At 71.7% G+C, this 57114-nt stretch carries 53 protein-coding genes, 1 rRNA gene and 1 pseudogene (1 of these 55 only partly in view); 26 read left to right on the top strand and 29 right to left on the bottom strand.

What is annotated here, in order from left to right:
• The 3 genes from QSK30_RS12150 to QSK30_RS12140 form a co-directional block, all read right to left on the bottom strand.
• Positions 1-1454 carry the 5' portion of a CYTH and CHAD domain-containing protein gene (locus tag QSK30_RS12150; RefSeq protein ID WP_285502328.1) on the bottom strand. Its footprint begins 43 nt before the window's first position, so only the first 1454 of its 1497 coding nucleotides appear in the window; it begins with the start codon at positions 1452-1454; its stop codon lies off the left edge, out of view.
• Positions 1455-1548: 94 nt separating this feature from the next.
• Positions 1549-2283 carry a class I SAM-dependent methyltransferase gene (locus QSK30_RS12145; protein WP_285502326.1) on the bottom strand — a complete coding sequence of 245 codons (735 nt, stop codon included), beginning with the start codon at positions 2281-2283 and terminating at the stop codon, positions 1549-1551.
• 94 nt (positions 2284-2377) lie between these two features.
• Positions 2378-3505 (bottom strand): carboxylate-amine ligase, encoded by a 1128-nt coding sequence (locus tag QSK30_RS12140; RefSeq protein WP_285502324.1) that lies wholly within the window; start codon positions 3503-3505, stop codon positions 2378-2380.
• A 1162-nt stretch (positions 3506-4667) separates the two neighbouring features.
• Here QSK30_RS12140 and QSK30_RS12135 point away from each other — a divergent pair.
• Together QSK30_RS12135 and QSK30_RS12130 are read left to right on the top strand one after the other, a co-directional pair.
• Positions 4668-5081 (top strand): hypothetical protein, encoded by a 414-nt coding sequence (locus QSK30_RS12135; protein ID WP_285502322.1) that lies wholly within the window; start codon positions 4668-4670, stop codon positions 5079-5081.
• Positions 5082-5275: 194 nt separating this feature from the next.
• On the top strand, positions 5276-6247 hold the full coding sequence (locus QSK30_RS12130; protein ID WP_285502320.1) for a TIGR03557 family F420-dependent LLM class oxidoreductase: 972 nt from the start codon (positions 5276-5278) through the stop codon (positions 6245-6247).
• A gap of 201 nt (positions 6248-6448) precedes the next feature.
• Here QSK30_RS12130 and QSK30_RS12125 read toward each other — a convergent pair whose 3' ends face one another.
• The gene (locus QSK30_RS12125) at positions 6449-8437 is read right to left on the bottom strand and encodes a SpoIIE family protein phosphatase (RefSeq protein WP_285502318.1); all 1989 of its coding nucleotides are present in this window, start codon (positions 8435-8437) and stop codon (positions 6449-6451) included.
• A 137-nt stretch (positions 8438-8574) separates the two neighbouring features.
• On the opposite strand from QSK30_RS12125, the gene QSK30_RS12120 reads away from it, so the two are divergent.
• Entirely contained in the window at positions 8575-8769 is a 195-nt protein-coding gene (locus tag QSK30_RS12120) for a hypothetical protein (protein WP_285502317.1), read from the top strand.
• 53 nt (positions 8770-8822) lie between these two features.
• Here QSK30_RS12120 and QSK30_RS12115 read toward each other — a convergent pair whose 3' ends face one another.
• The 3 genes from QSK30_RS12115 to QSK30_RS12105 are packed head-to-tail and all read right to left on the bottom strand — an operon-like array spanning position 8823 to position 9820.
• A complete protein-coding gene (locus QSK30_RS12115) occupies positions 8823-9086 on the bottom strand; it encodes a DUF4235 domain-containing protein (RefSeq protein ID WP_285502316.1) in 264 nt (87 codons plus the stop codon).
• Positions 9087-9089: 3 nt separating this feature from the next.
• A complete protein-coding gene (locus QSK30_RS12110) occupies positions 9090-9410 on the bottom strand; it encodes a DUF3618 domain-containing protein (protein ID WP_285502315.1) in 321 nt (106 codons plus the stop codon).
• Positions 9407-9820: a phage holin family protein gene (locus QSK30_RS12105; RefSeq protein ID WP_285502313.1), complete on the bottom strand. Its 414-nt coding sequence runs from the start codon at positions 9818-9820 to the stop codon at positions 9407-9409. The genes QSK30_RS12110 and QSK30_RS12105 overlap by 4 nt, the downstream gene beginning before the upstream one ends.
• 113 nt (positions 9821-9933) lie before the next feature.
• Between QSK30_RS12105 and QSK30_RS12100 the strand changes: the two genes are divergently transcribed.
• The 3 genes from QSK30_RS12100 (at position 9934) to QSK30_RS12090 (ending at position 11529) form a co-directional block, all read left to right on the top strand.
• On the top strand, positions 9934-10179 hold the full coding sequence (locus QSK30_RS12100; protein ID WP_285502312.1) for a DUF6480 family protein: 246 nt from the start codon (positions 9934-9936) through the stop codon (positions 10177-10179).
• A 70-nt stretch (positions 10180-10249) separates the two neighbouring features.
• Positions 10250-10735 (top strand): ATP-binding protein, encoded by a 486-nt coding sequence (locus QSK30_RS12095; protein ID WP_285502311.1) that lies wholly within the window; start codon positions 10250-10252, stop codon positions 10733-10735.
• On the top strand, positions 10732-11529 hold the full coding sequence (locus QSK30_RS12090) for a SigB/SigF/SigG family RNA polymerase sigma factor (protein ID WP_285502310.1): 798 nt from the start codon (positions 10732-10734) through the stop codon (positions 11527-11529). The genes QSK30_RS12095 and QSK30_RS12090 overlap by 4 nt, the downstream gene beginning before the upstream one ends.
• A 13-nt stretch (positions 11530-11542) precedes the next feature.
• On the opposite strand, the gene QSK30_RS12085 is transcribed toward QSK30_RS12090, so the two are convergent.
• Positions 11543-11815 (bottom strand): WhiB family transcriptional regulator, encoded by a 273-nt coding sequence (locus QSK30_RS12085; RefSeq protein WP_285502512.1) that lies wholly within the window; start codon positions 11813-11815, stop codon positions 11543-11545.
• Between the two features lie 298 nt (positions 11816-12113).
• Positions 12114-12476, bottom strand: a complete 363-nt coding sequence (locus tag QSK30_RS12080; protein WP_285502308.1) for an STAS domain-containing protein — start codon at positions 12474-12476, stop codon at positions 12114-12116.
• A gap of 80 nt (positions 12477-12556) precedes the next feature.
• Between QSK30_RS12080 and QSK30_RS12075 the strand changes: the two genes are divergently transcribed.
• Both QSK30_RS12075 and QSK30_RS12070 read left to right on the top strand, forming a co-directional pair.
• On the top strand, positions 12557-13291 hold the full coding sequence (locus tag QSK30_RS12075; RefSeq protein ID WP_285502307.1) for an HAD family hydrolase: 735 nt from the start codon (positions 12557-12559) through the stop codon (positions 13289-13291).
• Positions 13288-15657, top strand: coding sequence for a glycoside hydrolase family 65 protein (locus tag QSK30_RS12070; protein ID WP_285502306.1), 2370 nt, complete (start codon positions 13288-13290; stop codon positions 15655-15657). Before QSK30_RS12075 ends, QSK30_RS12070 begins: the two co-directional genes overlap by 4 nt.
• An 892-nt stretch (positions 15658-16549) precedes the next feature.
• On the opposite strand, the gene QSK30_RS12065 is transcribed toward QSK30_RS12070, so the two are convergent.
• The 6 genes from QSK30_RS12065 to QSK30_RS12040 all read right to left on the bottom strand — a co-directional run bounded on the left by QSK30_RS12065 (position 16550) and on the right by QSK30_RS12040 (position 22511).
• Complete coding sequence (locus QSK30_RS12065) at positions 16550-17557, bottom strand: DNA topoisomerase IB (protein ID WP_285502305.1); 1008 nt, start codon at positions 17555-17557, stop codon at positions 16550-16552.
• A gap of 86 nt (positions 17558-17643) precedes the next feature.
• Positions 17644-18459, bottom strand: coding sequence for a hypothetical protein (locus tag QSK30_RS12060; RefSeq protein ID WP_285502303.1), 816 nt, complete (start codon positions 18457-18459; stop codon positions 17644-17646).
• A 73-nt stretch (positions 18460-18532) separates the two neighbouring features.
• Positions 18533-19327, bottom strand: coding sequence for a CPBP family intramembrane glutamic endopeptidase (locus QSK30_RS12055; RefSeq protein ID WP_285502300.1), 795 nt, complete (start codon positions 19325-19327; stop codon positions 18533-18535).
• Between the two features lie 99 nt (positions 19328-19426).
• The gene (locus QSK30_RS12050) at positions 19427-20110 is read right to left on the bottom strand and encodes a DUF998 domain-containing protein (protein WP_285502299.1); all 684 of its coding nucleotides are present in this window, start codon (positions 20108-20110) and stop codon (positions 19427-19429) included.
• 41 nt (positions 20111-20151) lie between these two features.
• Positions 20152-21183, bottom strand: a complete 1032-nt coding sequence (locus QSK30_RS12045; RefSeq protein WP_285502298.1) for a hemolysin family protein — start codon at positions 21181-21183, stop codon at positions 20152-20154.
• Positions 21180-22511 carry a hemolysin family protein gene (locus tag QSK30_RS12040; protein ID WP_285502296.1) on the bottom strand — a complete coding sequence of 444 codons (1332 nt, stop codon included), beginning with the start codon at positions 22509-22511 and terminating at the stop codon, positions 21180-21182. The genes QSK30_RS12045 and QSK30_RS12040 overlap by 4 nt, the downstream gene beginning before the upstream one ends.
• 609 nt (positions 22512-23120) lie before the next feature.
• Here QSK30_RS12040 and QSK30_RS12035 point away from each other — a divergent pair.
• Together QSK30_RS12035 and QSK30_RS12030 are read left to right on the top strand one after the other, a co-directional pair.
• Positions 23121-24206, top strand: a complete 1086-nt coding sequence (locus tag QSK30_RS12035; protein ID WP_285502294.1) for a tryptophan dimethylallyltransferase family protein — start codon at positions 23121-23123, stop codon at positions 24204-24206.
• A 53-nt stretch (positions 24207-24259) separates the two neighbouring features.
• Complete coding sequence (locus QSK30_RS12030) at positions 24260-25636, top strand: tryptophanase (protein ID WP_285502292.1); 1377 nt, start codon at positions 24260-24262, stop codon at positions 25634-25636.
• 261 nt (positions 25637-25897) lie between these two features.
• On the opposite strand, the gene QSK30_RS12025 is transcribed toward QSK30_RS12030, so the two are convergent.
• Positions 25898-27088 (bottom strand): helix-turn-helix domain-containing protein, encoded by a 1191-nt coding sequence (locus QSK30_RS12025; protein ID WP_285502291.1) that lies wholly within the window; start codon positions 27086-27088, stop codon positions 25898-25900.
• Between the two features lie 190 nt (positions 27089-27278).
• On the opposite strand from QSK30_RS12025, the gene QSK30_RS12020 reads away from it, so the two are divergent.
• Together QSK30_RS12020 and QSK30_RS36845 are read left to right on the top strand one after the other, a co-directional pair.
• Complete coding sequence (locus QSK30_RS12020) at positions 27279-27506, top strand: hypothetical protein (protein ID WP_285502290.1); 228 nt, start codon at positions 27279-27281, stop codon at positions 27504-27506.
• 93 nt (positions 27507-27599) lie between these two features.
• Positions 27600-27716: pseudogene (locus tag QSK30_RS36845) on the top strand (Imm1 family immunity protein); the annotation flags it as partial.
• A gap of 284 nt (positions 27717-28000) precedes the next feature.
• Here QSK30_RS36845 and QSK30_RS12015 read toward each other — a convergent pair.
• Genes QSK30_RS12015 through QSK30_RS12000 form a run of 4 tightly spaced genes read right to left on the bottom strand, consistent with a single transcriptional unit; the run spans position 28001 to position 31906 of the window.
• A complete protein-coding gene (locus QSK30_RS12015) occupies positions 28001-28597 on the bottom strand; it encodes a GTP-binding protein (protein ID WP_285502288.1) in 597 nt (198 codons plus the stop codon).
• A complete protein-coding gene (locus tag QSK30_RS12010; protein WP_285502287.1) occupies positions 28578-28952 on the bottom strand; it encodes a DUF742 domain-containing protein in 375 nt (124 codons plus the stop codon). The genes QSK30_RS12015 and QSK30_RS12010 overlap by 20 nt, the downstream gene beginning before the upstream one ends.
• A 22-nt stretch (positions 28953-28974) precedes the next feature.
• The gene (locus QSK30_RS12005; protein WP_285502285.1) at positions 28975-29409 is read right to left on the bottom strand and encodes a roadblock/LC7 domain-containing protein; all 435 of its coding nucleotides are present in this window, start codon (positions 29407-29409) and stop codon (positions 28975-28977) included.
• Between the two features lie 31 nt (positions 29410-29440).
• The gene (locus QSK30_RS12000; protein WP_285502283.1) at positions 29441-31906 is read right to left on the bottom strand and encodes a nitrate- and nitrite sensing domain-containing protein; all 2466 of its coding nucleotides are present in this window, start codon (positions 31904-31906) and stop codon (positions 29441-29443) included.
• 385 nt (positions 31907-32291) lie between these two features.
• On the opposite strand from QSK30_RS12000, the gene QSK30_RS11995 reads away from it, so the two are divergent.
• Together QSK30_RS11995 and QSK30_RS11990 are read left to right on the top strand one after the other, a co-directional pair.
• Complete coding sequence (locus tag QSK30_RS11995; protein ID WP_285502281.1) at positions 32292-34127, top strand: DNA/RNA non-specific endonuclease; 1836 nt, start codon at positions 32292-32294, stop codon at positions 34125-34127.
• A 229-nt stretch (positions 34128-34356) separates the two neighbouring features.
• On the top strand, positions 34357-35160 hold the full coding sequence (locus QSK30_RS11990; RefSeq protein WP_285502279.1) for a peptidase M10A: 804 nt from the start codon (positions 34357-34359) through the stop codon (positions 35158-35160).
• A gap of 12 nt (positions 35161-35172) precedes the next feature.
• Here QSK30_RS11990 and QSK30_RS11985 read toward each other — a convergent pair whose 3' ends face one another.
• Entirely contained in the window at positions 35173-35892 is a 720-nt protein-coding gene (locus QSK30_RS11985; protein ID WP_285502277.1) for a response regulator transcription factor, read from the bottom strand.
• Positions 35893-36113: 221 nt separating this feature from the next.
• Between QSK30_RS11985 and QSK30_RS11980 the strand changes: the two genes are divergently transcribed.
• On the top strand, positions 36114-36890 hold the full coding sequence (locus QSK30_RS11980; RefSeq protein WP_285502276.1) for a peptidase M10A: 777 nt from the start codon (positions 36114-36116) through the stop codon (positions 36888-36890).
• A gap of 66 nt (positions 36891-36956) precedes the next feature.
• Here the strand turns inward: QSK30_RS11980 and QSK30_RS11975 are convergent, their stop codons facing one another.
• From QSK30_RS11975 to QSK30_RS11955, 5 genes are all read right to left on the bottom strand, one after another.
• Positions 36957-37346: a pyridoxamine 5'-phosphate oxidase family protein gene (locus tag QSK30_RS11975; protein WP_285502274.1), complete on the bottom strand. Its 390-nt coding sequence runs from the start codon at positions 37344-37346 to the stop codon at positions 36957-36959.
• 26 nt (positions 37347-37372) lie between these two features.
• Positions 37373-38305: a sporulation protein gene (locus QSK30_RS11970; protein WP_285502273.1), complete on the bottom strand. Its 933-nt coding sequence runs from the start codon at positions 38303-38305 to the stop codon at positions 37373-37375.
• Between the two features lie 61 nt (positions 38306-38366).
• A complete protein-coding gene (locus tag QSK30_RS11965) occupies positions 38367-38744 on the bottom strand; it encodes a RidA family protein (RefSeq protein WP_285502271.1) in 378 nt (125 codons plus the stop codon).
• A gap of 8 nt (positions 38745-38752) precedes the next feature.
• The gene (locus QSK30_RS11960) at positions 38753-39508 is read right to left on the bottom strand and encodes an IclR family transcriptional regulator (RefSeq protein WP_285502269.1); all 756 of its coding nucleotides are present in this window, start codon (positions 39506-39508) and stop codon (positions 38753-38755) included.
• Positions 39505-40593 carry a sugar kinase gene (locus QSK30_RS11955; protein WP_502871830.1) on the bottom strand — a complete coding sequence of 363 codons (1089 nt, stop codon included), beginning with the start codon at positions 40591-40593 and terminating at the stop codon, positions 39505-39507. The genes QSK30_RS11960 and QSK30_RS11955 overlap by 4 nt, the downstream gene beginning before the upstream one ends.
• A 146-nt stretch (positions 40594-40739) precedes the next feature.
• On the opposite strand from QSK30_RS11955, the gene QSK30_RS11950 reads away from it, so the two are divergent.
• From QSK30_RS11950 to QSK30_RS11935, 4 genes are all read left to right on the top strand, one after another.
• Positions 40740-42047: an amino acid deaminase gene (locus tag QSK30_RS11950; protein WP_285502265.1), complete on the top strand. Its 1308-nt coding sequence runs from the start codon at positions 40740-40742 to the stop codon at positions 42045-42047.
• A 54-nt stretch (positions 42048-42101) separates the two neighbouring features.
• Positions 42102-43700, top strand: coding sequence for an N-acyl-D-amino-acid deacylase family protein (locus tag QSK30_RS11945; RefSeq protein ID WP_285502264.1), 1599 nt, complete (start codon positions 42102-42104; stop codon positions 43698-43700).
• A complete protein-coding gene (locus tag QSK30_RS11940) occupies positions 43700-44713 on the top strand; it encodes a lactonase family protein (RefSeq protein ID WP_285502262.1) in 1014 nt (337 codons plus the stop codon). Before QSK30_RS11945 ends, QSK30_RS11940 begins: the two co-directional genes overlap by 1 nt.
• A gap of 112 nt (positions 44714-44825) precedes the next feature.
• On the top strand, positions 44826-46337 hold the full coding sequence (locus QSK30_RS11935; protein WP_285502260.1) for a beta-N-acetylhexosaminidase: 1512 nt from the start codon (positions 44826-44828) through the stop codon (positions 46335-46337).
• A gap of 98 nt (positions 46338-46435) precedes the next feature.
• On the opposite strand, the gene QSK30_RS11930 is transcribed toward QSK30_RS11935, so the two are convergent.
• Positions 46436-47200: a GntR family transcriptional regulator gene (locus tag QSK30_RS11930; protein WP_285502258.1), complete on the bottom strand. Its 765-nt coding sequence runs from the start codon at positions 47198-47200 to the stop codon at positions 46436-46438.
• A gap of 216 nt (positions 47201-47416) precedes the next feature.
• Here QSK30_RS11930 and QSK30_RS11925 point away from each other — a divergent pair, with 216 nt between their 5' ends.
• From QSK30_RS11925 to QSK30_RS11905, 5 genes are all read left to right on the top strand, one after another.
• Positions 47417-48685 (top strand): sugar ABC transporter substrate-binding protein, encoded by a 1269-nt coding sequence (locus tag QSK30_RS11925; protein WP_285502256.1) that lies wholly within the window; start codon positions 47417-47419, stop codon positions 48683-48685.
• A 10-nt stretch (positions 48686-48695) separates the two neighbouring features.
• A complete protein-coding gene (locus QSK30_RS11920) occupies positions 48696-49673 on the top strand; it encodes a carbohydrate ABC transporter permease (protein WP_285502254.1) in 978 nt (325 codons plus the stop codon).
• A 4-nt stretch (positions 49674-49677) separates the two neighbouring features.
• The gene (locus QSK30_RS11915; protein ID WP_502871829.1) at positions 49678-50511 is read left to right on the top strand and encodes a carbohydrate ABC transporter permease; all 834 of its coding nucleotides are present in this window, start codon (positions 49678-49680) and stop codon (positions 50509-50511) included.
• Complete coding sequence (locus QSK30_RS11910) at positions 50511-51992, top strand: glycoside hydrolase family 3 N-terminal domain-containing protein (RefSeq protein WP_285502252.1); 1482 nt, start codon at positions 50511-50513, stop codon at positions 51990-51992. Before QSK30_RS11915 ends, QSK30_RS11910 begins: the two co-directional genes overlap by 1 nt.
• A gap of 166 nt (positions 51993-52158) precedes the next feature.
• Positions 52159-53808 carry a glycosyl hydrolase family 18 protein gene (locus tag QSK30_RS11905; protein WP_285502251.1) on the top strand — a complete coding sequence of 550 codons (1650 nt, stop codon included), beginning with the start codon at positions 52159-52161 and terminating at the stop codon, positions 53806-53808.
• Positions 53809-53939: 131 nt separating this feature from the next.
• Here the strand turns inward: QSK30_RS11905 and QSK30_RS11900 are convergent, their stop codons facing one another.
• A complete protein-coding gene (locus tag QSK30_RS11900) occupies positions 53940-54428 on the bottom strand; it encodes an isochorismatase family protein (protein ID WP_285502250.1) in 489 nt (162 codons plus the stop codon).
• 99 nt (positions 54429-54527) lie between these two features.
• Between QSK30_RS11900 and QSK30_RS11895 the strand changes: the two genes are divergently transcribed.
• Together QSK30_RS11895 and QSK30_RS11890 are read left to right on the top strand one after the other, a co-directional pair.
• The gene (locus QSK30_RS11895; RefSeq protein WP_285502248.1) at positions 54528-55463 is read left to right on the top strand and encodes a bifunctional helix-turn-helix transcriptional regulator/GNAT family N-acetyltransferase; all 936 of its coding nucleotides are present in this window, start codon (positions 54528-54530) and stop codon (positions 55461-55463) included.
• 49 nt (positions 55464-55512) lie between these two features.
• Positions 55513-56727, top strand: coding sequence for a glycoside hydrolase family 27 protein (locus QSK30_RS11890; protein WP_285502247.1), 1215 nt, complete (start codon positions 55513-55515; stop codon positions 56725-56727).
• 91 nt (positions 56728-56818) lie between these two features.
• Here the strand turns inward: QSK30_RS11890 and rrf are convergent.
• A 5S ribosomal RNA gene (gene rrf, locus QSK30_RS11885) occupies positions 56819-56935 on the bottom strand.
• Positions 56936-57114: the final 179 nt, after the last annotated feature.

Here is a 57114-nt window from a genome sequence, read left to right as displayed (position 1 = left end):
CACGCCTTGGCGAACTCCGCCTCGGCGGCGTGGGCGCGGGCGTCTTGGCGGGCGTGCAGCAACCCGTAGGTGAAGCCGTTGTCGCCGTCGAGGTGCGCCCGCACCCCGAGGTCGCGCAGCGCCGCCTTGGCGACCACCGCGTCCTGGTGGGTGCCCAGCGCGGTCTGGGCGGCCTTCACCCGGTCGCGCCACGCCTCGAGCTTGCCGCCGAACACGGGGGCGACCGCCTCGGCGGTGTAGCGGGCCTTCTTGGCGTCCTTGCGCGCCTGGTGCAGCGCGGTGTCGCGGTCGGTTCCCGCCGCGGCCTCGCCCACCGCGTCGACCGAGTCGGCGAGGGCCTGCCACGCCTTGCGCACCGGCTTGCGCAGCTCGAGCGCGGCGGGGCGGTCGGCCTTGGGGGTCCACGGCGGGTCGGCCAGGAACGCGTCGAGGTCGGCCAGCAGGGCCAGGTAACGGTCACCGTCCACGGCGGACAGCACGGCGGCGCGCCCGTCGGCGGCGGCGCGGCCCAGTTCGGCGGTGATCCGCGCGGGCACGGCACCGAGCACGTCGACCGACGGCACCCGCGCCAACTCCGCGCGCAACTCGGCTTCCAGGACCTCGGTGTCCCGTGCCGCGCTCGCCTCTCCCCCGAGCCACTTCAGCTCGGCGCGCAGCGCGGTGACCCGGTCGCGGTCGAGCAGCGGGCGGAACGAGCGCAGCGCGCTGCGCAGCCTGCGGCACGCGACGCGGAACTGGTGCACCGCGTCCTCGGTGTCCAGCCGCACGCCGGTGTCGTTGGCGCGCAAGGCATCCACCTGCGCGCGCAGGTAGAGCAGGACCACCTCGGCGGCGGTCGGGTCGGCCGAGAGCGCCACCGCGACGCGCACCTTGGCCCGCTTGCCCAGGGCACGGGCCAGCTTCGAGGTCGACTTGGCGGGCCTCGCGCCCAACGCGGAGCCGACCGCGTCGAGCACGGTGCGGTCGGTGGCCTCGACCTCCAGCTCGCGCCACTGCCGGGGCTCGTCGTCGACCGGGTGCGCGGTGACCCGGTCGTCGGCGAGCAGCGCGACCACGGTGCCGTCGGCGGCCTTGAGCTCCCACTCGTCGCGCTCGGTGGTGATCCGCACCACCGGGGCCAGCGGCGCGCCCAGAGTGTGCGCGCGGACCAGCACCGCCAGGTCGGCGGGGACCTTGGACTTCCCCTTGCCCAGCGGGAAGCGGATCTCGTCGCGCACGTCCGGGCCGACCGGGAGCTTGGCGTGCCACCCCGCGTCACTGCCGCCGGTGCGCCGCCGCAGTGTGATGCCCGCGCGGGCCAGGCGCAGGTCGGCGGTGTCGAAGTAGGTGGCGTCCAACTGGGACCGCTGGGGACCGTCGCACGTGTGGACCGGTCCCGCCGCGGTGAGGTCGGGCAGGACGAACTCGACGCCCGCCTCGTACTTGCGCTCGGTCTCGCGTACTCGGGTAGCCATCCGACAACTATGACACCGCATCGCCGGACCCGCGTGAGTCGACCGAGGCGGGGTAGGCCACAGAGCCCCGGACCCGCGCTCCGCGGGGTCGCGGTCAGGCGGTCTCGAGGACGAAGAACAGGAAGCTCAGGAAGGCTCCCGAGGGGAACCTCGCCATCTCGTCGGGGAAGAGCCGGTGGGCTTCCGGCGCGGGCGGCGGCTCGCTGATGACGGCCGTGCGGAAGCCCGCCGCGGTGAAGGCGTCGGTCATCGCGTGCAGCGGCCGGTGCCAGTAGGTGAGCACGGCGTGCTGGCCGTTGAAGGTGTACTCGTCGGACCACTTGCTGGTCGCGAAGTAGTCGGCCTCGCGGTACTGCATCTTGTACATGATGGGGTGGTTGACGACCACGATCAGCCTGCCGCCGGGCTTGAGCACCCGGCGCAGCTCGGCCAGCGGCGCGGTCCAGTCCTGCAGGTAGTGCAGCACCAGCGCCGCGACGACATCGTCGAACGCGCCGTCGAGGTAGGGCAGCGGCTCGCCGATGTCGGCGACCCGCAGGTCCGTGTCGGCGCCGAGCCGCCGCCGGGCCAGCTCGACCATCTTCGCGCTGCGGTCGAAGCCGGCCACGACGGCACCCCGCTCGCGCAACGCCTCGGACACGGCGCCGGAGCCGCACCCGGCGTCGAGGACCCGCCGACCGGCCACGTCCCCGGCCAGGTCCACGATCGCGGGCCGGGTGTAGTAGGCGTTGATGAGGCTGGTGTCGTTCTCGACCGTGTACGCCTCGGCGAAGCTGTCGTAGTCGTTCTCCACGGCCACGGCGGCGCGACTCTCGGGATCGGCGGGCATGTCCCCATACTGCCGAGCGATCGATCAAGCCGCCACAAGATCACCGACGGTTGTGGGACACCCCGCGATCAAGCCCGTTCGCCGGCCGCCGTGCTCAGCGCGCGACGCGTTCCAACGGTTCGTCCGAGGGACTCGTGCCCGCTGTCTGCGCGGCGAGCATCGCGACCACGCCGTCGAGTCCGGCGGCCCGCTGGCGGGTCGCGCCGTCGCCGGTCTCGTCCAGCGATGACAACGTCGAACGCACGAACTCCAGCTCGTCGGAGCGGCGCAGCGCGGGTGCGTGCCTGGCGACCAGGTCAGCGAAGATCTCCGGCGCGGGGCGGTAGCCGTCCGACCACGGGTCGGGCACGACCGCGCCCCAACCGTCCTTGGCCGCCCGCCACTGCGCCGCGCGCACCACCTGGGTGGGTACGCGCGGGAAGTCGCGATCGCTGTCGAGGGCCTCGGCCACGATGGACCGCACAAGCACCGCCAGCAGCGCGGCCTCGCGCGGGGTGGGCGCGACGTCGCTGATCCGCGTCTCCACCGTCGGCTGGTCGTCCGACGGGCGGACGTCGAAGTAGACCATCTTGCGGTCGAGGATGGCCCCCGTGGCCAGAAGGTCCGCCACCAGTTCCTCGTACTGCTCCACCGAGTCCAAATAGGGCGGCGGACCGGCGGAGGGCCAGCGCTCCCACAGCAGGTGGCGGGTGCTCGCGTAGCCGGTGTCCCGCCCGTCGTGGAACGGCGAGTTCGCGCACACGGTGATCAACGCAGGCAACCACAACCGCAGGTGATTGGCCGCCCGCAACGCCGTCGCGGTGTCCTCCACCCCGACGTGCACGTGGCAACCGCAGGTCATCCCGGCGAACATGAACTCACCGACGTGGGAGGTGATCTGCCGGTAGCGGGCACCGGGACCCACCGGGGTGAAGTCAGGCTGCTGGTGCGGCACCGTCCCGGTGGCGACCAGCAGCGCCCCCTGCTCACGCGCCGCTCCCACCAACGCCCCGCGCAACTCGGTCAACTCCTCGGCGACCTGCTGAACACTCCGGCAGATACCGGTCGCCGACTCCACCATGGCCCGCAACAACTCCGGCTTCAGGTCAGGATCCCCCTCAGCAGCCGCGGCCCCGCGCGCCGCGGTCTCCGGCCCCTGGTCCACGAGCCTGCCGGTCGGGTCGACCAGGAAGAACTCCTCCTCCACGCCCACGGTCAACGTGGTCGAGTCCTCGATCCCCACTCGGTGTCCTCCTCGGTTGCGCTGCTGGCGGAGGAGTACCCGCTCAGCGCCCACATCACCCACTGTCCGGTTCGCGTCGGGTTTGGCGCCACGGACGTCCTCAGGCGACGGTCGATGCACCGCGAACCCCAAGCCCCGCACCGCGTCGAGCAGCACCGGCGCCAAGCGATGTGCTACCTGCGGCCGCGGTGGTTGGCGCGCAGCCCGCTCGGCCAGCACCTGCTGCGGGGTCGATGCGGTCCCCAGCGGGTCTTACCGCAGCGCAGCCGGTGTCGGGGCATAGGCCAGGCGTGCGGAACACCGACGAGGCACCACAACCCCGCCGCGACCACCACGGCCAGGCCGGCGGCGACCAGTGCCCGGCTGACACCCATCAGTTCCAGCACGATCCTGACATCAGCGCGGCCACGGGCATCGGCGCTTCGACCTAGTGCCGCAACGACCTGGCCGCTGACCGGACAATCCATTGGCATAAGCTCGTAGTGCGCTGAAACTATGTGAGGAGAATTGTGACGCCTGATTGGCGCAACACATTGATGGTCACCGGGGCCGCGTTCGCGATTGGATCAGGGTACCTCCTCCTACCGAACGATGACGCCGTTGTCAGCGCTGCCCAACAGGGTTATAGCGTCGTGTACCAGTGCCACGAGGACTGCCCGACCGGGTTCCAAGACGGCGTGTCTTGACCGGTTCTTCCGCTTTCGTTGGGCGTCGGCGTGGCCGCGTCGGGTGCCTTGGCGTGGTACCGCGCGAGGCGCGCCAATACTGGAATGCCTGATCAGGAGGTAGGCCAGAGCTGAATCAACTACTCCTCCGAATATTCGCTTCTATTCTGCAGCTACCTGACAGACTTTCGGTGGACTTGATTGCCTCCTACCGCTGATGGGGCAATTCCCAGCGGGAGGCTCCCTGATGGCATGTTTTGTCGACGAGTTTTGACCACGCCCAAACCAAGTCGCCAGGGCTTGAAGGCAGAGTCGCGGTGGTTGTGTTGCATAGCCTTGTCGTTCGTCGGGTCGACGGTTGCCTGGCTGGGCACAGTGGCAACGGCGCGCGCCGACAGCGGGAGAGCTTGAGTGCGCACGCAGTGTCGGAAGGGGTGTTGTGGGTGCTGAGCGGTCAGACGAGTTTGTCTCGGACAGTGGCAGGGTAGGTCCCGGCCATGAGCACCGATGGTTACCGCGCGGACGAGATCAGTCGCGCCGAGTCCCTCGACGAGGACAACCTCAAGGTCGACCCCTTGGAGGAGGGCATGGACCCGCCCGAGCGGTGGGCGGGGGCGAACCGGTTCGGCACCACCCTGGCCGAGCAGCGGGAGGGTGAGGACCTCGACCACCGGCTGGCGGCCGAGGAGCCCGATGTGGACGCCGACACCCCGCCGCCGGGGCCGGGGGCGCGGTTGTCGGAGTTGTCCGACCGGATCGACGAGCACATCGACGACACGAACGCCGTCGGGCAGAGCGAGGACGTCCCGTTCCCCGAGGAGGTGGACCCGGTGCTGGCTCAGGCCGAGCTGCGCGGGCAATCCGCCGACGAGGCGGGCGGCTCGGTCGCCGAGGCGCTGCGCGAGGGGTAGTCCATGCCGAGCGCAAGAGCCAAGGGGTGGGGCGTACCGAGCGATAGAACCGATGGGGGACGCGAGCCGAGCGAGCAGGCCACACCGAGCGGTAGAACCGAGACGTGAGGCGCGCCGAGGGGTAGTGCCGATGGGTAGAACAGTGAGAAGGATGCGGCTGTGAAGAGTGACAGGGCAGTGACGAGGACAGGACCGTGACCAGGTTCGGCTACACATTGATGACGGAGCAGGCGGGTCCGCGCGAGTTGGTTCGCCATGCCCCCGCGGCCGAGGTGGCTGGGTTTGACTTCGAGGTTGTCAGCGACCACTTCTCGCCCTGGTTGGACGAGCAGGGGCACGCGCCCAACGCGTGGAGTGTGCTTGGGGCGGTCACCCAGGTGACTGACGCCGTCGAGCTCATGACGTACGTGACCTGCCCGACGACGCGCTATCACCCGGCCGTAGTGGCTCAGCAGGCGGCGACCACGCAGTTGTTGTCCGGCAACCGGTTCATCCTTGGTGTGGGTGCGGGCGAGAACCTCAACGAGCACGTGGTCGGCCGCGGTTGGCCGCCGGTGAACGTGCGGCACGAGTCGCTCGTCGAGGCGCTCGACATCATCTCCGCGCTGTTCGACGGTGGGTACGTCAACTACGCGGGGCAACACTTCCGGGTGGACTCTGCGAAGCTGTGGGACCTGCCGGACGTCCGGGTCCCGATCGCCGCCGCGGTGTCCGGGGACCAGTCGATCGGGCGGCTGGCACCGCTGGCCGACCACATGGTCGCCGTCGAGCCCGATCCCGGGCTGTGCCAGGCGTGGGACGGGGTGGCCCGGGCGGAGAGCCGCAAGATCGGCCAGATCCCGATCTGCTGGGACCGCGACCGCGACGCGGCGGTGGCCAGGGCGCACGAGCAGTTCCGCTGGTTCGGCGGCGGCTGGAAGGTCAACGCCGAACTGCCGGGGACCGCGGCCTTCGCGGGCGCCACGCAGTTCGTGCGGCCGGAGGACGTGGCGGCGAGCATCCCCTGTGGCGCCGACGTCGACGCCGTCGTCAAGGCCGTGGCACCGTTCTGGGAGGCCGGTTTCACCGACATCGCGCTGCTCCAGATCGGCGGGGACCACCAGGACGAGTTCTTGGCCGTCGCTCAGTCGGAGCTGCTGCCCGCCCTGCGCGAAGCCGCCCCCTGACCTGATCCACCCGTCGACCCTGGTCCACCGGTCGACCCTGGTCCATCGGTCGACCCTGGTCCATCGGTCGACCCTGGTCCATCGATTGACGCTGGTCCATCGATTGACATTGACCCACCAATCGACGCAGACCCACCGATCGACCCTGATCCACCGATCGACGTCTGATCCACCGATTGACGTCGACCCACCGATCGATCCTCATCCACCGATCGACATCGACCCCTCGATTGACGATGACCCACTGATCGGCGTTGACCCATCGATTGACGTTGATCCATCGATCGGTTCAGTGGCCTCCACCGGTAGCACCTGGTCGAGGCCGCTCGCCGTCAGCGCAGCGCCCGCCGGGCTGTCCGGGGCCGCCACCAAGATCAGCTCCCGGCCGACCCCGCGCAGGTCGGCCACCTGTTCGTATAGGACCCGCATGGCGGCGCTGGTCAGCAGCTCCACGTCGTCGAGCACCACCAAGCAGCCGCCCGAACCGCTGCGGGCGGCCTCGTGCAGGGCCGAGCGCAGCTCACCGGCGTTGGACGAGTCGACGACGCCGGACACCGTGACCCGGTTGCGCTCACCCGACTCGACCACGGTTCGCACCCGCGCGTCCGGGCTGTGCCGCGCGATCGGCTCCGCGCGCGGGGCGGACACCGGTGGTCTGCGCACGGCCCGGCGCATCCGCACGACAGTGCCGTCGTCGCCGGTGTCGACGTGCAACTGGTCGCTGCACTCGCGCATCATCAACATCCCGCGCCCCCGGTAGGGGGACCGCTCGGCGGGCTCGCGCCAGGTGCCCGAGTCGGTGACCGTGACCACCACGCCACCCACGCCGTCGAGCTCGCCGTGCACCGCCACGGTTCCGCTGTGGTCGCGGTAGCCGTGCTCGATGGAGTTGGTGACCGCCTCCACGACGCACAGCGCGATGGCGGTCCGGTCGTCCTTGTGCGCGTCGAGCGCGTCGAGCCAGCCGCCGAGCTCGCGGTGCAGCACGGTGAGCTGGTCGGGGGTGCCGGGCAGAGCCAGCTCCAGCAGCGGCGCGGGCGCGGTCAGCACGGTCGCGGCGAGCACGGTGACGTCGTCGCGGGAGGTGTCGTTGTCCACCAGGGTCGTCGCCAGCACAGTGCACACCCGGTCGGCCAGCTCGCGGGGGTCGCCGTCGGCGTGCTCGCGGGCCACCTCGGCCACGCACTCGGCGAGTCGGACCTGGCCCTCGGTGAAGCCCAGGCCGGGGGCCTCGACCACGCCGTCGGAGTAGAAGACAAGCGTCTCCTCCGGGTTCAGCGTGGTGAACGCGACCGCCGAGGCGGTCGCCGAGAAGGCCAGCGGTGGTCCGATCGGGCCGTCGAGGAACCGGGTGGTGCCGTCGGCCGCGAGCAGGAGCGGCTGCGGGTGACCGCGGGTGCCGTGCTCCAAGACGCGGGTCAGCCGGTCGTACACCGCTACGCACACCGAGCTGCCGCGCGCGTCGGGCGCCATCTCGGCCAGTGCGTCGAGCGCGTCGAGGACCTCGCTGACCGCGCCGCCGCGCACCAACCGCTCGGCGGCGACCGCGCGCAGCTGGCCCATGACCCCGGAGGCGGTCGGCCCGTGGCCCACCACGTCGCCCAGCACGAGGCCGACCCGGTCGCCGGGCATCGGGACGACGTCGTACCAGTCGCCGCCCGCGGCGCGCCACCGCCCCGCCGGGACGTAGGCCGCGCTCAGGCCCAGATCGGGCAGCAGCGGCAGACCGACCGGCAGCAGGCTGCGCTGCAGCTCCAGGCCGACCTTGTACTCGGCGTCGAGCCGGGCCCGGACCTCGGCGACCTCGACCTCGGCGGCCCGGCGCTGCTGGACGGAGGCGGTCACGTCGACGGCGTGCGCGATCAGCACAGGCGTGCCATCGGCGCCCGGGGCGCGCACGACGCTGTAGGTGAAGAAGCCCTCCACCAGTGTTCCGTCGCCGGTCAGGTCGACCACGACCCGGCGCTCGGCCCCGAGCCGCGGCTGCCCGGTCCGGGCCACCTCGTCGAGGAGTTCGAAGATGTCCTGGCCCGCGGCCTCGGGGACGGCCTCGCGGACCGGGGTGCCGATCAGGCCCGGGCGGTCGCCGACACTCGCCCTGGCCATCCGGTTGGCGGCGACGATGTGGTGCCGCGGGCCGGAGAACATCCAGACGATGGCCGGTGTCGCCTCGAAGGCGAGCGCGGCCACGGCCGTCGGGTGCGTCTCGTGCAGTGTCGTGCCCCCTCAGGCCGCCGGTCCCCAGGCGCCAGCCTCTACCCCGCGACCGCCGCACGCAACACCGCGAGCCAGGTGTGACCGACGACCACACGGGTTACCCCGCCGGGGTGAATGAACACGAGCAGCAATCAGAAGACGACCAGGACGACCTGTTGACCCGCAGCACCGCGCCACTGGAGGAGTACGCCACGAAGGGCACCCACGGGAGCGTGCCGGTGGAAGTGCGGGAGGTCGACCTCGCCGCGGACCAGACCACGGCGGTGTCCAGCGTCGAGGAGACGACACCGGAACCGCCGGACTGACCTGGCCGACCTGACTGGCCCGACCGAGCGGCGCGCCGGGGATCACGTGGCGATCACTTGTCGTCCAAGTGCTCCCCGGTGAGCTTGCGGAACCCCTTGGCGCCCGCTCGGTCGACACCCGCCTTCACGACGCCGAAGATCGCACCTTGCAACAGCGCGGCCAGCAGCACCTCGCGGGTGGAGTGGTCCGGCGAGGTCGCCTCGGGGGCCTCCTCGTCCCCGGACACCCCGCTCCACACGCGCTTGAACAGCGCGGTGGCCAACAGTCCACCCAGGACACTCACGAGCAGGCTCAACGGTCGGTAGAGGAGTCGCATGGTTCACCTGCTCCGCTGACGGATCAGCAGCGCGATCAGCGCCGCGAGCACGGCGGCGATGATCGCGGCTGGGATCGGCTTGCGCCGGACCAGCTCGACGGCCTGCCCGGCCTGGTCGGACGCCTGGCCCGCGAGCACGTCGACCTTGCCCTTGGCCTCGTGCGCGCGCTCGACGAGGTTCTCCTTGACCTGCTCGGTCTTCTCCCCCACCCGCCGCTTCACGTCGGTCTTGGCCACGAGGGCGTCGACGGTGTCGGCCAGTTCCCCCCGCGCCTGCTCGATGTCGGCGCGCAGGGTGTCCTGCTCGGTCGGTCGCTTCGTCATCGGTGAGCGCTCTCCTTCACAACCTCGACGTCCCGGCGGGTGCTGTCGATCGCCTGCTCCGGGATGGGCGGCGTCGCGTGCTCGATCTTGTTCTTGGCGACCAGGCCCAGCACCGCGGCAAGCACCAGCAGCGCGCCCGCCACGATCAGCGCGGCGGCCCAGGTGGGCAGCACCACGGCCAGCCCGGCGATGGCGGCGATCACGAGCGCGGCCACCGCGAACCAGGTCACCACCCCGGCGGCCCCGCCGAGCGCGGCGCCCAGCCCGGCCTGCTTCCCCTTCTCCCGCAACTCGACCTTGGCCAAGGAGAGTTCGTCGCGGACGAGCCGGGAGACCTGCTCGCCCAGCTTGCCGACGAGCTCCCCCGTGGACAGGTCACGCTCCTGTCCCGTGCGATTCGGCTCATCCATGCCGCAGACCTACCCCCGATGGCCCCGACCTACTCCTCGACCGTCGAGGTGTGGGACTGGCCGTACCGGGTAAGCCGGAAGCCGGACGGATCCCTCGAACGCTAGGAGCCACGATGACGGCCAAGCCACCGGATCCCGACCCGCTGCGCACCCCCGGCCTGGGACTCGAGCCGGGCGGCGGGGTGCGGCCCGGGGATACGCCGCCGGACTCCGGCAGCACCACCGAGGGCCTCTCCGGCCGCGCGCACTACCCCAGCCGGGCGTGGCCGATCGTGACGATGGTGTTCGTCCTGGTCGTGGTGCTCGCGGTGGTAGGCCTGACCGTGGTCAGCCTCCTCGGCATCGTCAAGATCTTCTGAGCCGCGCGGAGTGCCCCGGCAAACGTGAGAAAAGTGGGTTGGGCCATCGGGTCCTGGGTACCCGAACCGGGTGACTGACGCGCGACACCGGCCCACCCACCCGTCGGCCGTGCCGCACCCGAGGCGATCCCGGCCGGACGGGGCCGACCCCGTGCTGGCGGCCCCCACCCTCGGCGAGCTGGTCGAGCTGCGGGTGGACGCGGACCTGGCCCAGCTGCCACTCGTGCGCACCATGACCGCCGCGGTGGCGATGCGCCGGGACTACGACGTCGAGTCGTTGGCCGATCTGCGATTGGCCGTGGACGAGGCGTGCACTCTCCTGGTGCGACGAGCGCTGCCGTTCAGCGCGCTGACCGTGCGGCTGCGCGTGGCCGAGGCATGGGTGGACGTGCACTGCTCCGTCCCGGTCCTCGACCCGACACCGATCGATGAGAGCGGCCTGGGTTGGACGCTGCTGTCCGCGCTCGTCGAGTCGATGACCACCGGTGTGGCCGATGAGGACGTGTTCGCCGAACTGACGATCGAGCTCCGCATGGCGAAGAAGGCGGCCGCGTGAGGCAGCAGCAGGTGGCCGGGACCACCAGACGCGCGGACTCCGACGAGTACGCCCACCTCACCCCGCTCTTCGAGCAGCTGGCGGCGCTCCCCCCGGGTGACCTCCGCCGCGAACTGGTGCGGTCGAAGCTGGTCACCGGGTACCTGCCGGTGGCCCAGCACATCGCCCAGCGCTTCGCCAACCGCGGTGAGCCCTACGACGACCTGCTGCAGGTCGCCACAGTCGGGCTGATCCACGCGGTGGACCGGTTCGACCCGGACCGCGGCAGCGACTTCCTGTCCTTCGCGGTCCCCACCGTGATGGGCGAGGTGCGCAGGCACTTCCGCGACACCAGCTGGTCGGTGCGGGTGCCGCGAAGACTCAAGGAGCTGCACCTGGCGGTGAGTTCCGCGGCGGGTGAGATCTCCCAGCGGCTGGGGCGCGCGCCCACCCCGAGCGAGCTGGCGCGGCACTTGGAGCTGCCGCTCGAAGACATCTACGCCGGCCTGGAGGCCGGTTCGGCCTACCGCTCGCAGTCGTTGGACGAGCTGCTCGGCCCGGACGAGAACTCGGCCTCGGTCGCCGACCGGCTCGGCGTGGAGGACGAGGCGCTGGCGGGCGTGGAGTACCACGAGACGCTGCAACCGCTGCTGGCCCAGCTCCCCGAGCGGGAGCGGCGGATCCTGCTGCTGCGGTTCTACGGGAACCTGACCCAGACCCAGATCGCCGAGCAGGTGGGCCTGTCGCAGATGCACGTGTCCCGGCTGCTGTCGAAGACCCTGGCCGCGCTGCGCGAGGCGATGGCCGAGGACTGAGCGGCGGGGCCGGTCAGGCGGGTCGGGCGGGGTACCGGGACCGGCGGCGCAGCTCGGCCCGCTCCTGCTCGTCGAGCCCGCCCCAGACGCCGTAGGGCTCCCTGGTGCGCAGCGCGTGGTCCCGGCACCTGCTCAGCACCGGGCAGTGCGCGCACACCGACTTCGCCGCCCGGATCCGCAGGTCGCGCGCACGACCCCGTTCGTTGTCCGGGCTGAAGAAGCGCTCGGTGGGGACTTGGCGGCAGGCGCCCCGGGTCTGCCATGGCTCGATCGCGGTAGTCACCAGTGCGCGATACCCGCGAGCGGCCGCGGCAAAACTGTCCACGAGGGTGGACACGGAGCGTGATGGTATCGAGATGTTTCTGGCCGCCGACCGGACTGGGGTGGGGGGATGGTCCGGTCGGCGGCATTGTGTCGGGCGCGGAGCCGCGGGCGTGCGTCCAGCGATGTGGGGGGGTACATCTCCGGGAAACGTCCGCGGGTCTTCCTCCGCGCGTCGACACCTGTTCCAACGCGTGGACCCCGGTCGGCGTTCCCGGTCGCGGGTGGTCTTGATCACCCTGTGCGACAACGCGCCGGTAACCTCAGCCGGCGAGCGCGGCCTCGACCGTGGGGCGCAGCTCGAGCACCTGGGACAGCCCGCTGATCTCCAGCACCCGGCTGGCCATCGAGGCGCCGACCACCAGCCGGAACCCGGTGCCCGCCTGGTCGGCGCGCTCGGCGGCGCGGGCCAGGCCGGCCACCCCGGCCGAGCCGAAGAACGACACCTGGTCGAGGTCGACGACCACGAGCCGGGCGCCGCCGTCGATGGCACCGGTCATGCCCGCGGCGAAGCTGGGGGCGGTGAGCAGGTCGATCTCGCCCTTGGGGCGCACCACGACGGCGCCATCGGGGCGCTGGTCGAGTGCCATGTCGAGCAGTGGGGGCGGGGTCGGGGCGTCGGACATGAGCGTGATTCTCCCAGTCTCGCCGGGGTGGCGGCAGCGTGAACCTGCCGAGCGGGCGTGGCGACGGTACCGTCGCCCGCATGATCGGTCTGCCCGACGGCGTCACAGCGTGCCTGTTCGACCTCGACGGCGTGCTCACCAGTACCGCGACCCTGCACGAGCTCGCCTGGAAGCGCACCTTCGACGAGTTCCTCGCCGGGCGCGCCGACGGCGACCGTTCCCCGTTCACCCCGAAGGACTACACGACCTACGTCGACGGCCGCCCCCGCGCCGACGGCGTGCGCACCTTCCTGACCGCGCGCGGTATCGACCTGCCCGAGGGCGCCCCGGACGACCCGCCGGACCGCGCGACCGTCAACGGCGTGGGCAACCGCAAGAACGAGGCGCTGCTCGGGCTGATCGACGAGCGCGGCATCCAGCCGTACCCCGGCTCGGTGGCCTACCTCAACGCCGCCCACGACGCCGGGCTCAAGATCGCCGTGGTGACGTCGTCGGCCAACGGCGAGCACGTCCTGGAGGTGGCCGGGCTCACCTCGTTCGTGCAGGCCAGGGTGGACGGGGTCACGATCGTGGAGGACGGGCTGCGCGGCAAGCCGGCGCCGGACTCTTTCCTGGCGGGGGCGAGGAAGCTGGGCGTCGAGCCCGCGCAGGCCGCGGTGTTCGAGGACGCGCTCTCCGGCGTCGAGGCCGGCCACGCGGGCGGGTTCGGCTACGTGGTGGGCGTCAACCGGGCCGACCAGGCCGACGAGCTGCGCGCGCACGGGGCCGACATCGTCGTCGACGACCTCGCCGAGCTGCTGGACGGGCAGCGGTGACCGGGTTCGCGGTCGACCCGTGGCGGTTGAGCTGGCAGGGCGCCGACCTCGACCACCTGGACCGGGCGGAGTCGGCCTTCGCCCTGGCCAACGGCCACCTCGGGCTGCGCGGCTCGCTGGACGAGGGTGAGCCGGTCGGGCTGCCGGGCACCTACCTCAACGGCTTCTACGAGGAGCACGCGCTCCCCTACGCCGAGGCGGGCTACGGCTACCCCGAGGCCGGGCAGACCGTGGTGAACGTGACCGACGGCAAGATCATCCGGCTATTGGTCGAGGACGAGCCGCTGGACATGCGCTACGGCCAGACCCTGGAGCACCGGCGCACGCTCGACTTCCGCACCGGCATCCTGTCCCGCGAGACCGACTGGGAGAGCCCGACCGGCAAACGGGTCCGGGTGCGCTCGCAGCGGCTGGTGTCGTTCACCCAGCGCGCGATCGCCGCGATCCGCTACGAGGTCGAGCCGCTGCCCGACGAGCGGGGCACCAAGCGGGTGCAGCTGGTCGTGCAGTCGGACCTGCTGGCCAACGAGCCGATCGAGTCGCACACCCGCGACCCGCGGGTCGCGCTCGCGCTGAAGTCGCCGCTGGCCGGGGAGTTCCACTGGTCGGAGAACACCCGGGCGGTGCTGGTGCACCAAACCCGCGAGTCCGGTCTGCGGATGGCCGCGGCGATGGACCACGAGCTGGAGGCCAACGAGGGCCTGCGCACCGAGATCGCCTGCGAGGACGACCTGGCCCGGCTCACCGCGGCCGTGGACGTCGAGATCGGCGAGGTCCTGCGGCTCACCAAGTACATCGGCTACGGCTGGTCGAGCACCCGCTCGGCACCCGCGCTGCGCGCGCAGGTGGAGGCCGCGCTCGCCGGGGCGAGGCAGACCGGTTGGGACGGGCTGGTCGCCGAGCAGCGGGAGTACCTCGACGACTTCTGGGAGGTCGCCGACGTCGAGATCGACGGCGACGAGGAGCTCCAGCAGGCGCTGCGGCTGGGCCTGTTCCACATCCTGCAGGCGGGCGCGCGCGGGGAGAGCCGGGCCATCCCGGGCAAGGGCCTGACCGGGCCGGGCTACGACGGGCACGCGTTCTGGGACACCGAGACCTTCGTGCTGCCGGTGCTCACCTACACCGTCCCCGACGCCGCCCGCGACGCGCTCGGCTGGCGGCACAGCACGATCGACCTGGCCAAGGAGCGGGCGAGGGTCCTGGGCAAGGCGGGCGCGGCGTTCCCGTGGCGGTCGATCAACGGCCAGGAGTGCTCGGCGTACTGGCCCGCGGGGACGGCGGCCTTCCACGTCTCGGCCGACATCGCCGACGCCGTGGCCCGCTACCACGCGGCCACCCAGGACGCCGACTTCGACCGCGCGCAGGGCACAGAACTACTGGTGGAGACCGCCCGGCTGTGGGCGTCGCTGGGCCACCACGACCCGCACGACGGCTTCCGGATCGACGGGATCACCGGGCCGGACGAGTACACGGCCGTGGTGGACAACAACATCTACACCAACCTCATGGCCCAGAAGAACCTCGACGAGGCCGCCGACGCCTGCGACCGCAACCCCGACGTCGCCGAACAACTGGGCGTCAGCACCACCGAGGTGACCGCTTGGCGCGACGCCGCGGCGAAGATGCGGGTCCCCTACGACGAACTGCTCGGCGTGCACCCGCAGGCGGAGGGGTTCACCGAGCACGAGGAATGGGACTTCGAGGGAACGCCCGACGACCACTACCCGCTGCTGCTGAACTACCCGTACTTCGACCTCTACCGCAAGCAGGTCGTCAAACAAGCCGACCTCGTCCTGGCCCTGCACCTGCGCGGCGACGCGTTCACGCTGGACCAGAAAGCACGAGACTTCGCCTACTACGAGGCCCGCACGGTCCGCGACTCGTCGCTGTCGGCGGGCACCCAGTCGGTGGTGGCGGCCGAGTGCGGACACATGGACCTGGCCTACGCCTACCTGGCCGAGGCCGCGCTGACCGACCTCTACGACCTGCACAGCAACGTCCGCAACGGCCTGCACATGGCCTCACTGGCGGGCGCTTGGCAGGCTGTGGTCGCGGGCCTGGGCGGAATGCGCGACCACGGCGGAGAATTGACGTTCGCACCCAGACTGCCGGACGCGCTGGAACGGGTGTCGTTCCGGATGTGTTTCCGGGGCAGCCGGATCCAGGTGGAGATCGCCCGCGATACAGCCACCTACCGGCTGATCGCGGGAGATCCAGTGCGGACGGCACATCACGGTGAGGCGATCACGATCGACACGGACCTCACGTTGGCGATCCCGGCGGCACCGGACTACCCCACGCCGACTCCCCCGGCGGGCCGGGAACCGCGCAGGCGCTCAAAGGCAGGCAGCACACCGCCTTCGTGAGGTTGGGAGGATCTTGAGCCACGCCGCTGCCGCTCACCACGAGCCGATCACCGGACCTCGCCCCGCATCCCAACACCACCCGCGAAGCCGCGCCGACCCACCCCACCTCCTCGATGGGGTGGAATGGCCAGGCCCGCCCCACAGCACGACCGAGGGGCTGCGCCGACTACCCGGGCAGCCGCGCCGACCCACCCGCCTGCTCGATGGGGTGGATCGGCTTTGTCTGGGGAGAAAAGAGGCGCTAGCCTGGCCCAGGCGGTGGATATCCCTTTCCCACCCGCTGTACCCACGGCGCCTCTTTTCTTAGGGGCCCCAGACAAAGCCGATCCACCCCATCGAGCCAACCACGCGAGCAAGCGCCGGGCTGTGGTGCTCGTCGAGCCAACGGCACGAGCAAGCGCCGGGGTCGTTTCCCTGGGCGGTGGTGCTCGATGGGGTGGAATGGCTTTGTTTGGGGCCCCTAAGAAAAGAGGCGCCGGGGTGAAGCGGGTGGGAAAGGGATCACCCACGCCGGAGCCAGGCTAGCGCCTCTTTTCTCCCCAAACAAAGCCACTCCACCCCATCGAGCAGGAGAGGCGGCAGGTGCGGGTTCTCGGGGAGCCAGGTTCTACTGAGTGTGCCGCCTCGCGGGATGTGTTGCAGAGCAAGGGGTCTGCGCGAAAGTGGTAGAGGGTGAGGGCGGGCCTGGCTCTTGCCGGGGCGGAGATGGGGGCAGAGCTATGTCGGCCGAGCCGGGCGGGGCAGGCGAGCTGGGCTGGGCTTTGACCGAGCCGAGCCGAGCTGGGCCGAGTTGAACCTTGCCGAGCTGGGCTGGGCCGAGCCAGGGCTTGGCATTGCCCGGCCGGGCCGACTTGGACTTGTCGAGCCCGGCTGTCGAGTTAGCGGCTTGCGCTCACTCGCGCAACAGTCGTAGGACCGCGCGTTCCAGGGGTTCTCGGATCTGCGGCACGCTGAGGTCTTCGGCCGCGATGCGCTCCAAGGCCGCTCTGATGGTGCGGCCCCGGTGGAACGCCTCAGTCACCCGTGGATCCACATAGGACTTCCTGGCCATCACCGGGGTGTTGCCCAGTTGCTCGGCCACCGCGCGCATCACGGCTGCGTCGGCTCGTTTCGCCGCGGTCTTGGTGCCCGGCGTGTCCATGGCGGCGTACTCGGTGGCTGCCAGCACGGTCGCGGTCCAGGTGCGCATGTCCTTGACAGTGAACCGGTCCCCCGCGAACTCCTTGAACCGCTGGTTCACCTCCGCGGCCCGCACCTCGCGTGCCACACCGTCCACTGTGTACACGAAGAGTCGGTCGTCGTCGGATCGGCCTCGTCGCAGGGCGGTGATGAGACGTGCGAGTTCCGGGTCGGTTATCGAGGCGACGCGTTCGATGCCGCTCTTGGCCGGGAACTTGAAGCGCAGTTCGCCCGAGCGCAGGGTGACGTGGCGGCGCAGAAGGGTGGATACGCCGCGGGAGTCGTTCTCCTCCGCGTACTCTTCGCCGCCGATGCGGAAGACGCCTCGGTCGAGGATGCGGAGGGCGCCGGCGAGTACGCGTTCCCTGGTGATTCCTGGCCCGGTCAGGTCGTCCTGGATGCGTTGGCGGACGCGGGGAAGTCTGCGGGCCATGGCCAGGACCCGTTCGTGCTTCTCCTCGTCGCGGTCTCGGCGCCACTGTTCGTGGTAGAGGTACTGCTTGCGGCCCGCGTCGTCGGTGCCGACGGCCTGGATGTGGCCGCGCGGGTAGGGACAGATCCAGACGTCCTGCCAGGCGGGTGGGATGACCAGGTCGCGGACCCGGTCGAGGATCTCGGTGTCGGTCACCCGGGCACCGCCCGCGTCCACGTAGCCGAAGCCCCGGCCCCGTCGCACCCGGGTGATGCCGGGACCCGCGCAGTCGCTCCGCCGCAGCCGCATGACACCTCCCTGGTCCGACCCGCGATGTTCCCCGGCGCGGCGGCGGACAAACGTGGGTCGCCCGATCCACAGTGCCCAGTGCGCGTTCAGTGCTGGGACAGCACCCACCGGGCGTGGCAGTTGCGCCAGCCGACGTGCCGGTGGACGCCGGGGTGGACCAGGGGGTACCAGCGCAGCTCGCGGCCGCCCAGCGGGACCAGTCGCGGGGTGCCGTAGTCGCCGGTGAGCCGGAACGGGACGCGGTCGGTGCCGGTGAGCGCGGCGAAGACGTCGGCGGCCCCCTTGCCCAGGGTGACCACCGTGGGCGCGTCGGACTCGCGCAGCTGGCGCAGCAGTTCGGCGCCCTCCGCACGGATCGCCAGGTGGACCAGCTCCGGCTTGGGCGGGCGGCGGCGCAACGAGGAGGCGGGCAGGCCTGCGGTCGCGGCGAACTCGTCGTAGGCGCGGATCGCCTGGTCTTGGCGCTCGCCCGCCTTGACGAAGTAGGTCGGCACGCAGTCGGTGAGGTAGGCCGCGCGCGGGTCGAGGCCGAGCGGTTCCAGGATGTCGGTGACCACCAGCCTGCCCGGCCCCGCGCCCGGACCGGCCGCGGTGGCGGTCCCCCACTCCCGGCGCCAGCCCACCCGTTCCCGCCACAACGCGACCCGGTCGGCGCGGTGCTGCCCGGACAGGGAGCGGCCGGGCTCGTCGTCGACGGCGAGCGCGGCGATCGGCCGCGCGCCGGGCCGGTGCCAGCGCACGTGCAGCGCGCTCGGGTACATCCCGAGCACGAAGACGTCCGCGCGGTCGGCCACCGGCAGCCGCGGCGGCCTGCGGGCGGCCAACAGGCCGAACGGGTACACCCCGACGACGAAGGGGATGGCGCCGGGTGGCCGACCTTCATCGGTACAGACATCAATCACGATCACGGTATCGCCACCCGGCCGACTGATGTGACAGCGATCCCACCCAATCGGGTGATAGCACTGCTCGCGGCTAGGCCGGGCTCCGATCGCCCGCTTCGGGCTCGACGTGCCCGCGGCGGACCAGCACGACGACGATCAGCACGACCAGGCCGATGACCACGATCACCGACCCGGCGTACGTCCGGCCCGGCACCACCGCCCCGGACAGCAGGGAGAAGTCCCACAGCCCGTGCAGCACGGCGGGGACCAGCAGCCCACCGCTGCGACGTCGGATGAGGTAGAAGACGTAGCCCGCCACCGCGGTGACCAACACCTGCACGAACGCCTTCGGGCCCGCACTGATCAGGTTGGTGGCGTGCGCCAGGCCGAAGACCACCGAGGACCACAGGGCGGCCCTGCCCTCGCTGAACCCGTTCGTGCGGAACACGGTGAGCCCGACACCGCGGAACATCGCCTCCTCGGCGAACCCGACCATCAGCATGGTCAAGCCGAGCAGCAGCGCGAACCCGGTCCCCCGGTCGGCGAGTCCGCTGTAGTTGACGCCCAGCAGCGCCGCCACGGCCATGATCACCGCGAGAGCGATCACCCAGCCGCGCACCGGGCGGTCGTCGACGAGCACCGGCCGCCACCAGCGCAGCGCGGCCACCACGACGACGACGAACAGCAGTGACGCCCCGACCGGCACCGTGATGCTGCGCCACAGTTCGTCCGCGGTCGTCGGGGCGGCGTAGCGCACGTCGATGTCGCGGGTCAGGAACGCGCCCAGCCCCTGCACGATCCCGAGGTACACGACGACCACGGCGATGAACGGCCAGATCGACAACCGGCGCGCTCCCGACGCCGCCGCGCTGGTTTCCCCGACCATGAGGCGGACTCCCGTCCCCGGCGCCGGTGCGGACTCGACACCCGAGCACGACCGGCGACGGCATGCCTCGGATGAGGCGATCCTGCGTCCGCCCGATCACTACCGCAACCGGGCCGGACCCCGGTCAGCGACCTCGGTCACCTGCGGTCGGGACCTCACCAACCCGAGCAGCAGCACCACCAGCGCGGCCACCGCCGAGCCCGCGACCATCCGCTCCACGAGCCCCAGGGGGACGAACCGCCACCACGGCGGGCCGCCGTTGAGCATGTTGACCGCGCCCACGACGATGGTGCCGAACCACAGCAGCGACAGCGCGCCCAGGCCGCGGGCGGTCCAGCGCCACAGCGAGTCCCGGGGGAACACCCGCCCCGCCATGAGCAGAACCGCCAACGGCAGCGACAGGAACGCCGCGACGCTGGCGTAGCGGTGGACCAGCCCGCCCACGCTCGGCCCCACAGTCCAGTCGGTCTTGGTGAACACCACGATCACCAGCAGGCTGACCGTCCACACCGCGCCGAGCACCAGCGCGAGCGGGCGGGCCGCGCGGCGGCGGGCCAGCTCGGCGAAGCCCAGCGCCGAGCCCACCGCGACCAGCAGCAGCGCCAGGTCGAAGAGCCACTTGCCCTGGCCCAGCGCGTACTCGCTGATCGTGCGGCGAACCGGGCTGATCGCGTTGGTCGGCGGCACCACGTGCAGCACCAGCAGACCCGCCACGCCGCCGAGCAGACCGAGCAGCCCCAGCATCGGCACCAGGGTGTCCCGTCGTTCGCGCGGCTGCGTCACGCCGTCCAGGTTAGGCAGGGAACATGTGCGGGGGCTGAGCGTCAGCGGTCGGTCTCGTCGTCGAACTCGCCGAGGATCTCCTCGAGCAGGTCCTCGAGCGCGGCCAGGCCGACGACGGCCCCGCCGTCGGACACCAGCGCCAGCTGCGCGCGCTCGGCCCGCATCCGGGCGACCGCGTCGGCCGCCGAGTCGGTGGTGGTCAGGACCAGGGCCGGGGACATCAGCTCGGTCGCGGTCGCCGTCGAGCCCACCATGGTGGCCCGCACCGCGTCGCGCACGTGCACGATGCCCAGCGGCTCGTCCTCGTCGTCCACCACGACCAGCCGGGAGCGGCCGCTGGCCCGGCAGGCGTCCTCGATGTCGGCCGCGGTGCCCCAGCTCGGCACGGTCACCATCGCCGAGCGCGCCGCCATGACCTGCCCGACCGTGGTGTGCTGCACCTGCAGCACCCCGGTGAGCATCCGGTGCTGCTGCTCGGGCAGCAGCCCGCGCTCGCGCGACTCGCGCAGCAGCAGCCGCAGGTCGTCGGGGCCGTGCGCCTGGGCGACGGTGTCCTGCGGCTGGACGTTGACCGCGCGCAGGGTGGCGTTGGCCATCCCGTTGAGCGCCACCAGCACCGGGCGGGTGGCCCGGGTGAAGGCGCGGAACGGCAGCGCCAGCAGCGTCGCCGAGCGCTCGGGGTGCGAGATCGCCCACGACTTGGGCGCCATCTCGCCGATCACCATGTGCAGGAACACCACGAGCACCACGGCGAGCACGAACGCGATCGCGTAGGCCCACGCCTCGGCCAGGCCGAGCGCGGTGAACAGCGGCTCGAACAGCGCCGCGACCGCGGGCTTGGCCAGCGCGCCCAGCCCCAGGGTGCACAGCGTGATGCCCAGCTGGGCGCCCGCCAGCATCATCGAGAGCTCGCGGGTGCCCGCCACCGCGGCCCGGGCGGCGCGGCTGCCCTCGGCCGCCGCCTCCTCGAGCCGGTGCCGCTTCGAGGCGACCAGGGCGAACTCGGCGGCGACGAAGAAGGCGTTGGCCACCAGCAGCACGAGCGAGATCAACAGCGCGCCGCCGGTGCTCACGAGCGCACCCCGGCGGCCGGGCGCACCGAGACGAGCACGGTGTGCGGGACCCGGCGGTGCACCTCGGTGACCGAGACGACCGCGGTGTGCGGCTCGCCGCCCTCGGGGTGGCCGACAGGCACCTCGACCTGGTCGCCCGGCCGGGGAACCCGGCCCAGGCGCTGCATGACCAGCCCGCTGACGGTGTCGTACCCGGTGGACACCGGCAGCTCGATGCCGGTCACCTCGGCGACCTCGTCGACCCGCCAGCGCGCGGGCACCGACCACGACCCGTCCGGGTGCGGCACGGCGCTGACCTCCAGGTGGTCGTCCTCGTCGAGGATCTCGCCGACCACCTCCTCGGCCACGTCCTCGAAGGACACGACCCCGGCGAACCCGCCGAACTCGTCGACCACGCAGGCCAGCTGGCGGTGCTCGGCGCGCAGCCGCTCCAGCACGTCGGGCAGCGGCAGGCTCTCGGGCAGGAACAGCGGCGGCCCGGCGATCTCGCGCACCGGGGTGTCCGCGCGGCGCTCCCGGGGCACGGTCAGCACCTCGGCGATGCCGACCACGCCGATCACGTCGTCGACGTCGCCGCCGACCACCGGGAACCGGGACCGGCCGGTGTCGAGCAGCTCGACCACCCGGACGGCGGGCTCGTCGCCGCGCACGGTGTGCACGTCCACCCGCGGGGTCATCACCTGGCCCGCGGTCAGCGCGCGGAAGTCCAGGCCGCCCTCGAGCAGCCGGGTGGTGCCCGCGTCGAGCTGCCCGCCCTGGCGCGACTCGTCGATGATGCCGCGCAGGTCGGCCGCGGTGGCGCCCTGCGGCAGCTCCTCGATCGGCTCGATGCCGACCGCGCGCAGCAGCCGGGTGGAGACCACGTCGAACAGGCGGATCAGCGGCCCGGCGACGGCCAGGTAGAGCAGGGTGGAGCGGCTCAGCGCACGGGCGAGCGCCTCGGGCTTGGCGATGGCGAGGTTCTTGGGGGCGAGTTCGCCGAAGACCATCTGCACGACGGTGGAGAAGATCAGCGCCACCGCCAGCGAGACCGCGGCGGCCGCGGCCTCGGGCAGGCCGAGCAGCTCGGCGACGCCCGCGCCGAGGTAGGGCTCGGAGACGTAGCCGACGAGCAGGGCGGTGACGGTGATGCCGAACTGGGCGCCGGAGAGCATGAAGGAGAGCCGCTGGGTGACCCGGTAGGCCCGTTCGGCCGCCTGGTCGCCCTCGTCTGCGAGCTGACGCAGCCGGTTGCGGTCGACGGCGACGTAGGCGAACTCCTGCGCGACGAAGTAGCCGGTCGCGGCGGTGAGGACCAGGACGGAGGCGATGCCGACCAGGATCAGCACGAACGCCCCTGCGGGGTCGTGGCCCGGGCGGGCTCGGTCGGGGGCCGGGCGCTACCCGGCCCGGGACTGCAACCTTCCGTAGAACGCATGAATCAACGCTAACACGGTGTCGGGACCGCCCCGGGGGCCCCGAACGGTGGGCCCGACCATCCACGGTGGACTCCACGGCCGCGGGTACCGCCGGGTAATGACCCCGATCGGACCATCGGACGTCCACGTGACCGAGATCGCGCCCGCGCCCGCGATCGCTACCCAGCGTCACCCGGACTTCACAGCCGGATATTGATGTGAAGGCCGGGCCGGACATTCGCCGCGCCGCATAAACACTGATCACGAGCGCCGCACGGGGTACGGACATACCGGTATGTTTCCCATGAAGTGAATTGCTTCACACCCACCCGCCGGGTGAATGCCACCCTCCGTGGTCGAATTGCACGAGCGCTTATCACGTGGGCAGGCGGAGGGCAATGGCGATATCCGGCCGTGGGAATCATTTACGCTCGGTAAAGGCACGTCCGGAGTGGATCACGCGCTTGGCGGTAGTGACCGCTTCGCCGTCACCCGTACGTTGCCTCTGACGTCGGTGCTCGGTGAGATCTCGGAGACGTGATGAGGGTAGTTTCGCTCAACGAATACACCGACGCCCAATTGCGAAGGCTGTGCGCGCGAATCGGTTTGGCGTCCCGGGTGGACGAGGTGTGCTCGGTGGTGACCGACCTGCTCGGACCGGCGGGCACCCGGGCGCTCACCGACCCGCCGCTGTGGCGGTCCGATGTGGCCGACGACCACACGCCGCTGGAGTACTCCGTCGCGTTCGAACAGGACGGTTCGGCCACCCTGCGGCTGCTGGTGGAGTGCGTCGCGCGCAAGCCGAACCCGCGGTCCAACCTGCGCGCCGGGCTGGCCGCGCTCAACCGGCTCGCCGAGCGCTACCCGCTCTCCACCGACCGCCTCGAGGCGGTGCGCGACCTGTTCCTGCCCGACGACCCGCGCGGGCTCTTCTCGCTCTGGTTCTCCATCGTGGTCACCGCCGCGGACCTGCGGGTCAAGGTCTACCTCAACCCGGAGGTCCGCGGCGCCCACCGCGCGCCGGGACTGGTGTCCGAGGGACTGCACCGGCTCGGCTTGGGCGAGGGTTTCCGCACCCTCACCGAGCACACCGCGCGCCCGGGGTCCACGTTGGACCGGTTCTCGTTCTTCGCGCTGGACCTCGACGACACCCCCCGGTCGCGGGTGAAGGTGTACCAGTCGCACGACCGCTGCTCGGTGCGCGACCTGCGGCGCTCGGCGGCCGCGTGCGGCGACGCCGACGACACCCAGCTCACCGAGTTCGGCGCGCTGGTCGGCGGTCTCGACTGCTACGAGGGCAGGCCGCTGGTCTCCAGCCACACCTTCCTCGGCGGCCAGGCCGAGCCCAGCGGCTTCTCGCTCTACCTGCCGGTGCGCGACTACGTCCGCGACGACGCGGTCGCGCTCGCCCGCACCCGGGCGCTGCTCGTCCGCCACGGTCTCGACCACACCGCGCTGGACCGCGTGGTGGACGCGGTGCGCGACCGTCCACTGGAGTCGGGCCCCGGGCTGATCGCGCACGTGTCGCTGCGGATGGGCAGACCCCGGCCGGGGGTGACGGTCTACCTGTCCGCCGAAGCGTACGGCGGCACCGCCGACGCGGGCGCCCGCGTCGGCGCGGCCTGAACAGCACCGCGCACCCGCGGGCGAACAACCGGAGAAAAGGACGTAAGCAGGAAATGCCGCTCATGGAGCCGTATCGCGTCAAGGTCGTCGAGCCCATTCCGATCCTGACCCGGGCCGAACGCGAGACGGCAATGGAACGGGCGGGTTACAACCCATTCAACCTGCGCGCCGAGGAGATCACCATTGATCTGCTCAGCGATTCCGGGACGAACGCGCTCTCGGCCGCGCAGCAGGCGGCGGGTGCGCTCGGTGACGAGACCTACGCGGGCGCGCGGTCATTCTTCCGGTTCCGCGACGCGGTGGAGAAGCTGACCGGCTATCCGCAGATCATGCCGGTGCACCAGGGCCGGGCGGCCGAGCGGATCCTGTTCAACGCGCTGCTGACCCCGGGGCAGCTGTGCGTGTCGAACACCCACTTCGACACCACCCGGGCGAACGCGGTGCTGGCGGGCGCCACCCCGGTCGACCTGCCGTGCGCCGCGGCGGCCGACCTCGACAGCGCGGCGCCGTTCAAGGGCGACATCGACCTGGACCGGCTGACCGCGCTGCTCACCGGCCCGGACCGGGACACCGTCGGCGTAGTGATCATGACCATCACCAACAACGGCGGCGGCGGCCAACCGGTGTCGATGGCCAACCTGACCGCGGTGTCGCGGCTGTGCCGGGAGCACGGCGTCCCGTTCTTCCTCGACGCGGCCCGCTTCGCCGAGAACGCCTGGCTGGTGATCCAGCGCGAGGACGGCTACTCCGAGCACACCCCCGAGCAGGTCGCCCGCCTGGCCTTCGACCTGGCCGACGGCGCGGTGGCCAGCCTGAAGAAGGACGCGATCGCCCACATGGGCGGCTTCCTGGCGCTGCGCGACGAGGCGCTGGCGCAGCGCTGCGAGCTGATGCTCACCGCCACCGAGGGCTTCCGGACCTACGGCGGCCTGTCCGGCCGGGACCTGGAGATGCTGGCGCAGGGGCTGCACGAGGTGGTCGAACCCGACTACCTGCGGGCCCGCGCCTCGGCCACCCAGCACCTGGCGGACCTGGTCAACAAGGCGGGGGTGTCCATCGTCGAGCCCGCGGGCATCCACGCGCTCTACCTCAACGCGGGCAGGCTGCTGCCCCACCTGCCGCCGAACCGGTACCCGGGCCACGCGCTGGCGACCGAGCTCTACCTCGCGGGCGGCATCCGCTGCGCCGAGCTCGGTTCGCTCTACCTGGGCGAGGAGGACGAGGACGGCAACATGGTCAAACCCGCCCCGTACGAACTGGTCCGGCTGGCCATCCCGCGACGGGTCTACACCCAGAGCCACCTGGAGTACGTGGCGGAGGTGCTCGCCGAGATCGCCCAACACCCGGAGCGGGTACCCGGCTACCGCATCGTCGAGGCCCCGGCCCTGCTGCGCCACTTCAACTGCCGCGTGGAACCGGTGCGCGACTAGGCGCACGCGGGCAATGGATCACGAACGAACGCGCGGCGAACACACCCCGTTTTCGGGGTAATCGGCCTGGAAGCGTCCACGGCGGACGTCGGCACACTGAGCCTGCCGGTTGCTCGGCGCACTACGCCAACGCGGCCGCCTGGATCAACGGCAGATCGCCGCCATGTTCTGATTGTCCTGAAAGGACTATCGCTTTGTCCATTTGAGACACTCGCCGGGCGATGCCATCGATTCAGCCGATTCGTTGGCATCGCCCGAGGTTCAGCCAGTCAACCCGAGCCAGTGGGCGTACTGACTCAGCTCGGGGTTGGACCTGCGGTGCAGGGTGACGAGGACCGCGGCGATCTCGCGGACCATGGGGTGCAACCGGATCAGCTGCGGCGCGATCCGCCGAGCCTCCTGCAGGGAGCGCAGGGCGGCGTCGCGGTCGTCGTTGATCAGGTGTGCGCGCGCGACGTCGATGTGGTGGTGTCCCCGACGGGTCCGGGGCATCGACCGGGGTGCCCGCCACCGGCCCGCGGCCTCGATGGCGGCCGCACCGTCACCGAGTTCGACGTGCGCGGCCACCTCGTGGGTCGTGCGGTTGGCCGGGCCGAAGGTCAGGCCCCAGTGCACCTGGTCCGGACCGATGCCCGACGCCAGCTCGGTCGCGGCTCGCAGGTGCGATCGCGTCACGCCGCTGTCTCCCGCCCGCGACGCCAGGGTGACCGAGCGCAGGTGCAGGCTGCCGTAAACGGTTATCGTCTCCCCGGTGGGGTTCTTCCGGATCTCGTCGTCGAGCTCCTCGCGCGCGGTGTCCATCAGCCGGAGACCCCTGGTGAAATCCCCCGCCGCCTGGAAGGTGACACACCTCGTCCATTGCGCCAGCGCACCGGCGAGGGGGTTGCCGGTTCGATCCGCGGCCCAAGTCAGCTTGTGCTCAACGGCCTCGGCCAAGTCTCGGTACCCCAGCCGGTAGAGCAGTGTGTGGGTGGCGTGGTAGGTGCTGACCAGCATGTTCCACACCTCGGAACCCGGTTCGTCGCGCGCGGCCCTGGACAGCTCCTCCAACAGCGCCGGTAGTCGCGCGGCCAGCTTGGCGTAGTGCGCCTCGCCGCGCAGGCGCGCGATCTCCTGGACATCCTCGGCCAACTCACCGAGCGGACGAACCGGCATCTCGTCGGGGAGGTCGTAGCCGCGCAAGACCGCGCGTAGCACGTCGACCTGCCGGTGCGTGCCGTCGTCTTTTCGGTCGTCGGTGTACGGCTGACCGGTCAGCTTCTCTACTGGCACCCGGAGTTCGCGCGCAACGCTGGACAAGAGGCCCTGGCTCACGGCGCGGTCGCCAACCTCGACCTTCTGCAACAGGCTCAGCGACACGTTGACCTTGCTCGCGAGATGCCGTTGCGTGAGGCGGGATGCCTTGCGCAGCAACGCTATCCGCCTACCGATGTGCGCGGTGTCGTCAGACATCGACATCCTCCTGACCCGGGCGACATGGTGCGACCAGCCTAGGGCGGCGGCCAGGCCGGGTCGAGCGGAACCCTCCAGCGCGCTCACTTCCAGCGTTCATCCCATCACGTTGTGCAACAGTTGTGCAACCTCGGCGCCCGCGAGGTCTCTACTGTCGAGCACGGCAATACCCGTGCGACGAGAGGCCCCCATGACCACCCCATTCAAGATGGACGCCTGGGTCACCATCCGCGACAACGTGGATCTGACCTACAGCACCCACCCGCACGACGAGCAGATCGACTTCCGCTACGGCTACGACGGGCGCGCCTTCGAGTTCACCTTCGACGAGAAGAGCCTGGTCAACTTCATCGCCACGGCCAACACGGCTCTCACCGAGGCCCGAGCCGCCCGCGCCGCCGAGACCCGCACGACCTAGGACCGATCTCCGCACCGATTTCCGACGCAGATGACGGCAATCGCGCACAACGCGGATTGGCTCACCTGCTAACTCGCGGGCTCGAACGACACGACACTCCCTCCTGGTGCGGAGGTCCCGGCCGAAACCGTGTGCGCCGCTCTCGCCGAGTTTCTGTCCACACAGGACGAACCAACCTGCCTCCAGCGGCGGGAAGCAGTGCATGACTAGCCGCTGCCGGAAACGTGCACTACCAACCAGACCACGCCAACGGCCACCCCACCCGCAACCATCCCCCACCCGCACAGCCCACCTGCTCGATTGGGTGGTGTGTCTTTGGGTGGGGGGAGGGGCGATCGTAAACTCGCTGTGGTCGTGGGATGCCCTTTCCCGCCCGCTTTTCCCACGACGATCGCCCCTAGGGGCCCCGCGCAAAGACACACCACCCAACGAGCACCCCGACCAAACCAGGCGCGGACCAGGCGGGCGCAACGCGAGCGAGCGCGGGCCAAACCCTAAGCGGGCGCCCGTTGTAGTTGGTCCATTGTGTACTGGACCAGCTCCACCAGCACGTCCTTGGCCGACTCCCGCTGCCGCGCGTCGCAGTTGATCACCGGGACCGAGGCGTCGATGTCGAGGGCTTGGCGCACCTCCTCCGTCGTGTGCTCCCACGCCCCCTCGAAGCCGTTCACCGCGATGATGAACGGGATGTCGCGGCGCTCGAAGAAGTCGATGGAGGGGAAGCTGGAGTCGAGTCGGCGGGTGTCGACCAGGACGATCGCGCCCAGGGCGCCGTGGGCGAGCTCGTCCCACATGAACCAGAACCGGTTCTGCCCCGGGGTGCCGAACAGGTAGAGCACCACCTGCGGGTTGATCGTGATCCGCCCGAAGTCCAGGGCGACGGTGGTGGTCTCCTTGCTCTCGATCCCGCGCATGTCGTCCACGCCGACGCTCGCCTCGGTCAGCACCTCCTCGGTGCGCAGCGGCGGGATCTCGCTCACCGAGTTGACCATGGTGGTCTTGCCGACGCCGAAGCCGCCCGCCACCACGATCTTGATCGAGGTGGGGATCACCAGCGTGTCGCTCACCTGTTCAGATCCTCCGAATGCCATCGAGTACCGCCTGTAGGAGCTTCGTGTCGGTGATCTCCGTGGTCTGGAACAGCGCGCCCGCCAGGATGTCGCCGCGCTCGATCAGGTCGCTGAGCAGGACCTTGACCACCACCAGCGGCACGTTGAGGTAGGCCGCCACCTCGGCCACCGACAGCGGGACCGTGCAGAGCTCGATGATCTGCAGGTGCTCCGGGGTCAGCGACGAGGGGTCCGACGGCGACCGGGACACCCGGACCTGGGTCACCAGGTTCAGGTTGGGCGCGTTGGGCCGGGTCCGGCCGCGGGTCATCGCGTACGGCCGGACGAGCGGACCGGCGGCCTCGTCGAACCACCAGTCCTGGTCCCCCGACATCATCCGCGCACCGCCTGGGCCGCGGTCACGACGGTCGGCGTCCGGGCACGGCGACCGGGGCGCCGCCGCGCGGTGCCGAGGCCAGGTGCGCGCCGACCCGCTTGACCAGCATGTTCATCTCGTAGGCGATCATGCCCACGTCCGCGTCCTCCTCGCCGAGCACGGCCAGGCACGCGCCCCGGCCCGCCGCGGTGACGAAGAGGAACGCGTGGTCCATCTCCACGATCGTCTGGCGCACCTGGCCGCCGCCGAACTGGCGGCCGGTCCCCCTGGCCAGGCTCTGGAACGCCGAGGCCATCGCCGACAGGTGCTCGGAGTCGTCCTTGGACAGCTCGGCCGACCGGCCCAGCAGCAGGCCGTCCGCGGAGAGCACGACCGAGTGGCGGATGCCCACCACCCTGCGGACCAGGTCGTCCAAAAGCCAGTTCAGCTGGTGGTCCTGTCCGATCTTGTCGTTCACCTTGGGCTGTCCTTCCCCGTTGTCCCACCCACTACTGATCGCCCGGCCCGTCCGCCTGGCGAGCGTCGCGCGTTCCCCGCTGGAACGCCGACATGGTGTCGCGGACCCGCTCCGCGGTCTGCTCGTTGTCCGGCCCCGGCTCGGTCTCCCAGTCCGGCAGCAACGGCTCCTCCCGCAGCTGCGGGGCCAGGTTCTGCTGACGTCGTCTGCGTGGCAGCAGGGGCCGCTCCCCCGGGTGCCCGTTCTGCGTGTGCGAGTCCCCAACTCCGTTCTCGACCGGGGGCGCCTGGCCGCGTGCGGGCTGCGGCGCCTCCTCGTCGGTCAGCGGCCACAGGGCGGCGTCGGGGTCGGCGGTGCCGGGCCCCGCGTCCTCGCCCACGGCGTCGGACCAGAACTTGTCGATCCCGCCGCGGTAGGGCGGGTCGACGGTCGCCACCGCGCCCGCGGTGTCGGTCAGCGTGGCCGGACCGCGCTCCACCGGCTTGCGCGGCCGCGGGTTGGGCGTGTCGGACTCCGGGACGAACTCCACCGTCTCGGCGACGATGTCCGACGGGATGAACACCAGCGCGACGGTGCCGCCGTAGGGCGACTCGCGCAGCTCCACCCGGATCGCCCGGCGCGCGGCCAGCCGGGCGACGACGAACAGGCCGAGGCGGGACTCGCCGCGCAGGGCCATCGCGTCGAACTCCGGCGGGTGCGCCAGCATCTGGTTGGCCTGCTCGCGGTCCTCGGCGGTCATGCCGAGGCCGTGGTCCTCGATCTCGACGACCACGCCGCCGGAGACCTGGCTGGTGTAGACCTCGACCTGCGAGCGCGGCGGGGAGAACGAGGCGGCGTTGTCGACCAGCTCGGCGACCAGGTGGATGGTGTCGGCGACCGCGACGCCGTTGAGCGCCACGTCGGGCACCTGGCGCACCCGGACCCGGACGTACTGCTCGGTCTCGGCGACCGCGGCGCGCAGGATGTCGAGCAGCCGCACCGGCTTGCGCCACTGCCTGCCGGGCTGCTCGCCCGCCAGGATGATCAGGTTCTCGGCGTTGCGGCGGGCGCGGGTGGCGAGGTGGTCGAGCTGGAAGAGGGCGTCGAGGTGCTCGGGGTTCTCCTCCTCGCGCTCCATCTTGTCCAGGATCTTGAGCTGGCGGTGCACCAGGCCCTGGTGGCGGTGGGCGATGCCGAGGAAGACCCGGTTGACGCCCTCGCGGGCCTGGCTCTCCTTCACCGCCGCGGCGATGGCGGTGTACTGCGCGGCGTTGAACGCGTCGGCCACCTGCCCGATCTCGTCGGTGCCGTAGTCCAGCGGCGGGACCTCGGCGCCGACGTCGACCCGCTCGCCCTGGCGCAGCCGGTCGACGATGCTGGGCAGCCGCTCGTGGGCCAGCTGCAGCGAGTCGTTCTTGAGCTGGTCGAGCCGGGTGACCAGGGCCTTGTTGACCAGCCTGCGCGAGATGCGCACGGCCAGCACGATGCCGGTGACCACGGCCAGCAGCGCGATCAGGCTGCCGATGATCACCTCGAAGAACTTGTCGTCGGCGCGCTGCAGGCCGAGCTCGACGCCGCCGTTGGCCTGCTCGACCGCGAGCTTGATCATCTCCTCGGAGGCGCTGGTGCTGACCGCCTCCCACTCCGGCAGGTTCACCGGCATCGCCACCGGCTCGGCGCGCCTGCTGCCCGCCTGGGCCGCCTCCTGCACCCGCGGCGAGAAGCCGATCAGCGCGTTCTCCGAGGAGGTGAGCCGCAGCCACGACTCGGAGGTGGTCAACCGCTGGTAGTGCGCCTTGACCTCGTCGGTGGCCACGCCGGTGGCGGTGAGCAGGATCGAGCGGTAGGCGCCGACGTGGTTGGCGAACTCGACGTGCTGGTCGGCGGTGAAGGTACCCGCCGCGATCGCGGCCGAGGCCAGCGAGGACGCGCGCGACATGCGGTCGGCGGCGCGGAAGATGTCGGTGGCGGTGAGGCCGGCCTGCACGACGACCGGGTCGGGCACGATCCGGGCCTGGGTGTCGAACAGGGCCTGACCGGCGTCGAGGACGCTGTTGTAGTACTGGTAGATCTCGTTCTTGTCCGCGCGGCCCGCCTCGACCTGGGCGCGGCGCTGCGGCAGCGGCGTGAGCACCTGGTTGAGGGTCTGGACCCGGGCGTTGACCTCGGCGGGGGCGTTGGCGGCGAGCGCGTCGAGGGCGACCCGCAGGTCCTGCACGGCCTTGTCGGTGGTTTGCTGCTGGGTCTTGAGCGCGAGGGTGTCCGGGTTGACCGCGCTGAGCGCGGTCATGGTCAGCTGCCGCTCGCGCTGCAGCGCGGCGAAGGTGTCGACCGCCGGGATGGAGGCGTCCTTGACACCGCTGGTCACGGCCTTGAGGTAGATGCCGTCGAAGACGGTGTAGGAGGAGAAGACCGCCCACATCACCAGCAGGATGACGCTGGGCACGACCACCACGCCGGTGAGGCGGGACCGGATCGTCGTCGTCGACTTGGCGGGCGACCCGCTGTTCCGCTTCACAGCTCTCCACGAGTTGTCGGCTGCCACTCATGTCCCTGAATGGGTAATCGCCCCGGCGAGTGACCGACCCGATCGTTACAAGATCAATCTTACTCAGCGCCAGCGATCACGCGCGTTACGCAAGAGCGGAGCGTACCGGTTCACTCATACGAGGAAGTGACCGGTCCGTGTCCTGGGATGACCGGTGGGTAACCACTCGCCGAGGGCCGGATGACGCCCCGGGGCTGCGCGAACACTCCTCGTGTTCGCCCGCCGAGTACCCGACCGTCACCGGGTTTTCGCCCATTCGGGCTGTCTTCTCCGTCCCCCGATCGTGAACTCTTGTCAACCATCCGTGACCACAGCCAGGGTCGAGTCACCCCACCGCGCCGCCGAAGGATCCGCCATGGCCGCCAGCACCACCGATCCCGATCTCGTCGCCGCGCTGCGTGAGTTCATCCGCACCCGAGGCTCGGGCTACCTGGCCGACCCCAACGTCACCTCCGTCGGCGTCGGCCACAAGGTGCGCGGCGGCAAGCGCACCGACGAGGTCGCGGTGCAGTTCACCGTCGGCACCAAGGCCGAGCCGGAGGCGCTGGAGGCGCTGGGCACCGAACCGCTGCCGGAGAGCGTCACCGTGGCGGGCGTCGAGGTCCCGACCGACGTGCTGGAGCGGTCCTACCGGCCGGACTTCCGGGTGGTCGCCGAGGCCGAGGTCGACGAGCGCAAGACCAGGGTGGACCCGGTGCGCCCCGGGGTGAGCGTGGGGCACCCCAAGATCAGCTGCGGCACGGTCGGCGCCATCGTCTACGACCGCGCCGACGGCACCCCGTACGTGCTGAGCAACTGGCACGTGCTGCACGGGCCGGACGGCGCGCTCGGCGACACCGTGGTGCAGCCGGGCAGCCACGACGACAACCGCACCGACCGGACCGGGCTCGGTCCGCTGGTGCGCTCGCACCTGGGCATCGCGGGCGACGCCGCGATCGCGGGGGTCGTGGGTCGCGGCGTGGACGCCTCGGTGCTGGGCCTCGACGTCGCGCCGGCGGAGATCGGCGAGCCCGAGCTGGGCGACAAGGTGGTCAAGTCGGGCCGCACCAGCGGCGTCACGCACGGCGTGGTGCGCCGGGTCGACACCATCGTCAAGATCGACTACGGCGGCGCCGAGGGCACCCGGCAGATCGGCTGCTTCGAGATCGGGCCGGACCCGGCGCACGAGGCCCCGGGCGGGGAGATCAGCCAGGGCGGCGACTCCGGTTCGGCGTGGCTGTTCAAGTCGGCCAACGGCCGGACCGCCAAGGTGCTGGCCGGGCTGCACTTCGCCGGTGAGGGCGGCGCCGACCCCGACGAGCACGCGCTCGCCTGCCTGCCGCGCTCGGTGTTCGACAAGCTCGAGGTCACCCTGCTGCGGCCGGAGTCCGCGCCCGCGGCCAGCGCGGGCTACGACGACGGCTTCCTGGGCCTGGACCTGCCGGTACCGGAGCTGGACCCGCAGGTGAGCGGCGACGCGTGCCTGTTCGACGGCTCCACCCGGATCGACTACACGCACTTCTCGCTGGCGCTCAGCGTGCCGCGCAAGTTCGCGTTCTGGGTGGCCTGGAACGTCGACGGCGGCGGTCTGCTCAAGCTCGACCGCACCGGCATCCCGTTCGTCAAGGACACCCGCCTGCCCGCCTCCGCCCAGGCCGGGGACGAGCTGTACAAGGGCAACCGGCTCGACCGCGGCCACCTGGCCCGGCGGGCCGACCTGCTCTGGGGACCGCGCGCCGAGGCGGAGCGGGCGAACCGGGACTCCTTCTTCTTCACCAACATCACCCCGCAGATGGACGACTTCAACCAGAGCCTGCGGCACGGGCTGTGGGGGCGGCTGGAGGACGCGGTCTACGCCGACTGCGAGGTCGACGACCTGCGGATCAGCGTCTTCGGCGGCCCGCTGTTCCACGACGACGACCGGCGCTACCGCGGCGTGCGGATCCCGCGCGAGTTCTGGAAGGTGATCGCCTCGCGGCAGGGCGGCGAGCTCAAGGCGAGCGCGTTCGTGCTGACCCAGAACCTCGACCACCTGGAGACCCTCGACCTCGACGAGTTCCGGGTCTACCAGGTCGCGGTCACCGAACTGGAGGAGCGCGCCGCACTGCGCTTCCCCGACCCGCTGCGCGCCGCCGACACCGCTCCCCCGGTGCCCGAGACCGCGGGTCCGCGCGCCCCGCTGGCCGACCTCGCCGACATCGTCTGGAACTAGCGCCCGACCGCGCGAACCGTTGTGCGACAACGGGACCGCCGACGCGCCTAGCCGAGGCACATCTCGACCGCGCAGTCGCGCCGATGCCCTGGACCCCTACGCGCGCGCATCCCCAGTGGACCGTCCAGAGCGCACCCGAAACACAACCGACCGCGTACCCGCGCCGCTCCCGTCGCCCCGGAGTCTTGGTCTCAGCAAGCAAGGCAGACCAGCAAAAGGGGAACTGATCATGCGCCGCCAGCTCACCGCACTCGCCGCCCTCGCTCTCACCGCCGCGGCCGTCACCGTGGCGGCGCAGCAGGTCTCCTCCACCAGCACCGCCGCCGCCGCGGACCAGGAGTTCGTGGTCGCCACCGCGCTCACCGTCGACGACCTGCTCGGCGGCTCCGAGTCCACCGCCAACACCACCTCGGCGGCCACCGCGACGACCGACACCGCGTGCACCGACACCACCTACGTGGCCAAGGCCTGGCGGGTCACCGGCACCTGGACCTGGTACTACAACGGCACCGGCGCCCCGGCCGCGGTCGCGAACACCGCACTGGCCACGATCACCTCGGCGGGCGACACCGTCAGCACGGGCGCGAACCGCTGCGGCCTGCCCGCGAACCTCGCCACCGTCTTCAAGTACGCGGGTACCGCCACCGCCAAGCCGCAGATCGGCACCGACCTGAGCTGCACAGGCAACGACGGCAAGAGCGTCACCGGCTGGGGCGCGCTGCCCGCGAAGGTGCTCGCCTACACCTGCACCTACTACAACTCCAAGGGCGTGGTCACCGCCTCCGACGTGCTGATCGACAACGTCGCCTACACCTGGTTCACCACCAAGCCCGCCACCTGCACCGGCGCGCAGTACGACCTGCAGACCACGATGACCCACGAGCGGCTGCACACCGCGGGCCTGGGCCACGTCGACCAGACCGCCAACGCCGCGCAGGTCATGACCCCGGCCAGCGCGCCCTGCGACACCTCGCGCAGGCTGCTCGGCGCCGGTGACTACGCGGGCCTCAAGGCGCTGGCCGCCAGGAAGTAGCCGCCACCGCGATCAGCTCGAACTCAGGGGACGCCGGACCGGCGTCCCCTGGGCCTGTCGGTACCGGTAGCCGACCCCGCGCACGGCCACCAGCGGCGAGCCGTCGCCCGCCCAGCCCAGCTTGCGGCGCAGCCGCAGGACGGCGAACTTGACCCGGTCCGGGGCGATCCCGGTCGGGTCGTCCCAGACCGCGGCCAGCAGGTGGCTCAGCGTCAGCACCGCCCCCGCGTCCCGCACGAGCACGTTGAGCAGGCGGAACTCGGTGGCGGTCAGCTCCACCTCCCGCCCGGCCGCGGTGACCAGCCGGGTGCGGTGGTCGATCCGCACGACCCCGTCGTCGAAGACCTCGCCCACGTCACCGAGGTCGCCCGCGCCCGCCCGGCGCAGCAGTGCCTCCACCCTGGCCAGCAGCTCGGTGGCCGAGAACGGCTTGGTCAGGTAGTCGTCGGCCCCGGCCCGCAGGCCGCGGACCTTGTCGACCACCCGGTCGTGCCCGGTGAGCAGCATGACCGGCAGGTCGGCGATGTCGCGGACCCGCTCGAGCACCGACCAGCCGTCCATCCCGGGCAGCCCGACGTCGAGCAGCAGCACGTCGGGCCGGTACTCGTGCAGCATCCGCAGCCCGGTGCGGCCGTCGTCGGTGGCCAGGAACCCGTAGCCCGCGCTGTCGAAGAGCAGCCGCAAGACGACCTGGATGTCCTCGTCGTCCTCGACCGCGAGGATCGTGGCCATCTCGCGCTCACCCCCTTCGAGCACGGGCCGCGCACCGGCGCACTCCGGGCCCGTGGATCCAACGTAAGTCCAGGTGGGCGCGCCCGCATGACGCGCGTCACCCGAACAGGGCTACGGACAGCAACCGTCCCGCAACCGTCCGCACAACCCGGTTGCTCCCGAAGCGGGCGACATTCGACGGTGCAGAGCCGGAGCAGCACCCAGTCGAAGGGGTCCACGTCATGCGTCGAAGCCCGATCGTCACCCTCGCCGCCGTCGCGCTCGCCGCCACCGCCGTCGTCGCCGGTGGGCAACCCGCGCCCGCTCCCGAGCAGGACCAAGTGCGGGTGGTCGGGCACGGTCTGACCATCAGCGAGATCCCCGAGGCGCACCTGGCCGCGCTCGCCGCGCAGCCCGTCGACACCGCGTGCACCGACGCCACCTACGCGGTGAAGACCTGGAAGGTCAGCGGCACCTGGACCTGGCTCTACAACCCCGAGGGCGCCCCGGCCGCGGTCAAGGACACCGCGCTGGCGGCGATCACCACCGCGGGCGACACCGTCGCCAAGGGCGTCAACCGCTGCGGGCTGGCCGCGAACTTCACCACCGTCTACAAGTACGGCGGCACCTCGACGGTCAAGCCGCAGGTCTCGGCCGACCTGACCTGCACGGGCAACGACGGCAAGAGCGTCTCGGGCTGGGGCGCGCTGCCGCCGAAGGTGCTGGCCTACACCTGCACGTACTTCAACTCGAAGAACGTGGTGATCGCCTCGGACATGCTGATCGACAACGTGGCCTACACCTGGTTCACCACCAAGCCGGACAACTGCGCCGGCCAGCTCTACGACCTGGAGACCACGATGGCGCACGAGCGACTGCACACCGCGGGCCTGGCGCACGTCGACCAGACCAAGAACGCCGCGCAGACCATGACCCCGGCCAGCGCGCCGTGCGACACCTCGCGCAGGCTGCTCGGCGCGGGTGACTACGCCGGGCTCAAGTCGCTGGCGGGCAAGTAGGGCGGACGCGACGAGGGGCCCCGCCGCGGCGGGGCCCCTCGTCCAGATCACGGCGTCGGGCTCAGATCAGCGCACGCTGCCCAGTACCCGGTCGACGGCGATCTCGATGACCACCCGCTCCGGGTTCGGCCGCGGCTCGCGGTAGCGCTCGGCGTAGCGGCGCTCGGCGTCGCGGACCCGGTCGGGCTCCTCGACCACGGTGGCCGCGCCCTCCAGCGTGCTCCACCGGCCACCGTCCACCTGGCACACCACGGCCCGGCCGGTGGCCCGCACGTGGCGCACCTTGCGCGAGGTGCGGAAGGTGATCACCCGGGCGACGCCGCGGTCGAGGTCGTAGGTGACCCCCACCGGCACGACGTGCGGGCTGCCGTCGGGGCGCAGCGTGGTCAGGGTGCACAGGTGGCGTTCCCGCCAGAACTCCAGGAACTCGGCACTGGGCTCGCGATCTGTCGACACCCGGCCACGCTACGCCACCGGGTGGGTCAGTCGTCGTCGCCGCCGAAGAAGTCGCCGATCCCGTCGAACACCTCGCCGAGCACCATGCCGCCGACGATGCCCGCCGCCGCGCCCGCGACCACGCCGCCGACCCCGGGGCCGTGGTGGCCGCCGCCGTAGCCGTGGTCACCGTGCCCGCCGAAGTGCTGCTGCGGGTGCCTGCCCGCCGCCTGGCCCAGCCACTGCTCGACGACCTGGCGCCAGTCGGTGCGCTCGGCGTCGTGGTGGCTGGAGTGGAAGCGGCCGAACACGTCGCCGCCCTCGCGGAAGAACCCGGACTTGCGGTCGGCCTCGAGCACGACCGCGAAGCCCTCGGGGTCGGTGACGAAGGTCAGCTCGACCTGGCTGATGCCGCGGGCCAGGTGCGGCGGCGGGTAGAACTCGATCTCCTGGAAGAACGGGAGCTGCTGGTGCACGCCGTGGATCCGGCCCGCCTCCAGGTCAGCGGACTTGAACCGGAAGCCCAGCTCGCCGAACGCGCCGAGCACCGCGGCCTGCGACGGCAGCGGCACGACGTGCAGCGGGTCCAGGTCGCCCTTGTCGACGGCCTTGGCGACCGCGAGCTCGGTGCGCAGGCCCAGCGCCATGCCGTGCAGGTGGTTGCCGAACACCTCGGTCACCGGGGTCTCCCACGGCACCGGCAGCTCGAACGGGATCGACCGCGGCTGCCCCGCGGGGAGGGCGAACCGGCCCGCGACGACCGCGCGGTCGAACTCGACCGGGGCCACCCCGTCGTCACCGCGCTCGACCCGGGTCACCAGCGACAGCGCGACGTAGTCGATGTCGGAGTCGGCGTCGCCGCCGGTCATCCGCACCTCGCCGCGCAGCACACCACCGGGGTGCACGCGGGAGTCGGACAACACCGTGTCGACCGTGGGGCCGCCGACCCCGAACGCCCGCAGCACCTTCTTGAAGACCATCGTGAACCTTTCCTCGCCTGGTGATTCCCGCCCTCTCGGACGCGCCGGGCAGGCCCGGGGTTCAGTCAAGCACGGCCAAAGCGTCGATCTCCACCAGCAGTCCCGGCGGCAACCCGACGTAGACCGTGGTACGGGCGGGCAGCGGGTCGCTGAGGAAGCGCGCGTAGACCTCGTTCATCTCGCCGAAGTGCGCGACGTCGGTCAGGAACACCCGGAACATCACCACGTCCGCCTCGGTGGCACCGGCCTCGGCCAGCACCGCGAGGACGTTGCGCAGCACCTGCTCGGTCTGCTCGGCCACCGTGGCGCCGACGACCTCGCCGGTCTCCGGGTGGAAGGCGACCTGACCGGACACCTGCACGATGTTGCCCTTGCGCACCCCCGGCGACAGCGGCACGGCGGGCGGCTTGCCGGGCGGGGTGAGAGCGGTCCTCGGCATGGTTCTTCTCAGTCCTCTCGGTCGGGGTTCCAGCCGCACGCCAGCGACGCCTTGCGGGCCGTGCGGAGCAGGTCGGGCACGAGCGCGATCAGCCCGTCGTAGTCGAGCAGGACCTTGGGCACCGACACCGAGACCGCGGCCAGCACCTCGCCGCGCTGGCCGCGCACCGGGGCGGCCACGCAGTGGATGAAGTCCTCGTGCTCGGAGTTGTCCAGCGCGTAGCCGCGCTCGGCCACCGCGGCCAGCTCGGCCAGGTAGGCCGGGGCGCTGGTGATCGTGTTCGCGGTCATCGGCACGTAGTCGATCGACTCGGCGATCTCCCGGCGGCGCGGCTCGGCGAAGTCGGCGACCAGCACCTTGGCCACCGCGGTGCAGTGCAGCGCGGCGCGCTTGCCGATCCGGGAGTACATCCGCACGTGGTGGCGGCTCTCGTACTTGTCGATGTAGACGACCTCGCCGCCCTCGTAGCTGGCCAGGTGCACGGTGTGCCCGGTCAGGTCGTTGAGCTCGCGCAGCGCGGGCTCGGCGCTGCGCCGCACGTCGCGGCCGTCGAGCGAGCGGTTGGCCAGGTCGAACAGCGCGGTGCCCAGCCGGTAGTGCCGGGCGTCGTCGCGCTGGACGAAGCGGTGCGACTCCAGGGTGCGCATCAGGCGCAGCACGGTGGTCTTGTGCACGCCCGCGGACTCGGCGAGCTGGTCGAGGGTGCGCGGACCCTCGGCGAGCGCGTCGAGCAGCGTCAGCGCGCGGTCGAGGCTCTGGCTCATTCCCGGGCGCTCATCTCCGGGTGGCCCGACTCCCGGGTGGTGCCCGGTTCCTGGCTGGTCATCTCGCGGTGCACCCCTCGTGCGGTCAGGTGCGTGGCGGCCCAGGCCGCCGGGTCGGCGTCGAGCAGGTCGGCGACCAGGTCCCGGGGCAGGGGCACCGCCACGTCATGGTGTGTGCACAGCACGGTAGCGGCCTGCAGGTGACCGGCCCGCAGCCTGCGCGAGGCGGACGCGCCCGCCAGCGTCGCGGCGAGGAAACCGGCGGCGAACGCGTCGCCCGCGCCCACCGGCTCGACGACGTCCACCCGCAGCGCGGGCTCGAACACCTCGGGGCGGTCGCGGCCGGTGAGCGGGTCGCGCTCGAGGAGCGTGGCGCCGAGCTCGCCCTGCTTGACCACCACGGTGGCGGGACCGGGCAGCAGCGCGCGGATGTCGGCGGGCGCGCCGGTGCCCCACACGGCCTCGGCCTCGTCCGAGCCGACCAGCACCACGTCGGCGCGCGCGGCGAGCTCGCGCAGCACGCCCGGGTCGGCGCCGGTCCACAGCGCGGGCCGCCAGTTCAGGTCGAAGGACACCTGGTGGGTGGCGCGGGGCAGGTCGAGCAGCGCGAACAGCAGCGCGAGGCAGTCCGGGGACAGGGCGGCGGTGATGCCGCTGACGTGGACGAAGCACACGCCGTCGAGGTCCACCCGGTCGAGCACGGCCGGGCCCATCGCGGAGGCGGCCGAGCCGGTGCGGTAGTAGCGGACCGGGCTGCCCGCGGCGTTGCTCTCCTTGACGTAGAGGCCGGTCGGCCTGCGCGGGTCCACGCGCACGCCGGAGACGTCCACGCCCGCCTCGGCGACCGCGGCCACCACGGCCCGGCCGAACGGGTCGTCGCCGACCGCGCTCACCCAGCCCGCGCGCACGCCCAGGCGCGCGAGGGTGCAGGCCACGTTGGACTCGGCGCCGCCCACCGTGCGGGTCCAGGTGCGCACCCGGTCGGCGGGCCCGTCCTCGCCGGGCACGAACAGCGCCATGGACTCGCCGAGGCACAGCACGTCCAGACCGGCGGCGACCACCTCGACTCGCTCCACCGCACCCATCCTCCCGGCCCCGGGTGCCGTTGACCGGCACTCGCGAGATGCTACACACTGCGTATCACCTGACGCACTCGTCGTTGCAGAGAACGCAACAGCGGCCGTCTGTCACGATGGAGCCGAGAAGTGCGATCCGACCGGGAGGGGACGCGGTGACGCTCGCTGTCCCGGCTCCGGCGCGCATCGACCGCGAGGCGGTGGCCCGGCTGGCCGAGGAACGGCTCGACTGGCGGTTCAAGTCCGTGCCGCACGGGCTCTTCGGCCACACCGTCGCCGAGGCGCTGGCCCGGCGGCCCGGCCTGTTCACCGACGGGTTCGTCGGTCCCATCGTCGCCCTCGACAACGGCGCCGTCGAGCACAACCTGACCACGATGGCCGCCTGGTGCGCCGAGCGCGGGCTGTGGCTGGCCCCGCACGGCAAGACCACGATGGCGCCCGCCCTGTTCACCCGCCAGCTCGACCACGGGGCGTGGGCGATCACCGCCGCCACGGTCGGCCAGCTGCGGGTCTACCGGGCCTTCGGGGTGAGCCGGGTGCTCTTCGCCAACGAGCTGCTCGACCCGGCGGGCCTGGCCTGGCTCGGGGCCGAGCTGGACGCCGACCCCGGGTTCGAGTTCAGCTGCTGGGTCGACTCGGTGCGCGGGGTCGAGCTGATGACCGCGGGCCTGGCCGGGACCCGGCGGCCGGTGGACGTGCTGGTCGAGGTCGGGGTGCCGGGCGGGCGCACCGGTGTGCGCGACCAGTCGACCGCGCGGGCGGTGGCCGAGGCGATCGCGGCCAGCCCGGCGCTGCGGCTGGCGGGCGTGGGCGGCTACGAGGGCCCGGCGGGCCACGACGCGGGGCCGGCGAGCCTGGCCGCGGTGGCCGAGTTCATGGGCAGGCTGCGCGAGGCGGTCTCCGCGCTGCGCGGTCGGTTCGAGACCGACCAGGTGATCGTGACCGCGGGCGGCAGCGCGTTCTTCGACGTGGTCGCCGACGCCCTCACCGCGCCGTGGCCCGCCGGGGTCGCGGTGCTGCCGGTGTTGCGCAGCGGTGCCTACATCACCCACGACGACGGCTTCTACCGCGACATCTCCCCGCTGGGCGCCCACCCGCGACTGGGTCGGGTGCCACCGCTGCGCTCGGCGCTGCGGGCGTGGGCGCAGGTGATCTCCCGGCCGGAGCCGGGGCTGGCGCTGCTGGCGGTGGGCAAGCGGGACGTGCCCTACGACATCCACCTGCCCGAGCCGCAGGTGCTGCGCACTGGGTCCGGCACGCGGTCGCTGTCGGGCTGCGCGGTCACCGCGCTCAACGACCAGCACGCGTTCCTCTCGCTGGCACCGGACTCGCGGGTGCAGGTCGGCGACTGGGTGGGGATGGGCCTGTCGCACCCGTGCACGGTGTTCGACAAGTGGCCGCTGCTCCCGCTCACGGGGACCGACGGGGAGACCGTGGTCGACCTGGTCCGTACCTTCTTCTGACATGCCTTCCGTGGACACGCTTTCCCATCACCCGACCGAACCGGGTCCCCTGACATGACCGCCCCGGACATCGTCTACCGGGGCGCCACCGTCGTCGACGGCACCGGCTCCCCCGGCTACCGGGCCGACGTGCACGTCGCCGCGGGCCGTGTGGCCGAGATCGACCCCGCGGGTGGTCTGGCGGGCGGCCGGGTCGTGGACGCCGACGGCCTGGTGCTCGCGCCCGGGTTCATCGACATGCACTCGCACTCCGACCTGCGGCTGCTCGCCGAGCCGGACCACCTGGCGAAGGTGTCGCAGGGGGTGACGCTGGAGGTCCTCGGCCAGGACGGGCTGTCCTACGCCCCGGTCGACGACACCACGCTGACGGTCCTGCGCGAGCAGTTGGCGGGCTGGAACGGCGACCCGCCCGGGTTCGACTGGAACTGGCGAGACGTGGGCTGCTACCTGGGCAGGCTGGACAAGGGTGTGGCGGTGAACGCCGCCTACCTGGTGCCGCACGGCACCGTCCGGATGCTGGTGCTGGGTCAGGACGACCGCCCGGCCACCGACGCAGAGCTGGACCGGATGCGCGAGGTGGTGGCCACCGGGCTGCGCGAGGGCGCGGTCGGGCTGTCCGCTGGCCTGACCTACGCGCCCGGGATGTACGCCGACGACCGGGAGCTGACCGCGCTGTGCGAGGTGGTCGCGGCGCACGACGGCTACTTCAGCCCGCACCACCGCAGCTACGGCGCGGGGGCGCTCGAGGCGTACCAGGAGATGGTGGCGTTGAGCCTGCGCACCGGGTGCCCGCTGCACCTGGCACACGCGACGATGAACTTCCCGGTCAACGCGGGCCGCGCGGGCGAGCTGCTGGCGCTGCTCGACGACGCGACGGCCCAGGGGGCGGACGTGACCCTCGACAGCTACCCGTACCTGGCGGGCGCCACCTACCTGTCCGCGCTGCTGCCGAGCTGGGCCGCGGCGGGCGGTGCCGCCGCCACCCTGGCCCGGCTGTCCGATGTGGACACCCGGGAGCGGGTGCGGGTCGAGCTGGAGGAGTCCGGTTCGGACGGTTGCCACGGCGTGCCGGTCGACTGGCGGGCCATCGAGGTCAACGCGGTGCGGCTGGCCGCGAACCGGCACCTGGTGGGCAAGTCCGTCGCCGAGTCGGCGGCGGCGGCCGGGGTGGCGCCGTTCGACCTGTTCGCCGACACGCTGCTCGCCGAGCGGCTGGGCACCTCGTGCCTGATGCACGTCGGCGACGAGGCCAACGTGCGCGCGATCATGGCCCACCCGGCGCACACCGGCGGCAGCGACGGGCTGCTCGTCGGCGACCGCCCGCACCCGCGCGCGTGGGGCACCTTCCCGCGCTACCTGGGCCACTACGTGCGCGAGCTCGGCGTGCTGGGCCTGGAGGAGTGCGTGGCGCACCTGACCGGGCGCCCCGCGCGCAGGCTGCGGCTGGCCGACCGGGGCCTGGTGCGCCCCGGCCACGCCGCCGACCTGGTGCTGTTCGACCCGGAGACCGTCGCCGAGCGGGCGACCTACGACCAGCCGCGGCAAGCGGCGACCGGGATCCCGCACGTGCTGGTCAACGGCGTGCCAGTGATCTCGGACGGGGAGCCAACCGGCGAGCTGCCCGGCCACTCGATCCGCCGGGTGGGGGCCTGATGAGCACGACCGAGAACGCGCGCCAGACCGTCTACATCGGGACCATCGGCGGCGACGGGCTGGTGGTGGCCGAGCTCGCGGACGTCGCGCGCGGCGCGCTCACCGTCACCGGGGCGCTGCCGGAGCTGCGCGAGCCCTCGGCGCTGGCCTTCTCCGCCGACGGCGCCACCCTCTACGCGGTGGCGGAGCTGGCCGAGGGCCGGGTCACCGCCGTCGACGTCAGCGACCCGGGCAGCCCGGCGGTGTGGCAGTCGCAGCCGTCGCTGGGCAACGCGCCCACGCACCTCGCCGTGCACGGCGACCACCTGGTCACCGCGCACTACGGCGACGGCACCGTGGGCGTGCACCCGCTGTCCCCGGACGGCTCGGTCGGCCCGCGCTCGGGCGGGCTCCGGCACCCCGGCCCGGCCCCGCACGCCCACCAGGTGGTCGGCGACCCGAGCGGGCGCTGGCTGCTCGCGGTGGACCTGGGCGTGGACACCGTGTTCGTGCACCGGGTGACCTCCGACGGCGCGCTCACCGAGCACTCGCGGATGCCGCTGGCCCCGGGGACCGGGCCGCGGCACCTGGTGTTCCACCCCGACGGCAGGCGGGTGTTCGTCCTCGGTGAACACCGGCCGGAGATCACCACCGGCTACTGGGACCCGGTGGCGGGCACGCTCAACCCGGGGCCCTCGGTGGGTGTGGTCGGCCCGGGCGCGCCGGACCCGACCTACCCGGCGGAGATCTCGGTGAGCCCCGACGGCCGCTTCCTCTACACCAGCAACCGGGGCGAGGACGCGATCGCGGTGCTCGGCCTCGACAGCGGTGTCCCGGTGCTGCTGCAGTCGGCGCCGACCGGCGGCGCGTGGCCCCGCCACCACGCGCTGGGGCCGGACGGGACCTGGCTCTACGTGGCCAACCAGCACTCCGACTCGGTCACCTGGCTGCCCAGGGACCCGGCCACCGGGGAGCTCGGCCGAGTCGCCGGGAGCGTCCCGGTCCGGGGTGCCGCGATGGTCTCCTTCCCCTGAGGGAGGGGAGCTTGTGCCGCTGCACGCCTCGTTCTACCATCCTCTGCATTGCCGCCAGTGAAACTTACGTTGCATATCGCGCAACCCTCATGGGGGAAAGGACTGTGATCCGATGACCGGCCTGCACACCCTGCTCCCCCGGCCGGTGGTGGTGCGGCCCGCTCCCGGTGAGCACGTGGTGACCTCGGTCGCCGCGGCGACGGATGTGTCCACAGTGGCGCTGGACCCGGTCGCCGTGCCACACCCCGGGGGATACCGACTTTCCATATCGCCGACCGGGGTCGAGGCGGTCGCGCACGACCCGGCCGGGGCGTTCCACGCCACCCAGACCCTGCGCCAGCTGCTCGGCCCGGACGCCTTCCGGGCCGCGGACATCCACCGCGGCCCGTGGACGCTGCCCTGCGGCGTGGTCGAGGACCACCCCAGGTTCGGCTGGCGCGGCGTGCTGCTCGACGTGGCCCGGCACTTCATGCCCAAGGCGGGCGTGCTGCGCGTGCTCGACCTGCTCGCGGCGCACAAGCTCAACGTGCTGCACCTGCACCTGACCGACGACCAGGGCTGGCGGGTCGAGGTGCCCGCGTTCCCCCGGCTCACCGAGGTCGGCGCGGTGCGCGCGGGCACCTGGGTGGGCAGGCAGCCCGACGGCGACCCGACCCACGACAACCGCCCGCACGGCGGCTTCTACACCACCGCGGACCTGCGCGAGATCGTCGCCTACGCCCGCGACCGGCACATCACCGTGGTGCCCGAGATCGACGTGCCCGGGCACTGCCAGGCGGCGATCGCGGCCTACCCCGAGCTCGGCGTCACCGGCGAGCCGGTCGAGGTCTGGCACGGCTGGGGGGTCAGCGAGGACGTGCTGAGCCCCGCCGAGTCCACTGTGGACTTCTTCCGCACGGTGCTCGACCACGTGGTGGACATCTTCGACTCGCCGGTGGTGTGCCTGGGCGGCGACGAGGTGCCGACCACGCAGTGGCACGCCAGCGCGGCGGCCAAGCGGCGCGCGGTCGAGCTCGGCCTGTCCTCTGTGGATGGCCTGCACGGCTGGTTCATCGCCGTGCTGGCCCAGCACCTGGCCACGCACGGGCGCCGGGTGCTCGGCTGGGACGAGATCCTCGACGTCGGCGACCTGCCACCGGGCGCGGTCATCGCGTCCTGGCGCGGCGAGGCCGCCGGGGTGCGCGCCGCGCTGGCCGGGCACGACGTGGTCATGTGCCCCGAGCAGCAGGTCTACCTCGACCACCGGCAGGCCGACCACCCCGACGAGCCGATCCCGGTGGGCTTCGTGCGCACCCTGGCCGACGTGCACGCCTACGAGCCGGTCCCGGCCGAGCTGCCCGCCCACGCCCACCACCGGGTGCTGGGCGCGCAGGCGCAGCTGTGGACCGAGTACCTCGACAACCCCCGGCGGGTCGACTACGCCGCCTTCCCCAGGCTGGCCGCGTTCGCCGAGGTGGTCTGGAGCCCGGGTGAGCCCCGGGACCAGGCGGAGTTCCTGGACCGGGTGGCCACCCACCACCTGCCCAGGCTCGACGCGCTGGGCGTGGAGTACCGGCCACTGGCCGGACCGCGCCCGTGGCAGCTCCGACCCGGGGTGCCGGGCCGCCCCAGACCGGTCCGGTGACCCGCGAGACGTCCGCACGGAGAAAGCGAGGAACGCGCTACCACGAGCACCGCCGAAGATATTCCGGCCCGACCCGAGGGCCGGACCGGAATTGCGCGTCAGTGGTGGTCCGATTGCGGCGAAACGAGCGTGGCGACGAACTTGTACCGGTCACCCCGGTATACCGAGCGGACCCATTCCACCGGTCGGCCCTCGGTGTCGAAGGAATGGCGGGAGAGCAGCAGCATCAGCGCGCCCGCCTCATTGCCCAGCAGCGCCGCCTCGGCCGGGGTGGCCAGCGCGGTCTCGATGGTCTCCTCGGCGTGGCCCAGCGCCACCCCGTAGTACTCCCAGAGCAGGCCGTAGAGCGAGCCGTCGCCGACGTGCCGCTCCAGGCCCGGGAACCGGGCCAGCGGCAGCCGCGAGGTCTCGATGGCCATCGGCTCGCCGTCGGCGCGCCGCAGCCTGCGCAGCCGCAGCACGTCGTCACCGGAGCGGATGCCCAGCAGCAGCGCCAGTTCCGGGTCCGCGGCCCCGATCCGGGCGTCGAGCAGCGAGGACGTCGGGTGCCGCCCGTGCGAGCGCATGTCCTCGGTGTAGGAGGACAGCTGCAGCCGCTGGGTCAGCTTGCCCTCCCCCGCGAAGGTGCCGCTGCCGTGCACCCGGGTCAACCTCCCCTCGGCGGTCAGCTCGGCCAGGGCCTTGCGCACGGTCGTCCGGGACACCCCGAACTCGCTCGCCAGGGCCCGTTCCCCGGGCAGCGAGCCACCCGGGGAGACCACCCGGAGCAGCTCGGCGAGCCGCTCCTTGAGTTCCCAGTGCTTCGGCGTTCGAGGCGATTTCTTGCCATTTTCCACGGCATCGCCGGGCAGGTTCTCACCCATGTCATTCCTTGCTCGCCCAGCCGTCGGCGACCCGCGTCGAGACGGACATCTGATGTCACGTTTAAGCATTTATCTTGACAAGCCCGAGAAGTACGGACCACTCTAATCGCAATGGTCTAAACCACTCAAGTCCTTCGCTCCCCCACCTGTCGGGGGGGCAGCGTCCGGAAGGAAAGCATCACCGTGAGAAGTTGGTCGAAGGCAATGGTCGGGGGTATGGCGGTCGCACTCGCGGTCGCCGGGTGCGCGGGATCGGGGTCGGGCTCGGGCAGCGGAACCAGCAGCGCCGCGCCGTCGGGTCCCCGCACGCTCACCGTGTGGCTGATGAACGGGTCGGCTCCCGCCACGCTGACCGACGCGCTGCACAAGAAGTTCCAGGAAACGCACAAGGACGTCACCGTCAAGTACGAGGTCCAGCAGTGGAACGGCATCCAGCAGAAGCTGACCACAGCGCTGTCGGGCAACGACGCCCCGGACGTCATCGAGATCGGCAACACCCAGGCGCCCAAGTTCGCCTCGGAGGGCGTGCTCGCCGACCTCACCGCCAGCACGGGTGACTTCAACGGCGCGAACTGGCTGTCCAGCCTCAAGGACTCCGGCAACTGGGACGGCAAGCAGTACGCCATCCCGTTCTACGCCGCGAACCGCGAGATCCTCTACCGCAAGGACATGTTCGCCGAGGCGGGCATCGCCGCGCCGCCCACCTCCCGCCAGGAGTGGCTGGACGCGATCACCAAGCTCAAGGCCAAGTTCGGCAGCGACCCGAACTTCCAGGCGCTCTACCTGCCCGGCCAGAACTGGTACACCCTGCTGTCGTTCATCTACGACGAGGGCGGCGACATCGCCAAGAAGGACGGCACCAAGTTCACCGCCACGCTGGACAGCGCCGAGGCCAAGAAGGGCCTGGAGTTCTACAAGCAGCTGATCGACGCCTCGGGCACCAAGGCGCCCAAGGACGCTGACGAGCAGACCCCCGAGCAGGCGGGCATCTACGGCGGCGGCAAGGTCGCCATGATCGTCGCACTCCCGTGGGAGGTCGCCACCGCGGCCAAGTCGGACCCGACGATCAAGGACAAGACCTCGGCCTTCCCGATCCCGTCCAAGGACGCGGGCAAGACCGCGCCGGTGTTCCAGGGCGGCTCGAACCTGGCCATCCCGGCCAACAGCAAGGACCAGGACCTCGCCAAGGACTACCTGAAGCTGATCTCCACCGACGAGTACCAGGGTCAGTTCGCCAAGGCGGGCATGATCCCGGGCACCTCCAAGGACGTCAGCGCGCTGCAGGCCGACCCGGTGAACGCCGCCATGGCCAAGGCATCGACCAACGGCAAGGCCGTCCCGGCGACCCCGGGCTGGGCCACCATCGAGGCGGGTCAGAACCCGATCAAGGACATGCTGACCGCGTACCTGACCGGCGCCAAGACGATCGACGCCGCCACCTCCGACGCCAACGCCGCGCTCAACAAGGCGTTCTCCGGCAGTTGATCGGGACACGATGACATCGACTGTCAACACCGTGCTGCCGGCGGGGTCCCCCCCGCCGGCAGCACGGCCCGGCGCCGGGCGCCGGGCGCGCCGCCCCCTGTCCGACATCGCCCTGCCCTACCTGATGCTGCTGCCCGCCGTGGCGCTGATGGTCGCCCTGCTCGGGTGGCCCGCGCTGCAGGTGATCGCGATCAGCTTCCGCAAGCTCGACCTCGGTGAGCTGGTCCGCGGCGAGATCAAGTGGGTGGGCCTCGACAACTACGCGAACGTGCTCAACGACCCGGAGTTCTGGGTCATCGCCCTGCGCACGGCGGTCTTCACCGTCACCGTCGTGCTCTCCACCCTGCTGGTGGGCCTGGGCATCGCGGTGCTGATGCGGCACCTGAGCACCTGGGTCCGGATCTCGCTGCAGGTCTGCCTGGTGCTGGCCTGGGCCACCCCGATCGTGGCCACCACCACGGTGTTCCAGTGGATGTTCGACCAGGAGTACGGGATCTTGAACAAGACCCTGGTGCTGCTGGGCTTCGACTCCTTCAAGGGGCACTCGTGGTTCGCCAGCGGCGGTTCCACGCTGACCGTGATCGGCCTGCTGGTGCTGTGGCAGGCGGTGCCCTTCATCGCCTTCACCCTCTACGCCGGGCTGCTGAGCACCCCCAAGGACCTCTACGAGGCCGCGGCCATCGACGGCGCGACCGGCTGGCAGGCGTTCCGCGCGGTGAGCTGGCCGTCGCTGCGCCCGCTGCTCATGCTGGTCACGTTCCTGTCGGTGCTGTGGGACTTCAAGGTGTTCGCCCAGGTCTGGGCGATCCGCCAGGGCGGTCCGGACGGGCAGAGCACCACGCTCCCGGTCCTGCTCTACCTCAAGGGCATCGCGGGCAGCCACTTCGGCGTCTCCGCCGCGGTCGCCGTCCTGATGCTGATCATCCTGGTCGCGGTGACCTGGCGCTACATGCGCCTGCTGGTCCGCTCGCCGGAAACGGAGCTCTGAGCCCATGCTGCGCAAGACTCCCGCCCAGCGGGTCGCGCTCGCCGTCTTCGGCCTGGTCATCGCCGTGGTGTTCCTGTTCCCGACGTACTGGATGTTCACCACCGCGCTCAAGACCCCGGCGCAGATCCTGTCCCCGGACTACGACCTGATCCCGCTGTCGGCGACGCTGGAGAACTTCGGCAACGCGATCGCCAAGCCGGGCTTCAGCACCTTCCTCACCAACAGCCTGATCGTGACGCTGGGCTCGGTGGTCTTCGCGCTGGTCGCGGGGCTGCTGGCCGCGGTGCCGCTCGCGCGGATGCGCTTCCGCGGCCGCAAGGGCTTCATCCTGCTGGTCCTGGTCTCCCAGCTGGCGCCGCTCGAGGCGCTGTTCGTGCCGATGTACCTGATCATGCGCGACGCCGACCTGCTCAACTCGCTGTGGGGCCTGCTGCTGGTCTACGTGGCCTTCACGCTGCCGTTCACGGTGTGGACGCTGCGCGGCTTCGTCAAGGGCATCCCGATCGAGCTCGAGGAGGCGGCCATGGTCGACGGCTGCGGCCGGTGGGGTGTGTTCCGCCGGGTCACGCTGCCACTGCTGGGCCCCGGCCTGGTGGCGACCTCGGTGTTCAGCTTCATCACCGCGTGGAACGAGTTCCTCTACGCGCTGGTGTTCATGCGCGACCAGGACAAGCTGACGCTGCCGGTGTGGCTGTCGTCGTTCCGGACCGCGTTCGGCACCGACTGGGGCGGCATCATGGCCGCCTCGGTGATCTACGCGGTGCCCGCGCTGATCTTCTTCCTGCTGCTCCAGCGCAAGCTGGTCGGCGGCGCGACGGCCGGGGCGGTGAAGGGCTGATGGGCGAGGCACGACTGCGCGCGCTGGCCGAGGCCGTGCTGCTGCCCGGGTTCGCCGGGACCACCGCGCCGGACTGGGTCCGCGAGCGGATCGCCGCCGGGCTGGGCGGCGTGGTGCTCTTCGGCCGCAACATCGTCGACGACGAGCAGGTCGCCCGGCTCACCGAGCAGCTGCGCGGTGCGCGCGCCGACGTCGTGGTCGGCATCGACGAGGAGGGTGGCGACGTCACCCGCCTGGACGCGGCCACCGGGTCCAAGCTCCCCGGGCCGCTGGCCCTGGGCGCCGCGGGCGACCTCGGCCTCACCGCCGCGGTCGGCACGGCCCTGGGCGCGCGGCTGGCCGCGTGCGGGGTGACCCTGGACCTGGCGCCCTGCGCGGACCTGACGCTCACCCTGGACGACCCGATCATCGGGGTGCGCGCGTTCGGCTCAGACCCCTACGCGGCGGGCGCGCACGTCGGTGCCTACGTGCGGGGCATGCAGAGCACGGGCGTGGCCGCCTGCGCCAAGCACTTCCCCGGGCACGGGGCGTCCACAACGGACTCGCACTTCACGCTGCCGGTGCTGCCGCGCACGCCGGAGGAGCTGCGCGCGGTGGAGCTGGTGCCCTTCCGGGCGGCCATCGCCGCGGGCGTGCGGTCGGTCATGACCGGGCACCTGGTGGTCCCGCAGTGGGGCGCCGAGCCCGCCACGACCAACCCGACGGCGATCCTGGACGTGCTGCGCGCCGAGCTCGGCTTCACCGGCGCGGTCGTGACCGACGCGCTGGAGATGGGCGCCGTGGCCGGGCACCTGGGCAACGCGGCCGGGTTGGCCGACGCGGCGGTGCGCGCCCTGAGGGCGGGCGCGGACTCGCTGTGCGTGGGCGGTGAGATCGCCGACGCGGGGGCCGTGGCGGCGATCGTGGACCGCATCGTGGCCGAGGTCCGCTCCGGCGGTCTGTCCGAGGAGCGGCTGACCGAGGCCGCGGCGCGCACCAGAGGGCTCGGTGTGCGGCCCGCGGGCGGTGTGGTCGCCCGGGACGAGGCCGAGCTCGGGCTCACCGTGGCGCGCAAGGCGCTGCGGACCAATCACCTGCCACCGCTGGGCGAGCGCCCGCTGGTGGTCGACGTGGAGGTCGAGCCGACCATCGCGGCGGGTCCGGTCCCCTGGGGCCTGGGGCCGCACCTGGTGGGGCTGCTACCGGACGGCACGGCGGTGCGGGTCACCGCGGCCGAGCCGGGCGACCTGCTCGAGACGGCCCGGGACCGCGACGTCGTCGTGGCCACCCGGGACGCCCACCGGCACCCGGCGGTGCTGGACCTGATCGCGGGCCTGGTCGCCGTGGCAGCGGCGGTCGTGCACGTGGAGACCGGTACGGCGGGGCCCGAGCTGGGCACCGCGGGCCGGGTGGACACCTTCGGCGGTTCCTGGTCCAGCCTGCGCGCGGCGGCGGAGACGGTGGCCGCGGTATCCGGACGTCTCAGACAAACCGCCGGCTGACGCCCGACCGAGCAATGACCGCGTGTCACCGACACGCCACAGAGCGGTCCATTCGGATGGCGAGATTGCTCCATTCGAGTGAGACTATTGGTCTAGACCTTGTCCCGAAATATTGGTCTGGACCACGGTAGACAGTGTTATCCCTGCTCCCCTTCGAGGTGAACAATTGTCCAGGTTCAGATGGCATCTGACCGCTGCAGCGATTGCCGCGGCCGCCGTCACGTTCGGAATTGTGGCCGCGCCAGCCAGTGGCGCCGCCTCGCCCACCGCCGAGTTCGAGAAGACCCAGGACTGGGGCTCCGGCTGGACGGGCAAGGTGACGATCCGCAACGGCGGCAGCAGCGCGCTGACCAGCTGGGCGGTCGAGTTCGACCTCCCGTCGGGCTCGAACATCCCGTCCGCTTGGGACGCCGCGCTGACCAAGACCGGTAACCACTACAAGTTCACCAACCTGTCGTGGAACGGCGGCGTCCCGGCCGGCGGCACCGCGTCCTTCGGCTTCAACGGCTCGGGCACCGGCTCGCCGAGCAACTGCACGCTCAACGGCGCGGCGTGCTCGGGTGGCACCAACCCCACCACGACCACGAGCACCACCACGACCCGGCCGTCGAGCACCACCACGACGACGTCGACCACCAAGACGACCTCGTCGACCACGTCGACCACCCCCACCACCACGACGACGACCACGACCACCACGCCGCCGCCCCCCGGTGGCAAGGTCGTCGGGTACTTCGCCGAGTGGGGCGTCTACGGTCGCGGCTACCACGTGAAGAACATCGACACCAGTGGTTCCGCGGCGAAGCTGACGCACATCAACTACGCGTTCGGCAACGTCCAGAACGGCCAGTGCACCATCGGTGACTCCTACGCCGACTACGACAAGGCCTACACCGCGGGCGAGAGCGTCGACGGCGTGGCCGACACCTGGGACCAGCCGCTGCGCGGCAGCTTCAACCAGCTGCGCAAGCTGAAGAAGAAGTACCCGAACCTCAAGGTCATCTGGTCGTTCGGCGGCTGGACCTGGTCGGGTGGCTTCGGCCAGGCGGCGGCCAACGCCACCGCGTTCGCCGAGTCCTGCTACAAGCTGGTCGAGGACCCGCGTTGGGCCGACGTGTTCGACGGCATCGACATCGACTGGGAGTACCCGAACGCCTGCGGCCTGTCCTGCGACACCAGCGGTCCGGCGGCGTTCAAGACCCTGCTCACGGCGCTGCGCGCCAAGTTCGGGTCGAGCAACCTGATCACCGCCGCCATCTCGGCCGACGGTTCCAACGGCGGCAAGCTCGACCTCGCGGACTACGCGGGTGGGGCCCAGTCGCTCGACTGGATCATGCCGATGACCTACGACTTCTTCGGTGCGTGGGACGCCAAGGGCCCGACGGCGCCGCACTCCCCGCTGACCTCGTACACCGGGATCCCGCACGAGGGCTTCAACACCGCGGACGCGGTGGCCAAGCTCAAGAGCAAGGGCATCCCGTCGAGCAAGATCCTGCTCGGCATCGGCTTCTACGGCCGCGGCTGGACCGGCGTGACCCAGGCCGCTCCCGGTGGCACCGCCACCGGCGCGGGTCCGGGCACCTACGAGGCGGGGATCGAGGACTACAAGGTCCTCAAGACCCGTTGCCCCGCCAACGGCACCATCGCGGGTACCGCGTACGCGTTCTGCGGCAACCAGTGGTGGAGCTACGACACCCCGGCGACCATCGCGGGCAAGCGGAGCTGGGCGGCTTCCCAGGGTCTCGGCGGCTCCTTCTTCTGGGAGCTCTCCGGTGACACCACCAACGGTGAGCTGATCTCGGCACTGCGCGGCTAGTCTCCGGCTGGGACGGGCCGGTGTGGGCGGCTGCTCGGGTCAACCCCGGGCAGCCGCTCAGCCCGTTCCCGACCGGTTAGTCCTGTGTGGACGTCCACTGAGGACGTCCAGCGGGGGTCGGCTGGGCCAGGTCACGGCAGTACGCCGAGCAGCTGGCCGATCACCCGGCCGGTGGTCGTCGGGGTCGCCCCGTGGTCGGCGGCGGCCCGGACGGCGGCCTGGTGGTCGTCGAGGGAGACGTCGGCGACCGCGTCGGCCACGCAGTACACCGAGACACCGGCGAGCAGCGGGCCCGCCGCGGCCATCAGGCAGGCGGCGTGCGCGCGGTAGCCGGTGACGAGCAGCTGGTCGCGGCCGTCGCGGTCGAGCAGCTCGCGCAGCGCCCCGAAGTCGAGTCCGCCGGTGCTGTGCAGCACCGGGACCCGCAGGTCCCGGCAGGTGTCGCACAGCTTGCCCACGTTGTGCGCGAGCTCGGCCACCGGCGAGTGCTCGACCGGCTCGGCCACCCGGTGCGGGTCGTGCATGTCGTGCACGAGCAGCAGGGCGCGCTCCGCCGAGACCGGGCGGTCGACCGCGGCGCGCGGCAACCGGGCGGCGGCGGACATGGCGTAGTGCGTCATGGCGGACCTCCTGCTCGTCGAACTTAGGCAAGCCTAACTTAAGCAGGGGCACTGTCCAGGTGGCAGTGCTCACCCCCAGGAGAGTCGCGGAGGTACCACGTGGACGTGGACGACGGGGACGCCGGACTGGAGCTGGTCCACCTGCTGCGCCGGATCACCGGCCGGATGGACCTGATGGGCTCGGAGTTCGCCGCGGCCAACGGGCTGCACCCGACCGACCTGCGGGCGCTGATCCACCTGCTCGACGCCCGCCGCGAGGGCTACGCGGCGACCCCGGGCTGGCTCAGCGGCAAGCTCGCGCTGAACTCGGCCTCGGTCACCGCGCTGGTAGACCGGCTGGTGCGCGCCGGCTACGTGCGCCGCACCAGGGACAACCGGGACCGGCGCCGGGTCCTGCTCGGCGTGCAGGAGGAGGCCGTCCGGCTGGGCTGGGCGTTCTTCGGCGGCGTGATCACCGATATGGTCGCCGCGATGCGCGAGTTCGACGGGGCCGAGCTCGCGGTGGCCAGGAGGTTCCTCGAGCGCATGTACGACGTGGTGCGGGCGGACAAGCCCACCGACCCGACCGTCCGGCTGCTGCCCCTCGACGAGGCGACGACCGAGCGGCTGCTGACCGTGGCGGTGCACGAGGCCCGCCCGATCGATGTGATGCCCCCGGTCCCCGACGGCGAGGTGTGGACCCCGGCCGCGGAGAACGCGTTCCGCGAGTTCCACCGGGCGCACTTCGAGGGCGCCCGCGGCACCCTCATGTACGCGGTGGAGGCGGGCGGCAGCCTGACCGGCATGATCCGGATGGCCCGGCTGTCCCCCGACGAGGCAGAGACCGGCATGTGGCTGGGGCGCTCGGCCCGCGGCAAGGGCATCGGCACCGCGGCGCTCAAGGCGCTGGTGACCGAGGCGGCCGCCGCCGGGGTGCGGCTCATCGTCGCCGACACCACCACCGGCAACGCCGCCGCCCTGGGCGCGCTGCGCACGTGCGGCGCGACGCTGACCAACCACGGGGACGACGTCCGCGCCGAGCTGCCGATCAGCTGACCCGGCCCCGGTGTTGCCACCGGTCCCCCGCTGCCGCAGGGTGGGACCGGTGAACCGGGCCCGGGCCGTCGTCGAACTCCTGGCCGTGGTGCTGGTGACCGGGCTAGCGGTCGCCCCTGGTCCCGCCACCGCCCCCGCGGTCGCCGACAACGGCCTCGCCAGGACGCCGCCCATGGGCTGGAACAGCTGGAACGCCTACGGCTGCGACATCGACCAGGACAAGATCCGGGCGGCCGTCGACGCCCTGGTGACCACCGGCATGCGCGAGGCCGGGTACCGGTACGTCGCCATCGACGACTGCTGGCAGGCGGACGCGCGCACCGACACCGGTGCCCTGCGTGCCGACCCCACGCGCTTCCCCGACGGGATCAAGGCGCTCGCCGACCACGCCCACGCCGTGGGCCTCGACCTCGGCCTCTACGCCACTCCCGGTACCCGCACCTGCGCGAACATCTACGCCGGCTACCCGGGCAGGCTGGGCAGCCTCGGTCACGAGCGCCAGGACGCGGCCACCTTCGCCGCCTGGGGCGTCGACTACCTCAAGTACGACTGGTGCCTGGCCGAACAGGACGGCGTCGACCCGCAGGCCGGCTTCACCCTGATGCGCGACGCGCTGGCCGCCACCGGGCGCCCGGTGGTCTACAGCGTCCACCGCCAGCCGCAGCAACCCGTCGACCGCTGGCGCCCGGCGGTGGCGAACCTGTGGCGCACCACCGGGGACATCAGCGCCGACTGGGGCAGCGTGCTGGACGTCCTGGACCGGCAGGTCGGGCTGGAGCGGTACTCGCGCCCAGGCGCCTGGAACGACCCGGACATGCTGGAGGTCGGCAACGGCCCGCTGACCCTGGCTGAGGACCGGGCCCAGTTCAGCCTGTGGGCACTGCTCAACGCCCCGCTGCTGGCGGGCAACGACCTGACGACCATGCCCGAGTCGGTCCGGGCGGTGTTGACCAACCCCGAGGTGATCGCGGTGGACCAGGACTGGGCGGGCACCCAGGGGTACCGGGTCTTCGACGACGGCGACCACGAGATCTGGCGCAAGCCGCTGTCCGGCGGGGACAGCGCGGTGGTCCTGCTGAACCGCGGCACCTCGGCGGCCACCGTGACCGCCACCGCCGAGCAGCTGGGATTCCCCGGTGTGACTGGATTCGGGCTCCACGACCTGTGGACCGGTCAGACGACCACCACCCGCGCTGGGACGATCTCCGTGTCGGTGCCGCCGCACGGCGTCGTCTTCTACCGGGTCTCGCCGGATCGGGGCTGAGCTCCTGGCCGGTGGCGGTCGTGCCCCGAACACGAACAAGCCCCGGTACTTCTCGATTTCTCGAGAAGTACCGGGGCTCATCCTAATTTTAGTCCGGCGGCGTCCTACTCTCCCACACCCTCACGAGTGCAGTACCATCGGCGCAGGTGGGCTTAGCTTCCGGGTTCGGGATGGGACCGGGCGTTTCCCCACCGCTATGACCGCCGTAACACTATGAAACAAACACAACCAACAACCCCACCAGCAAACCCCTGAGCAGGGTCCCGCGGTGGCGGGGGTGGTTGGTGTCTCAGACACCGCACAGTGGATGCGTAGCATTTTTGTAGCAAGCCCTCGGCCTATTAGTACCAGTCAACTCCACCCCTTACAGGGCTTCCATCTCTGGCC

The sequence above is a fragment of the Actinokineospora sp. NBRC 105648 genome (genome assembly GCF_030269645.1).
GTDB lineage: Bacteria > Actinomycetota > Actinomycetes > Mycobacteriales > Pseudonocardiaceae > Actinokineospora.
This window is presented reverse-complemented; position numbering and strand designations above follow the sequence as displayed.

Coding starts and splice junctions, on each gene's coding strand:
- QSK30_RS12080 (WP_285502308.1), bottom strand. CDS start 12,476: ATGTCCGACGCCCCGACCCCGCCCCCACTGCTCGACATGGCACTCGAC.
- QSK30_RS12025 (WP_285502291.1), bottom strand. CDS start 27,088: ATGTCTGACGACACCGCGCACATCGGTAGGCGGATAGCGTTGCTGCGC.
- QSK30_RS12015 (WP_285502288.1), bottom strand. CDS start 28,597: ATGGCATTCGGAGGATCTGAACAGGTGAGCGACACGCTGGTGATCCCC.
- QSK30_RS11970 (WP_285502273.1), bottom strand. CDS start 38,305: ATGGTCTTCAAGAAGGTGCTGCGGGCGTTCGGGGTCGGCGGCCCCACG.
- QSK30_RS12065 (WP_285502305.1), bottom strand. CDS start 17,557: ATGCGGCTGCGGCGGAGCGACTGCGCGGGTCCCGGCATCACCCGGGTG.
- QSK30_RS11915 (WP_502871829.1), top strand. CDS start 49,678: ATGCTGCGCAAGACTCCCGCCCAGCGGGTCGCGCTCGCCGTCTTCGGC.
- QSK30_RS11965 (WP_285502271.1), bottom strand. CDS start 38,744: ATGCCGAGGACCGCTCTCACCCCGCCCGGCAAGCCGCCCGCCGTGCCG.
- QSK30_RS12110 (WP_285502315.1), bottom strand. CDS start 9,410: ATGACGAAGCGACCGACCGAGCAGGACACCCTGCGCGCCGACATCGAG.
- QSK30_RS11940 (WP_285502262.1), top strand. CDS start 43,700: ATGAGCACGACCGAGAACGCGCGCCAGACCGTCTACATCGGGACCATC.
- QSK30_RS12135 (WP_285502322.1), top strand. CDS start 4,668: ATGAGCACCGATGGTTACCGCGCGGACGAGATCAGTCGCGCCGAGTCC.
- QSK30_RS11945 (WP_285502264.1), top strand. CDS start 42,102: ATGACCGCCCCGGACATCGTCTACCGGGGCGCCACCGTCGTCGACGGC.
- QSK30_RS11960 (WP_285502269.1), bottom strand. CDS start 39,508: ATGAGCCAGAGCCTCGACCGCGCGCTGACGCTGCTCGACGCGCTCGCC.
- QSK30_RS12100 (WP_285502312.1), top strand. CDS start 9,934: ATGACGGCCAAGCCACCGGATCCCGACCCGCTGCGCACCCCCGGCCTG.
- QSK30_RS12075 (WP_285502307.1), top strand. CDS start 12,557: ATGATCGGTCTGCCCGACGGCGTCACAGCGTGCCTGTTCGACCTCGAC.
- QSK30_RS11995 (WP_285502281.1), top strand. CDS start 32,292: ATGGCCGCCAGCACCACCGATCCCGATCTCGTCGCCGCGCTGCGTGAG.
- QSK30_RS12010 (WP_285502287.1), bottom strand. CDS start 28,952: ATGATGTCGGGGGACCAGGACTGGTGGTTCGACGAGGCCGCCGGTCCG.
- QSK30_RS12105 (WP_285502313.1), bottom strand. CDS start 9,820: ATGGATGAGCCGAATCGCACGGGACAGGAGCGTGACCTGTCCACGGGG.
- QSK30_RS11925 (WP_285502256.1), top strand. CDS start 47,417: ATGGCGGTCGCACTCGCGGTCGCCGGGTGCGCGGGATCGGGGTCGGGC.
- QSK30_RS11935 (WP_285502260.1), top strand. CDS start 44,826: ATGACCGGCCTGCACACCCTGCTCCCCCGGCCGGTGGTGGTGCGGCCC.
- QSK30_RS12020 (WP_285502290.1), top strand. CDS start 27,279: ATGACCACCCCATTCAAGATGGACGCCTGGGTCACCATCCGCGACAAC.
- QSK30_RS12145 (WP_285502326.1), bottom strand. CDS start 2,283: ATGCCCGCCGATCCCGAGAGTCGCGCCGCCGTGGCCGTGGAGAACGAC.
- QSK30_RS11980 (WP_285502276.1), top strand. CDS start 36,114: ATGCGTCGAAGCCCGATCGTCACCCTCGCCGCCGTCGCGCTCGCCGCC.
- QSK30_RS11910 (WP_285502252.1), top strand. CDS start 50,511: ATGGGCGAGGCACGACTGCGCGCGCTGGCCGAGGCCGTGCTGCTGCCC.
- QSK30_RS12035 (WP_285502294.1), top strand. CDS start 23,121: ATGAGGGTAGTTTCGCTCAACGAATACACCGACGCCCAATTGCGAAGG.
- QSK30_RS11990 (WP_285502279.1), top strand. CDS start 34,357: ATGCGCCGCCAGCTCACCGCACTCGCCGCCCTCGCTCTCACCGCCGCG.
- QSK30_RS12030 (WP_285502292.1), top strand. CDS start 24,260: ATGCCGCTCATGGAGCCGTATCGCGTCAAGGTCGTCGAGCCCATTCCG.
- QSK30_RS11930 (WP_285502258.1), bottom strand. CDS start 47,200: ATGGGTGAGAACCTGCCCGGCGATGCCGTGGAAAATGGCAAGAAATCG.
- QSK30_RS11920 (WP_285502254.1), top strand. CDS start 48,696: ATGACATCGACTGTCAACACCGTGCTGCCGGCGGGGTCCCCCCCGCCG.
- QSK30_RS11955 (WP_502871830.1), bottom strand. CDS start 40,593: ATGGGTGCGGTGGAGCGAGTCGAGGTGGTCGCCGCCGGTCTGGACGTG.
- QSK30_RS11985 (WP_285502277.1), bottom strand. CDS start 35,892: ATGGCCACGATCCTCGCGGTCGAGGACGACGAGGACATCCAGGTCGTC.
- QSK30_RS11900 (WP_285502250.1), bottom strand. CDS start 54,428: ATGACGCACTACGCCATGTCCGCCGCCGCCCGGTTGCCGCGCGCCGCG.
- QSK30_RS12055 (WP_285502300.1), bottom strand. CDS start 19,327: ATGGTCGGGGAAACCAGCGCGGCGGCGTCGGGAGCGCGCCGGTTGTCG.
- QSK30_RS12115 (WP_285502316.1), bottom strand. CDS start 9,086: ATGCGACTCCTCTACCGACCGTTGAGCCTGCTCGTGAGTGTCCTGGGT.